The 52894-nt window shown below is 60.1% G+C and carries 55 protein-coding genes, 1 tRNA gene, 2 other RNA genes and 1 riboswitch (1 of these 59 cut by a window edge); of the genes, 27 read left to right on the plus strand and 31 right to left on the minus strand.

Annotated elements, in window-relative coordinates:
- Positions 1-1810, plus strand: the 3' portion of a protein-coding gene (locus tag ACIROW_RS07605; RefSeq protein WP_402273680.1) for a DUF748 domain-containing protein. The gene continues 1931 nt to the left of window position 1, outside the view; 1810 of the gene's 3741 nt are visible here — the last part of the coding sequence; its start codon lies off the left edge, out of view; the stop codon is at positions 1808-1810.
- An 84-nt stretch (positions 1811-1894) separates the two neighbouring features.
- Positions 1895-2257: a transfer-messenger RNA gene (gene ssrA, locus ACIROW_RS07610) on the plus strand.
- Positions 2258-2632: 375 nt separating this feature from the next.
- On the opposite strand, the gene ACIROW_RS07615 is transcribed toward ssrA, so the two are convergent.
- Positions 2633-2935, minus strand: coding sequence for a hypothetical protein (locus ACIROW_RS07615; RefSeq protein WP_402273682.1), 303 nt, complete (start codon positions 2933-2935; stop codon positions 2633-2635).
- 176 nt (positions 2936-3111) lie between these two features.
- Complete coding sequence (locus ACIROW_RS07620) at positions 3112-3591, minus strand: hemerythrin domain-containing protein (RefSeq protein ID WP_402273684.1); 480 nt, start codon at positions 3589-3591, stop codon at positions 3112-3114.
- Positions 3592-3764: 173 nt separating this feature from the next.
- Between ACIROW_RS07620 and ACIROW_RS07625 the strand changes: the two genes are divergently transcribed.
- The 9 genes from ACIROW_RS07625 to ssrS all read left to right on the plus strand — a co-directional run bounded on the left by ACIROW_RS07625 (position 3765) and on the right by ssrS (position 15182).
- Positions 3765-4688: a DNA-3-methyladenine glycosylase family protein gene (locus ACIROW_RS07625; protein WP_402273687.1), complete on the plus strand. Its 924-nt coding sequence runs from the start codon at positions 3765-3767 to the stop codon at positions 4686-4688.
- 290 nt (positions 4689-4978) lie between these two features.
- Positions 4979-6169, plus strand: coding sequence for a non-hydrolyzing UDP-N-acetylglucosamine 2-epimerase (gene wecB, locus ACIROW_RS07630; RefSeq protein ID WP_402273689.1), 1191 nt, complete (start codon positions 4979-4981; stop codon positions 6167-6169).
- A gap of 162 nt (positions 6170-6331) precedes the next feature.
- On the plus strand, positions 6332-8623 hold the full coding sequence (locus ACIROW_RS07635) for a hypothetical protein (RefSeq protein WP_402273691.1): 2292 nt from the start codon (positions 6332-6334) through the stop codon (positions 8621-8623).
- Between the two features lie 15 nt (positions 8624-8638).
- Positions 8639-10798, plus strand: coding sequence for a glycosyl transferase family protein (locus ACIROW_RS07640; RefSeq protein WP_402273693.1), 2160 nt, complete (start codon positions 8639-8641; stop codon positions 10796-10798).
- On the plus strand, positions 10795-13188 hold the full coding sequence (locus ACIROW_RS07645) for a tetratricopeptide repeat protein (protein WP_402273696.1): 2394 nt from the start codon (positions 10795-10797) through the stop codon (positions 13186-13188). The genes ACIROW_RS07640 and ACIROW_RS07645 overlap by 4 nt, the downstream gene beginning before the upstream one ends.
- A gap of 15 nt (positions 13189-13203) precedes the next feature.
- Entirely contained in the window at positions 13204-14055 is an 852-nt protein-coding gene (locus tag ACIROW_RS07650; RefSeq protein WP_402273698.1) for a hypothetical protein, read from the plus strand.
- 168 nt (positions 14056-14223) lie between these two features.
- Positions 14224-14454, plus strand: coding sequence for a DUF904 domain-containing protein (locus ACIROW_RS07655; RefSeq protein WP_402273701.1), 231 nt, complete (start codon positions 14224-14226; stop codon positions 14452-14454).
- Complete coding sequence (locus tag ACIROW_RS07660; protein ID WP_402273703.1) at positions 14451-14765, plus strand: cell division protein ZapA; 315 nt, start codon at positions 14451-14453, stop codon at positions 14763-14765. The genes ACIROW_RS07655 and ACIROW_RS07660 overlap by 4 nt, the downstream gene beginning before the upstream one ends.
- 239 nt (positions 14766-15004) lie before the next feature.
- A non-coding RNA gene (ssrS, locus tag ACIROW_RS07665) (6S RNA) lies at positions 15005-15182 on the plus strand.
- 119 nt (positions 15183-15301) lie between these two features.
- Here the strand turns inward: ssrS and nrdR are convergent.
- Positions 15302-15784 (minus strand): transcriptional regulator NrdR, encoded by a 483-nt coding sequence (nrdR, locus tag ACIROW_RS07670; protein WP_053200704.1) that lies wholly within the window; start codon positions 15782-15784, stop codon positions 15302-15304.
- A 126-nt stretch (positions 15785-15910) separates the two neighbouring features.
- Positions 15911-17158 (minus strand): serine hydroxymethyltransferase, encoded by a 1248-nt coding sequence (glyA, locus tag ACIROW_RS07675; RefSeq protein WP_402273707.1) that lies wholly within the window; start codon positions 17156-17158, stop codon positions 15911-15913.
- A 169-nt stretch (positions 17159-17327) separates the two neighbouring features.
- Positions 17328-17431, minus strand: a riboswitch (ZMP/ZTP riboswitch).
- Positions 17432-17589: 158 nt separating this feature from the next.
- Here glyA and ACIROW_RS07680 point away from each other — a divergent pair.
- The 10 genes from ACIROW_RS07680 to ACIROW_RS07725 all read left to right on the plus strand — a co-directional run bounded on the left by ACIROW_RS07680 (position 17590) and on the right by ACIROW_RS07725 (position 25107).
- Complete coding sequence (locus ACIROW_RS07680; RefSeq protein ID WP_402273709.1) at positions 17590-18342, plus strand: SDR family oxidoreductase; 753 nt, start codon at positions 17590-17592, stop codon at positions 18340-18342.
- A 12-nt stretch (positions 18343-18354) separates the two neighbouring features.
- Positions 18355-18828 carry a tol-pal system-associated acyl-CoA thioesterase gene (gene ybgC / locus ACIROW_RS07685; protein ID WP_402273711.1) on the plus strand — a complete coding sequence of 158 codons (474 nt, stop codon included), beginning with the start codon at positions 18355-18357 and terminating at the stop codon, positions 18826-18828.
- A gap of 146 nt (positions 18829-18974) precedes the next feature.
- Positions 18975-19676 (plus strand): protein TolQ, encoded by a 702-nt coding sequence (tolQ, locus tag ACIROW_RS07690; protein ID WP_053200711.1) that lies wholly within the window; start codon positions 18975-18977, stop codon positions 19674-19676.
- Complete coding sequence (locus tag ACIROW_RS07695) at positions 19676-20104, plus strand: ExbD/TolR family protein (protein ID WP_402273714.1); 429 nt, start codon at positions 19676-19678, stop codon at positions 20102-20104. The genes tolQ and ACIROW_RS07695 overlap by 1 nt, the downstream gene beginning before the upstream one ends.
- A gap of 1 nt (position 20105) precedes the next feature.
- On the plus strand, positions 20106-21032 hold the full coding sequence (gene tolA / locus ACIROW_RS07700) for a cell envelope integrity protein TolA (protein WP_402273716.1): 927 nt from the start codon (positions 20106-20108) through the stop codon (positions 21030-21032).
- The gene (gene tolB, locus ACIROW_RS07705) at positions 21032-22342 is read left to right on the plus strand and encodes a Tol-Pal system beta propeller repeat protein TolB (RefSeq protein WP_402273719.1); all 1311 of its coding nucleotides are present in this window, start codon (positions 21032-21034) and stop codon (positions 22340-22342) included. The genes tolA and tolB overlap by 1 nt, the downstream gene beginning before the upstream one ends.
- A 39-nt stretch (positions 22343-22381) precedes the next feature.
- Positions 22382-22909 carry a peptidoglycan-associated lipoprotein Pal gene (gene pal, locus ACIROW_RS07710; RefSeq protein ID WP_402273722.1) on the plus strand — a complete coding sequence of 176 codons (528 nt, stop codon included), beginning with the start codon at positions 22382-22384 and terminating at the stop codon, positions 22907-22909.
- 5 nt (positions 22910-22914) lie between these two features.
- Positions 22915-23685: a tol-pal system protein YbgF gene (gene ybgF / locus ACIROW_RS07715; RefSeq protein ID WP_402273725.1), complete on the plus strand. Its 771-nt coding sequence runs from the start codon at positions 22915-22917 to the stop codon at positions 23683-23685.
- Positions 23686-23739: 54 nt separating this feature from the next.
- Positions 23740-23815: transfer RNA gene (locus ACIROW_RS07720), tRNA-Lys, on the plus strand.
- 260 nt (positions 23816-24075) lie between these two features.
- Entirely contained in the window at positions 24076-25107 is a 1032-nt protein-coding gene (locus tag ACIROW_RS07725) for a LacI family DNA-binding transcriptional regulator (protein ID WP_402273727.1), read from the plus strand.
- Between the two features lie 29 nt (positions 25108-25136).
- Here the strand turns inward: ACIROW_RS07725 and ACIROW_RS07730 are convergent, their stop codons facing one another.
- From ACIROW_RS07730 to ACIROW_RS07740, 3 genes are all read right to left on the minus strand, one after another.
- Positions 25137-26525 (minus strand): MFS transporter, encoded by a 1389-nt coding sequence (locus ACIROW_RS07730; protein WP_402273730.1) that lies wholly within the window; start codon positions 26523-26525, stop codon positions 25137-25139.
- 173 nt (positions 26526-26698) lie between these two features.
- Positions 26699-27577 carry a sugar phosphate isomerase/epimerase family protein gene (locus ACIROW_RS07735; RefSeq protein ID WP_402273733.1) on the minus strand — a complete coding sequence of 293 codons (879 nt, stop codon included), beginning with the start codon at positions 27575-27577 and terminating at the stop codon, positions 26699-26701.
- A 14-nt stretch (positions 27578-27591) separates the two neighbouring features.
- Positions 27592-28485, minus strand: a complete 894-nt coding sequence (locus ACIROW_RS07740) for a phytanoyl-CoA dioxygenase family protein (RefSeq protein ID WP_402273735.1) — start codon at positions 28483-28485, stop codon at positions 27592-27594.
- A 939-nt stretch (positions 28486-29424) separates the two neighbouring features.
- Here ACIROW_RS07740 and ACIROW_RS07745 point away from each other — a divergent pair.
- Positions 29425-30426 (plus strand): ChuX/HutX family heme-like substrate-binding protein, encoded by a 1002-nt coding sequence (locus tag ACIROW_RS07745; RefSeq protein ID WP_402273737.1) that lies wholly within the window; start codon positions 29425-29427, stop codon positions 30424-30426.
- An 83-nt stretch (positions 30427-30509) separates the two neighbouring features.
- A complete protein-coding gene (locus ACIROW_RS07750) occupies positions 30510-30884 on the plus strand; it encodes a DUF423 domain-containing protein (protein WP_402273740.1) in 375 nt (124 codons plus the stop codon).
- 81 nt (positions 30885-30965) lie between these two features.
- Here the strand turns inward: ACIROW_RS07750 and ACIROW_RS07755 are convergent, their stop codons facing one another.
- The 9 genes from ACIROW_RS07755 to ACIROW_RS07795 form a co-directional block, all read right to left on the minus strand.
- Positions 30966-32300 carry a DUF3100 domain-containing protein gene (locus ACIROW_RS07755; RefSeq protein ID WP_402273742.1) on the minus strand — a complete coding sequence of 445 codons (1335 nt, stop codon included), beginning with the start codon at positions 32298-32300 and terminating at the stop codon, positions 30966-30968.
- Positions 32301-32541: 241 nt separating this feature from the next.
- Complete coding sequence (locus tag ACIROW_RS07760) at positions 32542-34053, minus strand: aldehyde dehydrogenase family protein (RefSeq protein ID WP_402273744.1); 1512 nt, start codon at positions 34051-34053, stop codon at positions 32542-32544.
- A 26-nt stretch (positions 34054-34079) separates the two neighbouring features.
- Complete coding sequence (locus ACIROW_RS07765; protein ID WP_402273746.1) at positions 34080-34952, minus strand: NAD(P)-dependent oxidoreductase; 873 nt, start codon at positions 34950-34952, stop codon at positions 34080-34082.
- A 121-nt stretch (positions 34953-35073) separates the two neighbouring features.
- Entirely contained in the window at positions 35074-35988 is a 915-nt protein-coding gene (locus ACIROW_RS07770; RefSeq protein ID WP_402273748.1) for a LysR family transcriptional regulator, read from the minus strand.
- Between the two features lie 81 nt (positions 35989-36069).
- The gene (locus tag ACIROW_RS07775) at positions 36070-36786 is read right to left on the minus strand and encodes a methyl-accepting chemotaxis protein (RefSeq protein WP_402273751.1); all 717 of its coding nucleotides are present in this window, start codon (positions 36784-36786) and stop codon (positions 36070-36072) included.
- A 33-nt stretch (positions 36787-36819) separates the two neighbouring features.
- Positions 36820-37629: an ABC transporter ATP-binding protein gene (locus ACIROW_RS07780; RefSeq protein ID WP_402273753.1), complete on the minus strand. Its 810-nt coding sequence runs from the start codon at positions 37627-37629 to the stop codon at positions 36820-36822.
- Positions 37630-37694: 65 nt separating this feature from the next.
- Positions 37695-38609, minus strand: coding sequence for a nitrate ABC transporter permease (gene ntrB, locus ACIROW_RS07785; RefSeq protein ID WP_402273755.1), 915 nt, complete (start codon positions 38607-38609; stop codon positions 37695-37697).
- Positions 38610-38693: 84 nt separating this feature from the next.
- The gene (locus tag ACIROW_RS07790; protein WP_402273757.1) at positions 38694-39866 is read right to left on the minus strand and encodes a CmpA/NrtA family ABC transporter substrate-binding protein; all 1173 of its coding nucleotides are present in this window, start codon (positions 39864-39866) and stop codon (positions 38694-38696) included.
- A 437-nt stretch (positions 39867-40303) separates the two neighbouring features.
- On the minus strand, positions 40304-40930 hold the full coding sequence (locus ACIROW_RS07795; protein WP_116433814.1) for an ANTAR domain-containing response regulator: 627 nt from the start codon (positions 40928-40930) through the stop codon (positions 40304-40306).
- Positions 40931-41380: 450 nt separating this feature from the next.
- Here ACIROW_RS07795 and ACIROW_RS07800 point away from each other — a divergent pair, with 450 nt between their 5' ends.
- The 3 genes from ACIROW_RS07800 (at position 41381) to ACIROW_RS07810 (ending at position 42884) form a co-directional block, all read left to right on the plus strand.
- On the plus strand, positions 41381-42223 hold the full coding sequence (locus tag ACIROW_RS07800; protein WP_402273759.1) for an autotransporter outer membrane beta-barrel domain-containing protein: 843 nt from the start codon (positions 41381-41383) through the stop codon (positions 42221-42223).
- 73 nt (positions 42224-42296) lie between these two features.
- Positions 42297-42455, plus strand: coding sequence for a DUF3309 family protein (locus ACIROW_RS07805; protein ID WP_083458346.1), 159 nt, complete (start codon positions 42297-42299; stop codon positions 42453-42455).
- A gap of 105 nt (positions 42456-42560) precedes the next feature.
- A complete protein-coding gene (locus ACIROW_RS07810; RefSeq protein ID WP_402273761.1) occupies positions 42561-42884 on the plus strand; it encodes a hypothetical protein in 324 nt (107 codons plus the stop codon).
- 93 nt (positions 42885-42977) lie between these two features.
- Here ACIROW_RS07810 and ACIROW_RS07815 read toward each other — a convergent pair whose 3' ends face one another.
- The 13 genes from ACIROW_RS07815 to ACIROW_RS07875 form a co-directional block, all read right to left on the minus strand.
- Positions 42978-43193, minus strand: a complete 216-nt coding sequence (locus tag ACIROW_RS07815; protein WP_116433817.1) for a glycine zipper 2TM domain-containing protein — start codon at positions 43191-43193, stop codon at positions 42978-42980.
- Between the two features lie 107 nt (positions 43194-43300).
- On the minus strand, positions 43301-43621 hold the full coding sequence (locus ACIROW_RS07820; RefSeq protein WP_402273763.1) for a hypothetical protein: 321 nt from the start codon (positions 43619-43621) through the stop codon (positions 43301-43303).
- Positions 43622-43820: 199 nt separating this feature from the next.
- On the minus strand, positions 43821-43994 hold the full coding sequence (locus tag ACIROW_RS07825; protein WP_402273766.1) for a CsbD family protein: 174 nt from the start codon (positions 43992-43994) through the stop codon (positions 43821-43823).
- A 215-nt stretch (positions 43995-44209) separates the two neighbouring features.
- Positions 44210-46231 carry a PAS domain-containing protein gene (locus tag ACIROW_RS07830; protein ID WP_402273768.1) on the minus strand — a complete coding sequence of 674 codons (2022 nt, stop codon included), beginning with the start codon at positions 46229-46231 and terminating at the stop codon, positions 44210-44212.
- A gap of 128 nt (positions 46232-46359) precedes the next feature.
- A complete protein-coding gene (locus tag ACIROW_RS07835) occupies positions 46360-46833 on the minus strand; it encodes a response regulator (RefSeq protein WP_402273771.1) in 474 nt (157 codons plus the stop codon).
- Positions 46834-46931: 98 nt separating this feature from the next.
- Positions 46932-47561: a response regulator transcription factor gene (locus ACIROW_RS07840; protein ID WP_029363191.1), complete on the minus strand. Its 630-nt coding sequence runs from the start codon at positions 47559-47561 to the stop codon at positions 46932-46934.
- 222 nt (positions 47562-47783) lie between these two features.
- Positions 47784-48101, minus strand: coding sequence for a BON domain-containing protein (locus tag ACIROW_RS07845; protein WP_116433822.1), 318 nt, complete (start codon positions 48099-48101; stop codon positions 47784-47786).
- 137 nt (positions 48102-48238) lie between these two features.
- A complete protein-coding gene (locus ACIROW_RS07850) occupies positions 48239-48616 on the minus strand; it encodes a cell envelope biogenesis protein TolA (protein ID WP_402273775.1) in 378 nt (125 codons plus the stop codon).
- Between the two features lie 83 nt (positions 48617-48699).
- Positions 48700-48912 (minus strand): CsbD family protein, encoded by a 213-nt coding sequence (locus tag ACIROW_RS07855; protein ID WP_402273777.1) that lies wholly within the window; start codon positions 48910-48912, stop codon positions 48700-48702.
- A 76-nt stretch (positions 48913-48988) separates the two neighbouring features.
- Positions 48989-49543 (minus strand): ferritin-like domain-containing protein, encoded by a 555-nt coding sequence (locus ACIROW_RS07860; RefSeq protein ID WP_402273780.1) that lies wholly within the window; start codon positions 49541-49543, stop codon positions 48989-48991.
- 62 nt (positions 49544-49605) lie between these two features.
- The gene (locus ACIROW_RS07865; RefSeq protein ID WP_402273783.1) at positions 49606-49917 is read right to left on the minus strand and encodes a YqjD family protein; all 312 of its coding nucleotides are present in this window, start codon (positions 49915-49917) and stop codon (positions 49606-49608) included.
- Positions 49918-50290: 373 nt separating this feature from the next.
- On the minus strand, positions 50291-50497 hold the full coding sequence (locus tag ACIROW_RS07870) for a hypothetical protein (RefSeq protein WP_402273785.1): 207 nt from the start codon (positions 50495-50497) through the stop codon (positions 50291-50293).
- Between the two features lie 35 nt (positions 50498-50532).
- Positions 50533-50727: a hypothetical protein gene (locus tag ACIROW_RS07875; protein ID WP_402273787.1), complete on the minus strand. Its 195-nt coding sequence runs from the start codon at positions 50725-50727 to the stop codon at positions 50533-50535.
- Between the two features lie 534 nt (positions 50728-51261).
- Here ACIROW_RS07875 and ACIROW_RS07880 point away from each other — a divergent pair.
- The gene (locus ACIROW_RS07880) at positions 51262-51726 is read left to right on the plus strand and encodes a PA2169 family four-helix-bundle protein (RefSeq protein ID WP_402273790.1); all 465 of its coding nucleotides are present in this window, start codon (positions 51262-51264) and stop codon (positions 51724-51726) included.
- Between the two features lie 78 nt (positions 51727-51804).
- Here ACIROW_RS07880 and ACIROW_RS07885 read toward each other — a convergent pair whose 3' ends face one another.
- Positions 51805-52371: an NADPH-dependent FMN reductase gene (locus ACIROW_RS07885; RefSeq protein WP_402273792.1), complete on the minus strand. Its 567-nt coding sequence runs from the start codon at positions 52369-52371 to the stop codon at positions 51805-51807.
- 85 nt (positions 52372-52456) lie between these two features.
- A partial coding sequence (locus ACIROW_RS07890) for an ABC transporter ATP-binding protein (protein ID WP_402273794.1) occupies positions 52457-52894 on the minus strand: 438 nt, incomplete at its 5' end.

Here is a 52894-nt window from a genome sequence, read left to right on the forward strand (position 1 = left end):
CGACAACCTCTCCAGCCAACTCGACCAGACCAGCAAGCTGTCGCTGCAGGCCACGCTGAACAAGAACGGCAAGCTGTCCGTGACCGGCCAGGCGGCGCCGCAACTCAAGACCGTGGATCTTGCGCTGGATGCGCAGAACCTGCCGATCGCACCGTTCCAGACCTATTTCACCGACTACCTCAACGTCACGCTGACCAGCGGCACGCTCAGCACCAAGGGCAAGCTGGCGCTGACGCCGCCGGTCAACAAACAGGCGCTGGCGCTGCAATACAACGGCTCGGCCAGCCTCAATAATTTCCGCGTGCTGGACAAGCTGTCGTCGAGCGACTTCCTGCGCTGGCGCACGCTGAACCTGCAAGGCATCAACGCCAAAATCGGCGGCAAACCCTTGGTCACGCTGGAAAAAATCGCGCTGTCCGATTTCTATGCGCGCGCCATCCTGTCCGACCAGGGCAAGCTCAACCTGCAGGACATCGTGGTCTCCAAGGAAGCGCCGCGCAGCTCGGTCACTTCGCCCGAAACCAGCCCTGACAAGCCGTCGACGACCGTTGCCAAGACCACCACCTCGACCGCGCCGGTCACGCCCGCCGCGCCCGATCCCAACGCACCGGTGATCCGCATCGGCCAGACCGTCCTGCAGAGCGGCAACATCAACTTTACCGACAACTTCGTCAAGCCGAACTACACGGTCAATATGACCGGCATGGGCGGCACCATCGGCAGCATCGCCTCCGACAAGCCTCAACCGGCCACCATCGATTTGCGCGGCAAGGTCGACAACGATGCGCCGCTGCAGATATCGGGTTCGCTCAATCCCCTGTTCAAACCGATGTTCCTCGACATCAAGGCCAGCGCCAACGGCGTCCAGCTGCCGCGCCTGACGCCCTATTCAGCAAAATATGCCGGCTACCCGATCACCAAGGGCAAGCTGTCGATGGACGTGCAATACAAGATCGAGAACGACAAGCTGGTGGCGCAGAACGACGTGCGCATTGAACAGTTAACCTTCGGCGACCATGTCGACGGCCCCAACGTCACCAAGCTGCCGGTGATGCTGGCGGTGTCGCTGCTCAAGGACCGCGACGGCACCATCAATCTGAACCTGCCGATTTCCGGCTCGCTGTCCGATCCGCAATTCTCGATCGGCGGCATCATCATGCGCGTCTTCGTCAACCTGATCGTCAAGGCCGTCACGTCGCCGTTCGCGCTGATCAGCTCGATGTTCGGCAGTGGCGGCGGCGACGCCGAGCTCAGCTACATCGAATTCGAGCCGGGCTCTTCCGAGATCACTGCCGACATCCGCAAGAAGCTCGACACCCTTGGCTACGCCCTGCACCAGCGCCCGGCGTTGAAGATCGACGTCATGGGCCGTGCCGATCCAGCAGTCGACGACGCCGGCCTGCGCCAGGAAGTCCTCAACCGCAAGATGCGCGCATTGAAGCGCAAGGACGTCATCGAGAAGGAAGGCCAGCCGGCCGGCAAGGACAACAGTCTCAGCGACGCTGATCGCACCAAGTACATGGAAAAGATCTACAAGGACGAGAAATTCAAGAAGCCGCGTAACGTCGTAGGCCTTGCAAAATCCCTGCCGCCCGAAGAGATGCAGAAGCTGATCGTCGACAACACGCCGGTCACCGAAGACGACCTGCGCAACCTGGCCCAGCGCCGTGCGGACGTGGTGCGCAATTATCTGCAGGACCAGAGCATCATCTCGGCCGACCGCATCTTCCTGATCGCTCCCAAGCTCACGGCCGAAGGCATCAAGGACAAGGGACAGGGCAGCCGGGTCGACCTGAGCCTGCAGCAGTAAGGCAACACCAGCGGCAGCGGCGCGCCTTGGCTCTTGATAATCGGGCGGGCCGCCCCCACACTGAGTTATAATGCAAGTCTGCATGGGGCCGACTTGGTTTCGACGTGGGTTGCAAAGCAGCGCAGGGCATACCGAGGACTGACTACCTCGTAAATACAATCAGACAAGATATAACTGCAAACGATAACTCGTACGCACAAGCGGCTTAATACCCGCTTGCTCTACACTACTTCTTCCTTGGGGTAGGCTGGTAAAACAGCAGTAGAGTCATTTACAAGGAATCGCTTTGAATCGGGTCACTTGATTCAAGGCTAAATCTAAGGTGACTCGCCTTAACGAAGCGTGCGCGTCCGCGTCGTTCGGGTTAAATCAAATGGCAGCGCTAAGTATGTAGAACTGTCTGTAGAGTGCTTGCGGACGCGGGTTCGATTCCCGCCGGCTCCACCACCAATACAAAAGGTCACCCGCAAGGGTGGCCTTTTTTATTGGTAATGCGCAGAGGATCGAATCCGCGTCCGATACGGGCGCGGGGCGAGTCCGGGGTTGCGTGAAGCACCGCTTCGCGCAGGACGAGCCGGTTTGGCTTGCAAGCCAAACCGCGGGAGATTCCCGCCGGCTCCACCACCAATACAAAAGGTCACCCGCAAGGGTGGCCTTTTTTATTGGTAATGCGCAGAGGATCGAATCCGCGTCCGGCACGGACGCGGGGCGAGTCCGGGGTTGCGTGAAGCACCGCTTCGCGCAGGGCGAGCCGGTTTGGCTTGCAAGCCAAACCGCGGGGATTTCCCCAAGGAATTACATGAGAAAATTACTGAAGAGACATCAGCAGCGCACGACGCTTTCGTCGACAACGCGTAGTTCATCGCCCGCTTCTCGCGCAACAGTAAACTCGGCTGCAAAATACGCCGCTCGCCGCGCTTCATACTCGGCACGCAGGCGCACGTAGCGTCGCTCGGCAATGACTTGCTGAAAAATGAACACCAGGCCGGCCAGCACCAATGCAAGTGCGGCCAGCGTTGCGCCCAGGAATGGCGCGGTTGCAAATGAAATCATCGATTGTCCCCCCGGACAAATCCGCTTGCGCGGCACCACAATAAGTCTTTGTTTTGAAAACATTATACCCATCAGAATGTTTCCTGCGCATTAAAAATTTTCTATGAAACAGGCACGTGCCGTAGTCTTTATCTTTCTTGCAACTTCATAAAAAATCCGCCACATGGGCGGACTTCAAAAAACCGGCCGAAAAAGCTCGGAAAACGCTTGTGTCATGACTGACCAGGCACACCTGCGAAATAATCGCTTCATGCGTGCACTGCAGGCAAGCCATGCTCCACGCGCATCTGGTTCTTCGCTGCCAGCAATTCAGCGCCAAGAGCGTCAAGATCGACGCCGGATTTGCGTGCCTTGGGGAACATCTCAGTTTCCTCTTCTTCGACGTGATGTTCGATCTGCTCACCCAGCACCTTGATCTTCGCATCGAACATCGGATCGCTGGGCTTCAACTCGCCGAGTTGGCGGATCAGGTCTTTGGCACCCTCGTGCTCGACTTCCGCTTCGTTCATCAGATCGTCGTCGTCGATCTTTTGACGGATGCGCGGATAAAAAATCTTTTCCTCGATTTCCATGTGAATCAGCAATGCTCCGCAGACTTCCCGGGCGATGTCCATTTTCTGTTCGTCGCTGGCGCGGTCTTTTTTCTTTTCATATTCGTCGAACAGTTCCTTGGCTTCCTTGTGATCCGATTTCAGTAACGCGATGGCGTCTTGGCTAGTGGCGTTCACTTGTCTCTCCGATGGTGATAAGCGCACACATATGCGCCGTGTCATTATTAAGCGGAGCACCGTCGCGGCGCGATCAGAAAATCCCCCCTCCTCGTGTAGGCGCAGGTGAAGCAATATATGATCGTGCATCCCCCCTCTTCGGAAACATCGCAAAACTCTCTCGCCCCGCCCCTATGCCCGCCAACAAACAACCTGCCGCTGCAGTCCGTGAATTGCCGTTCCAGCCGCCGTTCGACTGGGAGCGTCTGTTGCGCTTCTTCGGCGGACGCGCGACGGCCGGCGTGGAAGCGGTGGAAGGTGGCGTGTACCTGCGCGCCATCGAATGGAGAGGCGATCAGGGGGCACTGGCCGTGTCGCGCCATCCCGACAAGGATTGCCTGGTCGCCGTGATCAACGGCAAGGCCGGCCGTCACGCCGACGCGCTGGTCGCACCGCTCAGCCGGATGTTCGACCTGCAGACGGACATCAAACACATCCGCAAACACCTCGCGAACGATCCATGGCTGGCGCCGCTGTTCAAGGCGGCGCCGGGCCTGCGCGTTCCAGGCGCATGGTCGGCATTCGAACTGGTCGTGCGCACCATCGTCGGCCAGCAAGTCAGCGTGAAAGCGGCGACCACCATCGTGGGCCGTCTGGTTGAACGCGCCGGAGAACGCATCGAAGGCCATCCGCACGCCGCAACCGCATGGCGCTTCCCGACGCCGCACGCGCTGGCTGCGGTCGACCTCACGGCCATCGGCATGCCCGGCAAACGCGTCGCCGCGCTGCAGGGTTTCGCCCATGCAGTGGCGCAAGGCGACGTGCCGGTAGACGATCCTCACGTCGATACGGCCGACTTGCGCAAGGCCTTGCTCGGCTTGCCCGGCATCGGCCCGTGGACCGTTGAATACGTCGCCATGCGCGCGTGGCGCGATGCCGATGCCTGGCCGGCTTCCGACCTTGTGCTGATGCAGGCGATCGTTGATCGCGATCCGCACTTGCTCAAGCTTGCACACCAAAAAGCCCGCGCGGAAATCTGGCGGCCGTGGCGCGCCTACGTCGCGATGCATCTGTGGAATGAGATCGCCGACCGCATGGGCCATGCGCGCGGCGGCTGACATCCTCGTCGTTTTCTGACGAAAGTGATGCTGAATTGATTGCCCATCGGCAGCATCCTTTACATTTCGATACAAAGCTCTCCCCCTTCTCGTCGGCTTCACGGAACCCATTCGAATAATTTCGACTCCATTATTCAGCGACATACGACTTTGTATGTTTGCCCGACTTGCTTCGTTCTCAGCCGCACTTACCCACCCGTGTTCCGCCAGCGTTTCATCCGCGTGGAAACAAGTCACGGGATAACCTGACCATAATGGAGAGAATCATCGGACAAGCTTGCATAAAAATAATGTCAATCTTCGGTACGCGACCGGAAGCAATCAAAATGGCGCCCTTGCTGAAAGCACTGCAAGCCGCACCAGGCATCGATTCCCAGGTATGCGTTACCGGCCAGCATCGACAGATGTTGCAGCAGGTGCTTGCCTTGTTCGACATCCGGACCGATCACAACCTGGATGTGATGGAACCCGATCAGACGCTCAACAGTTTGAGTTCGCGCCTGTTCAGCGGCCTCGACGGCTTGCTGGAGCAGGCGCAGCCCGATCGCGTGCTGGTGCACGGTGACACCACCACGGCCATGGTCGCGGCGCTGGCCGCGTTTCATCGTCGCATCCCGGTGGCACATGTGGAAGCCGGGCTGCGCACGCGCGACCTCACGCAACCGTGCCCGGAGGAAATGAATCGCCGCACCATCGACGTGGTCAGCGACATGATGTTCGCTCCCACTCTGCAGGCACAACGCAACCTGCTCGAAGAAACCTTGCAGGGCCGCATCTTCGTCACCGGCAACACCGTGATTGACGCCTTGCACATGACTGTGGCGAAACTGCAGGACGACGCCTCGCTGCGTGCACGTATCGACGCACAGCTGCCGGCCCTGCGACCCGGACGCAAAGTATTGCTGGTCACCGGTCACCGGCGCGAGAATTTCGGTGATGGATTTCGCAACATCTGCAGCGCGCTGGCATCGCTGGCGCAGCGCAACGACCTTGAGATCGTCTATCCGGTGCATCTGAATCCCAGCGTGCTGGGGCCGGTGATGGAGTCGCTTTCCGGCCGCGCCAACATCCACCTGATCGAGCCGCTCGATTACCTTCAGTTCGTGCGGCTGATGCAGCGCGCGGACATCATCCTCACCGACTCCGGCGGCGTGCAGGAAGAGGCGCCCTCACTAGGTAAGCCGGTGCTGGTCATGCGCGACGTCACCGAACGCCCCGAAGCTGTCGCAGCCGGCACGGTGCAACTGGTCGGCACGCACACCTTGCACATCGTGCATGCGGTATCGGCCCTGCTCAACGACGACGCTCTGCGCCGAAGCTATTCGCGTCGCCACAATCCGTATGGCGACGGCAATGCATCGGCGCGCATCGTGGCAGCGGTGTCGGGTCATCGCGTCGAAGAATTCACCGACGGGCAGGAACGTGTGCGCACTGCTCCCCTGCGCCGTGATTTCACGCTCACTGCATCTCGCCCGCAATAGATCACCGACTCTGAACAAAACGATTTTCTGCAACCAAATCTTGTCTGCGGAGGTCGTACAAAAAATAGCCCAGCCGCCTACAGCGCCCGCCGCTGAAGGGATACAACCGCACACCCCCGTCGCTGTGCGGTTTCCGGCCAAGACTTCACGTCACAGGAACCCATGAATACAGACCGTCCTACAACAATACTTCGCCAGGTCTTACGCGCCATTTCGCTGATGCCGATATGCGCCCCTTTTCTGATTTCCTCTCCTGCATATTCCGCACCCGCGGGCGGTGTCGCCGCAGCATTCCGCCAGCTCAGCGACGACACCTGGATCACGCGCAAGGAGACGCTTTCCAGTCTCGGCTTCACCACACCGCTGGTGCTTGCGTCGAATGACAGCAGTCGCGAAATCTATCTTCCCGTCCCCGCCAATGTGCCGCTGTCCGACGCCGCCCTGAACATGCGCGCCGGTTATCTGCGCGCCGACGGCGGACGGACCACGATGGTGCTGGCGGTGGATACCTATCCCGCCGCAGCGCGCTCCATGACCGCCGATCAAGGCGACGCCGGCATGACGCTGGGCATCGATGGCGCGCCCCGCGCCAACGGCTTCGTCAAACTCGGTGTGAACTGGACCACGATGCTGGCGGGCCAGACCAATTGCTCCGATCCACGCACACCGGGAAACGTATTGCGCGTGGCGCCGGAATCGAGCTTCAGCTACCGCTACGACAGCAAGGCCATTGCTGACCTACGCACCGCCTGGGGCGCCTTGCCGGCGGTGACGGCCATCATGGTCGGCAGCAAGCACCTGTCGGCGCAGTCGTATGACACCGCCTGGCGCATCGGCGTGGCTCTGGAGCGCGCCGGCAAGCACAGCACCGTCACCGTCATGCCAGCGATCGGAGACAGCATTGACCTTGGCCGCCTGAATATACCCGCCGCGCTGCGCAGCGTTCCCGCCTTTGCGGCGCTCACCGGCAGTGGCCGCCACACGCTCAAGGACCAGGCCGAGATCGGCGCGCTGCTGGCGCTTGGTCAGAATGGCGCCGATGCGCAATTGCGCGGCGACATCGTGGTCGGTGATCCTGCCTTGCTCAACGCCATCTCGACAGCTTTGAATGCCTTGCAGGAACAATTGCGCAGCACTGCGCCGGACGCGGTCGATACTTTCCGCGAATGGCGCAAGCGCCTTGAACCGGACACTACCGGCCTCGATCCGAAAGAGTTGCGACTGGTGTCGGCATTCGGCCGTCCGGTGATCCTGGTGGCGCCGCAGGCGGGCGCAAACTTCGCCGGCCTGTTCGATAATTTCTGGCGCAACATCAGCGGTGCGCCGGCATTGACCGTGCGCGCCGTGCATCGCCCGCACAGCGAAGAAGCCTTCATCCTGCTCAAGAATCTGGGCGGCGTCCCGGGCAGCTTCGACGTCATGAGCCGTGCCGACTGGACCGCCTCGTTCGACATCGCCGAAGTCGCCAGCGACGGCCGCGTGCCGTCCGAACTGGTGCTCGACGTCTCGGCCGCTCCTGGCGCCGGACGCACTCCGCCGGTGGTATCGGTCTCGCTCAACGACGTCTTGCTGGGCGCGAAACATCTGCAAGCCGACGGACGGCCCGAACGGATTGTCGCCAAGATTCCGGCGAATGCTCTGGCGGCGCAAAACCAGTTGAAGGTCGCCTTCGTGCGTCAGCCATCGAGCGACAACTGCCGCGAGACACCACAGGCATTCCCGGTAGCCGTGCTGGCGTCGAGCCACCTCAAGCTCGGCAAGGCACGCACCGACGCCAACTTCACCGGCATGGTCAGACGTTTCGCCGGCGGCGCCGACATCGTGCTGCCGCAGGCTTACCTCGCACATGCCGACAGCACGCTGCAAAACGTCATCATGCTGGCTGCCAGCACCGGCTTGCCGCCGGCCAACAGCAAGCTGGTTGTGGCGGAAGACGGCAAGGAAATCTCTCCCGGAAATCATTTCCTGGCGTTGGATGTCCCGCTCAAGGAAAGCAAGCACATGATCGAGGTCAGCGGCAACACGCTGGTACTCAACGACAGCTCGCACAAGCCCCTGCTCGACGTCAGCGGACTCAATCGCTTCGGCGCGCTGGAAGTGGTGAAAGTCGGCGGCAAGGAAGGCGTGGTCTATCGCAGCGTCGGCCCGCAAGCGCCGGTGCTGGAACGTCCCTTCCAGCTTTCAAGCGGTAATGTGGCTGCAGTCAGCGGCAGCGGCCTCTTGTCCGAGATCAATACGGACGACACTGCCGGCCGCGACTCGGTGCAGGATGCTCCGCGCCTGAACGTGTCCGACGTGCTGTGGTGGGCGGTGCCGTTGTTCATCGTCGCCTTGTTCATCATGATGCTGGTGCTGGCCAATCGCGTGCGTCGCCGTCACCTGGCGCGCCAGGAGGCAGAGAAGCACACCGCTGAGCGCGACGACACGCCGACGCCACCGCACGACCCGTCCTGACGGTAGCGAGGACTTATGTTCAGCACCGCCAATGCCACGGCCCAGCTGGATTTCCTGACGGCGAATTATTACGCCGCGCTGGAAATCTCGGCTGCGATGGTGGCCATCGTCATCCTGATTTCCGCCGCTGACGATTTTTTCTTCGACGTCTGGTACTGGACACGCCGCCTGTACCGGAAATTCACCATCGAACGCAAGGCCACGCCGCTGACCGTCGCGCAACTGCGCGAACGCGATGAACAGCCGATCGCCATCATGGTGCCGGCCTGGCTGGAATACGACGTCATCGCGCAGATGATCGAAAACATGGTGGCGGTACTAGACTACCGCCGTTACGTGGTGTTCGTCGGCACCTATGTCAACGACCGCGCCACCATCGAACAGGTCGAACGCATGCGCGGACGCTACAAGCAATTGCATCGCGTCGAGGTACCTCACGCCGGACCAACCTGCAAAGCGGACTGCCTCAACTGGGTGGTCAAGGCGATCTTCGCTTACGAGCGTGCACGCGACATGGAATTCGCCGGCGTGGTGTTGCACGACAGCGAAGACGTGCTGCATCCGTTGGAGCTGAAATTCTTCAACTACCTGCTGCCGCGCAAGGACATGATCCAGCTGCCGGTGGCGTCGCTCGAACGTGAATGGTATGAACTGGTGGCGGGCACCTACATGGACGAGTTCGCTGAGAGCCATGCCAAGGACATGCTGGTGCGCGAAAGCGTGGCCGGCTCGGTGCCGTCCGCCGGCGTCGGCACTTGCTTCTCACGTCGCGCCTTGCTCGGCCTGCAGGCGGAGACCGGCGGCGAGCCATTCAACACCGCCAGCCTGACCGAAGATTATGAAGTCGGCACGCGGCTGTCACAGATGGGCATGCAGACCATCTTTGCGCGCTTCCCGGTGCAGTTCACGGTGCAGCGCAAGCCGTGGTTCAGCGATGGTGCGGGCAAGACGCACTCGCTGGAAGTACCGCTCAGCGTGCGCGAGTATTTTCCCGACACCTTCCGCCAGGCCTATCGCCAGAAAGCGCGCTGGGTGCTCGGCATCGGCTTGCAGAGCTGGGAGCAGATCGGCTGGAAGGGCTCGCTGGCGGCGCGCTATTTGCTGCTGCGTGATCGCAAGGGCATCGTCACCGCCTTCGTCAGCATGCTGGCATATGTGCTGGCGCTGCAGTTCATGCTGTTCTCGGCGGCGACTTCTTTCCATCTCTGGCAGATTTTCTACCCGCCCTTGCTGGCCGGCGACGGCTGGTGGCGCACTGTGCTGCTGCTCAATGCGCTGGCGATGGTCAATCGCCTCGGGCATCGTTATTACTTCACGGCGCAGTTGTACGGCTGGCGGCACGGGCTGATGTCGCTGCCGCGCATGGTGGTGTCGAACTTCGTCAACTTCATGGCGGTGGCGCGCGCATGGCGCCTGTTCCTGCTGTATCTGTTTGCCGGCAAGGCACTGGCCTGGGACAAGACCATGCATGATTTTCCGAGCGAAGACCGATTGGCGGTGCCGCGTCGCCGTCTCGGCGACCTGCTCAAGACCTGGCAGGCGGTCGATGACGCCACGCTGGAACGAGCACTGGAAGAACAACGTCGCACCCATCTCCCACTTGGTACCGTCATGGTGTCGCACGGCTGGCTCGACGAAGAAACGCTGGCCGAGGCGCTCGCCTATCAGGAAAACCTGCCGCGCGTACGACTCGACAAGGACACCGTCGAGCAGCACGCCCCCGCCCTGCCCGGCGAAATCGCCACGCGCCTGCGCGCGCTGTACATCGGCGAAGAGACCATCGGCGATCGCCATGTGGCGCGCATTGCAGTGGCCAGCGCGCTCAGCGACGAGGCGCGCGCGGAACTCGAAGCCGCACTCGGTCTGCCGCCGTTTCCGATGGTTGCGCGCGAATCGGAAATCGCGGCCGGCCTGCGCCTGCTGCACGGTCAGCACAATGCTTTCGACAAGAATCAGACTGAAGCCGGGGTGCCGCTACTGGGCGACCTGCTGATTGGCGGTGGCCTGCTGTCGCGCGCCGTATTCGACGCCGCGATGCAACGCTACCAGCCGGACCGGCACGGCCGCATCGGCGACTACCTGGTGGCGCAATCGGTGATTTCACGCGACGCCATTGAACAAGCCGTACGCGAACAGCGCCGCTTGTTCCAGCGCAACGACGGGCAGGCAGCATGACGATCCTCCACAGATTCAGACTTGGCGCCGCACTGGCCATACTGCTCGCGCCTGCGGTAGTCCATGCACAAATGCGCGTAGTGCCGCTGCCCTTGAGCGGCCCAGCCTATGCACTGGCGCAGGACGCTTATCGTGCTTCGGCGCGCGGCGACTACCGGCACGCCGAAGCGCAATTGCGCGAAGCAATACGGCTGCGTCCCGACGTCGCCGCGCTGCGTGAACAACTGCAAAAGATCCGGCAGGAGCAAACCCGGTCCCGCGACAAGCCAAGCACGGTGCGCGACGCCGGCTATCGGGACGCCAACGCCGCCTTCACCGCTTATGGCCGCAAGGACTATCGGAATGCGGTGCGACTGGCGCGCGATGCTGCGGATAAGGCGCCCGACAACACTGCCTATTGGCTGTTGTTGGGCAATGCGCTGATCGCCGACGATCGCTATGAAGATGCCGATCGCTCTCTGGATGAAGGCGCCGGCAAGGTCGTCGGCAACACGACGCTGCGGCAGCGTCGCGATGAAGTCCGACGTGAACTCGCGGCCCGCGCCGCGGCGAAAGCATTCAATGCGCGTCGCAACGATGATGGCGCGGGCGAACTCGCCGCCATCCGCGACGCCGTCGGCTATGCACCCAGCAATCTCTCGTACCGGTTGATGCTGATCGTGGCGTTGCTGCGCGGCGAGCAATGGGATGAGGCCATCGTTGCAGCATCCGATGCACATGCGCGTGAAGCGACACAAGCTGCACCGCTCCTTCTGCGTGGTTACGCCTATCAGCGCCTGGGAAAAGATGCAGCAGCGAACGAAGACTTTTCATCGGCCGCCACGCTAGCCGGCAATGACGAACGCGACAACGTGCAGCGCTTCATTTCCGACACGCAGAAATCGCGCACGACGCTGGCGCGCAACCTGCCGACGCCTGAGCTGGATTGCTCCAACCCCGCAGCTTGTCGGGTATTGGCCGGCCAGCCTCCCCGTGATCGCGGCTATGACGAGGCGACGCTGGCCTACCAGGCGCTCGACAGCAAGGACTATGTCGCAGCATCCATGCATGCGCGCAAGGCCATCGCGGCCGCACCGCAGAATCGGGACTACCGCGTGTTGCTGCTGGATGCATTGACCGATGCCAACGACTTCGCTGCAGCAGAACAAGCTGCAAACGACGCGTTGGCGCAAGGCCAAGGCCAGGATGCCGTGCTTCTGGCGCAGCGCGGCGCAATCCGTGAACGATTGGGCAAAGCCGCCGCTGCACGCGAGGACTATGCTGAAGCGCTGGCGTTGGGCGGCCTGCCGCCGACAATGCAGATCGATTTGCTGGCGCATCTGAATCGTCGCACTGAAGCGCGCAAGGTCTTCGATGAAGCGCGACGCTCCGGTGCGTTGGATCAGCTGAGTCCACTGGAATTGGCCTATCTCGCCAGCAGCGCCGGCGACGACGCGGCCGCACATGCCGCTTTCAGCGAGGCTGACCGCTCCGGAAAACTTCCTGACCAGGCGCTGGACGACGCCGCCTTCGCGGCAACGCGGGCGCATGATGATCGCAGCGCGCTGGCGTATTTCAAGCGCAGCATCGATGCCGCCAACGACACCAATCCTGCAAACAAAAGCGCACAACAACAATTCGACACACGCCGCGCCGTATCAACCATCGACCGCGAATTCGGTTTCATCGCATCACTTACGCGCAGCGGCGGCGGCCCCAGCGCAGGCAGCGCGGCCGCAGCAGGCGCGCAACCCGGCGCCTCGGGCAACAACGGCAGCTTGCAAGCAGGAGCCGAAGCATACTGGCGGCCGTTCGGCTACCGCAACGGCAGCACGGTTGAAATATTCGGACGCGTGTTCCAGACTTTGCAGGATAAGAGCCGCGGCGCTACCGGCACGCAAACGGCGCAAGCCACCGTGGGAGCGCGCTGGAAACCGTGGAGCAGCCAGAACGTGGTGGTCTCGTTCGGCCGCCTGATCCCCATCGGATCGCAGGCGAGCAGCGACTGGCTGGCCCAACTGGCATATTCGGACGGTATCGGCACCGACTTGCGCGTCGACCGCCTCTCATGGTGGACCACGCAATGGTATGCCGAGGCCGGCCACTATCTGCAGCATCCGCAGACTTATGGGCTGGCTTCGCTGCAGGCGGGGCGCAGCTTCCGCCTCGACGGGGTGGACCCGCGGCTGGTGGTGTTTCCGCATCTGACACTCAATACCGACTACAACTCGCTGAATCAACAACGCAGCGCGACCGGCATCGGTCCGGGCGTCAATCTGCGATACTGGTTCCGCGAAGATGCCTATCACGCGCCGCGTTCCTACGTGGAAGTCTCATTGCAATATCGCATGAAGATCAGCGGCGACGAACGCGCGCGCGGGTTCTTCATGACGACCACGCTGTCTTATTGAGCGACCGGAGGACGTTTGACTTTTACCATCAACGGATTGCGCACCGCCACGCTGGCCATCGCTGCAGCATTGCTGCTGGCTGCCTGCGCCGGTTGCAATTCTGCGCCGGAACCGGTGCAGGTCGGAGGCGTCGTCTGGCAACCCGACAACGCCACCATCGCGCCGCGCGGCAACTGGGACCGCCTCGGCGCAAGTGAACTGCTGGTGCAATGGACGGCGGTCGACGGCACGGCCTTCGTCCCAGGCAGCGCCATGCCTACCGCCGCCAAGCTTCCCGATTGGGAGCGCATTGCCAGGGAGCCGTGGGCACGCGACGTCATCGTCGGTCTGGCCGGTCGCTTTGATGAGAAAGCCGCGCGCGCCGATATCGAACAACTCGCCGCCGACTCCGCCAGACTGGCCGCCTTGCCGACACCTCTGCATGTGACGGGCTGGTACTTCCCGGTGGAAATCGATCCGACCTGGCAAGAAGCGCCACGGCTGGCGGCGCTCCTCGCCAAGTTGCCGCGACCGCTATGGATCACCGTGTACGACAGCGCCAACGTCGGCCCCGACGCGCTGGCAGACGGCCTGCTCAAGTGGCTGCCGCCTGACGTCGGCGTATTTTTCCAGGACGGTGTCGGCGTGTATGCGCGCGAGCCGCGTGTTGCGCTTCACTACATCGAGGTGCTGTCCAAAAGGCTCGGCCAAGCGCGCGTGCGCGTAATCGCGGAAATGTTCCGGCCGTTGCCGGGCGGCGGATTCCGCAGCGCCACCGCGGAAGAGATCCGGCCACAGCTGCATACCTATCACGGCTATCGCGTGTCGCTCTTCGACGGGCCGCATTACCTGCCGGACAGGCTGGTGGAGCAACTGCGCCGGCCGTAACGATTAATTTTCTGACAACAACTCACGCTCTTTTTACGCGGACAATCCGCAGCGTTGCAAAATCACGCCAGGAATTCTGTAACCTTCTGCAACCGTCGCGCTATTTGTCGTGCCGGACGCCGCCAACAGAATATAATGGCGCACATCTTTTGCACTACAGCTGAGGCCATGAGCTCCGAATTCCACCAACTCTCAGAGAAAGTCGCGCAACTCGCCGCAATGACGCAATCGCTGCGCCGTGAAAACGCCGACCTGCGTCTTAACGTTGCGGCCCTGACCACCGAAAACGCGGAATTGTCGCAGCGTATGGACGAAGCGCATCAGCGCGTCGCTGCGCTGCTGGAAAAACTCCCGGTCGCAGCGCCGACGCTGGTCGACAATGAAGAGGAGACAGCATGATGCAAATCAACGTTTCCATCATGGGCCACGCCTACACCTTGGTGTGCAAGGAAGATGAAGAAGCCACGCTGCGCCAAGCGGTGGCTTACCTCGATGAAAAAATGTGCGCGATCCGCGACACCGGCAAGATCAAGGGCAACGATCGCATCGCCGTGATGGCCGCGCTCGGCATTGCCGCCGAACTGCTGTCGACCCAACCCGGCGGCGACGGCACCTTCGCCGGGCTGACGGTGGCGGAGTGGAAGCAAAGCATCGCGTCCATGCATAGCGTGCTCGACGATGCACTGGCGCCGCAGGAAAAATTGTTCTGACGGCTTCCGGATTACTCTTCATATCCTCTGTTTTCTTGCGCGCGTGCACTCATGCACGCGCCGCAAACGCCCCTCCCTCCTGTCCAATTATTGATCCACGAGAAACGGTTTGGCCCGGCATTTTAATGTGCACGGATGTTGCCTCACGCGTATGAAAGATTTACAGCTGTCACAGAGTGAAAATACCTCCGCTTTTTTACGCAAAGGCTTTGACAAGAATCCCGAATAGAGTAGACTTAAGTCTCCTGCCGTGTTCGCGAATGCTTATATTCCTTGAACCATTTATGTGCACAGGCTGTGGGATTTTGTTTGGTGGGCGTGAGCGTCGCTAGTCCGATGAACCCGAAATTAAACTAACTGCAGCCAACTTGAACCGCTTGGTTCAGGATGCCAGCATAGCGGCACAGGCGGGACTGAATTACTAAGGCGACTGTAGAAATACAGTCGCTTTTTTTATGCCTGCGCGGAATCGGAAATGTGAATGAGGAAGGATGGCATGCGCGACAAGGCGCATGCCAGGACGTCAATGACTGACGTCAGTCGTTGCGTTTCTTCGCGGCGGCCTTGCGCTCCTGGCCGACTTCGGCGATGGCGTCCTGGAATTCGGTGACGTCTTCAAAGCTTTTGTAGACCGACGCGAAACGGATGTACGCGATCTTGTCCAGACGCTTCAACTCACGCATCACCAGCTCGCCGACCTGCCCCGACACCACTTCGCGGGCGCCGCTGGACAACAGTTTTTCCTGGATGCTCTGAATTGCCGCATCGACCGCTTCGGCCGACACCGGACGCTTGCGCAACGCCAGCATCAGGCTGGCGCGCAATTTGGAAGGATCGAACTCGCTGCGGCTGCCGTTCTTCTTGACGATGACGGGCATCGTCAGTTCGATGCGCTCATACGTCGTGAAACGCTTGTCGCAATTGGCGCAACGGCGACGACGGCGGATCGCGTCCCCCTCTTCGGAGAGGCGCGTGTCCAACACGGGCGTGTCGTCATGATTGCAGAACGGACATTTCATAGAGGCAAATCGAAGCAGACTACAGGTTGGATACCGGAGACCATCTTACTGCGCCTGCAGCCTTCGCAACAGCGAAGGCCGCAGGATCAAACAATTACCTTGTTACTTCATTGCCTTGCTTGCCGATTACGCTGCATAGACCGGGAAGGCATCAGTCAACTTCTTGACTTCAGCCTTCACGCGTTCGATGGTTGCTGCGTCATGCGGATTGTCCAGCACGTCGGCGATCAGGTTGGCAACCTGTTCCGCTTCGGCTTCCTTGAAACCGCGAGTAGTCATCGCCGGGCTGCCCAGACGAATACCGGAAGTCACGAATGGCTTCTCAGGATCGTTAGGAATGCCATTCTTGTTGCAGGTCATGTGGGCCGAACCCAGAATCGCTTCGGCTTCCTTGCCGGTCAGATTCTTCGGACGCAGATCCACCAGCATCACGTGCGATTCGGTACGACCGGAGACGATGCGCAGACCGCGCTTGATCAGCGTCTTGGCCAGCACATCGGCGTTCTTCACGACTTGCTGTTGATACTCCTTGAACTCAGGTGACAGCGCTTCCTTGAATGCCACGGCCTTGCCGGCGATGACGTGCATCAGCGGACCGCCCTGGATGCCCGGGAAGATCGCGGAGTTGATGGCCTTTTCGTGCTCGGCCTTCATCAGGATGATGCCGCCGCGTGGACCGCGCAGCGACTTATGCGTAGTCGAAGTGACGAAGTCGGCGTGCGGCACAGGGTTAGGATAAACGCCTGCAGCGATCAGACCGGCGTAGTGCGCCATGTCGACCATGAAGTAAGCGCCGACTTCCTTGGCGATCTTGGCGAAACGTTCGAAGTCGATGCGCAGCGCGTAAGCGGAGGCGCCGGCGATGATCAGCTTCGGCTTCTTTTCGCGCGCCAGTGCTTCCATGGCTTCGTAGTCGATTTCTTCCTTGTCGTTCAGGCCGTAGGACACCACGTTGAACCACTTGCCGGACATGTTCAATGCCATGCCGTGGGTAAGGTGACCGCCTTCAGCCAGCGACATGCCCATGATGGTGTCGCCCGGCTTGAGCATGGCGAAGAACACGCCCTGGTTGGCTTGCGAACCGGAGTTCGGTTGCACGTTGGCGGCTTCGGCGCCGAACAGCTTCTTGAGACGATCGATGGCCAGTTGCTCGGCCATGTCGACGAACTCACAGCCGCCGTAGTAACGCTTGCCCGGATAGCCTTCGGCGTACTTGTTGGTCAGTTGCGTGCCTTGCGCTTCCATGACTGCAGGCGAGGTGTAGTTTTCGGAAGCGATCAGCTCGATATGTTCTTGCTGACGGACGTTTTCCTTCTGGATGACGGACCACAGTTCCGGGTCGACATTCGCGATGGTGTGATTCTTTGCAAACATGATTTCTCCAATGGATAAGGGTGCGCCTGAAGCACATCAGCCGGTAGCGCCTAAAAACGCCTGGTAGCGCCAAAAACACAATAGGCAATGCCGACTTGAGGACTTCCAAATCGAATGAGGGCCAGGATGAATAAGGGAATTGCAGGCAGCCTCAATCGTTCTTTCCATTCAGGGCTGCCCAGGCGCACGGCTAATGAAATCTCACGCTTCCCGATGGATACCCATCTTGTGCCGGAACAAGGTCCCGGTTTTTCGCCAGTCACGTGAGACGAAATGGTCTGGGCATTGTAAGGGATGCCTCAGGATTCGGCAAGATTTGCCTAATACCCGGGCCAGGAAAGCGTTGCATCTCGCGCAGCGGCGCTTTGGGCTACAATTTCGGGTTATTGATGCAAACATGCATCGTCCTACGCCAACAGGGAGAATTACAGATGATCGTTTTGATTACAGGTGCAACAGCCGGTTTCGGCGCCGAAATGGCGCGCAAGTTCGTCCAAAATGGTCACAAGATCATCGCCACCGGCCGCCGCAAGGACCGCCTCGACGCCTTGGCCGCCGAATTCGGCGCCGACAAGGTACTGCCGCTGGTGCTGGACGTCACCGACAAGAATTCGATCAAGAGCGCCCTCGCGTCGCTGCCGCAAGGCTGGCAGGACATCGACGTACTGATCAACAACGCCGGTCTGGCGCTGGGCCTCGAGCCGGCCCACCAAGTGGCGCTGGAAGACTGGGAAACCATGATCGACACCAACGTCAAGGGCTTGGTCACGGTCACCCATCACATCCTGCCGAACATGGTCAAGCGCGGCACCGGCACCATCATCAACCTCGGCTCGATCGCCGGCGCCTATCCATATCCGGGCGGCAATGTTTATGGCGCCACCAAGGCATTCGTCGATCAGTTCACGCTGAACCTGCGCGCTGATCTGGTCGGCACCGGCGTGCGCGCCACCAATCTGGCGCCAGGCCTGTGTGGCGGCACCGAGTTCTCCAACGTACGCTTCAAGGGCAACGACGGCGCCGCCGCCAAGGTCTATGAAGGCACCACGCCGCTGACCGCCGTCGATATCGCCGAAGCCGCTTTCTGGGTCGCCACGCTGCCGGCGCACGTCAATATCAACTACATCGAACTGATGCCAACTTGCCAAGGTTTCGGTCCGTTGAACATCAAACGCACCCAGTAAAAACGCGCCTCAATGTCCGATTCAACCAATAAAAACAATAGCAGCAACAGCGTCGGCAGCAGTAACAGCAACGACGCTTTTTCGTGGCCGGTCCGGGTCTACTATGAAGACACCGACACCGGCGGCGTCGTGTTTTATGCCAACTACCTCAAGTTCTTTGAGCGCGCGCGCACCGAATGGCTGCGCGCGCTGGGCTTTTCCCAGCAGGCACTGGTCGAATCGAGCGGCCTGATCTTCGTGGTCAAGAGCACCGCGGTGGACTACTTTGCGCCCGCGCGCCTTGACGATGAACTGAAATTGACCGTCGTGGTCGAACAGTTCCGCAACGCGTCCATGTCTTTTGTACAAGAGGCCTGGCGCCTCCAGGGAACAGAACAAACATTGCTGGCGCGCGGCCAAATCAAGATTGCCTGCGTCAATGCCGCCAACTTCCGGCCCCAGGCCATTCCGGAAGAAATGCTGGCCCGCCTCAAGGGAAATTTATAATTCATCATCGCCACGCACCACCGCCGCGGCATCTTTACACCTGCCGCGACGAGACTGAAAAAAATTGCACGTACAATTGAGCTCCGACTGAACGCCAGATTGCGCCAAACCGAACCCTGTACTGAACCTCGACCCCACACGCCTCCATGAACGTCACTCAAGATCTATCCTTCTTTGCTCTGATCACCAACGCTTCCGTCATCGTGCAGTTTGTCATGCTGCTGTTGCTGTTGGCCTCCGTTTTCAGCTGGACCTACATCTTCCGCAAGATGTTCACGATCCGCAGCGCGCGCTCCCAGACCGAAGAGTTCGAGCGCTCGTTCTGGTCCGGCGGCAACCTGATCGCGCTGTACCAGGACACGCTGTCCAACCGCCGCAAGGGCGGTGGTCACGGCGGCGCGCTAGAACGCATTTTCCAGGCCGGCATGGGTGAGTTCAACAAGGCCAAGGCGCAAGTCGGCAAAGGCGCGGCGATCGATTCGACCGGCGTGCTCGACGGCGCCCGCCGCGCCATGCGCGCCGCTTACCAACGTGAAATGGATGCGTTGGAATCTCACCTGGCCTTCCTCGCGACGGTCGGTTCGGTGTCGCCTTACGTCGGCCTGTTCGGCACGGTGTGGGGCATCATGAACGCCTTCCGCGGCCTTGCCAACGTGCAACAGGCGACGCTGGCAGCAGTCGCCCCCGGCATCGCCGAAGCGCTGATCGCCACCGCCATCGGCCTGTTCGCCGCGATCCCTGCGGTGATTGCCTATAACCGCTTCTCGCATGACATCGACCGGCTGGCGATCCGCTTCGAAAGCTTCATCGAAGAATTCTCCAACATCTTGCAACGTCAGGCGCGCTGATGGCAGGCTCATCCATGCGCGGGGGACGTCCCCGCAAGTTCAAATCGGAAATCAACGTCGTGCCGTACATCGACGTGATGCTGGTGCTGCTGATCATCTTCATGGTGGCCGCGCCGGTGAACGACCCGAGCGTGATCAACCTGCCGACCGCCGGCAAGTCGACCGTGCCGCCGAGCGAATACATCGAGATTGCGCTGAAACCGGACGCCAAGGCCACCATCAAGGTCAACGGCCCCAAGCGCGGTGAAACGCAGACCGCCTCCGGCCGTCCCGACCTGTCGCAAAAGCTGCAGGCGCTGCACGCTGACAACCCGGACATGCCGGTGATGATTTCCGCCGACAAGGAAATCAAGTACGACGAAGTCGTGCAGGTCATCGCCGCCGCCAAGAAGCTGGGCATCGCACGCGTGGGACTGGCAACGAAGTAATATGAGCACTCCTTACCAAGTACCGAGACAACCGGGCCGCTGGCGCGCCATCGCGCTGGCGGTGGTGGTCCACATGGCCTTGCTGGCCTTCCTCTGGTTCGGCATCAGCTGGCAGAGCGAAACGCCGCTTACCGTCGAAGCGGAAATCTGGGATCCGAACATCAAGGAAGCGGCGCCGCTGCCGCAACCTGCGCCCGAGCCGGAGCCGCCGAAGCCAACGCCGCAGCCTGTTCCTGTACCTGAACCCGTCAAGCCGCCGCCACCGAAGGTGGAAGAACCGCCCGTGGTGAAGCCTGACATCGCGCTCGAAAAAGAGAAGGAAAAGAAGCGCAAGGAAGCGGAAAAGAAAGAACGCGACGAGAAGGAAAAAGAAGCCAAGCTCGAGCGTGAAAAAGCCGATCGCCTGAAGAAAGAGAAACAGGAAAAGATCGACGCCGACAAGAAGCTGGCGAAAGAGAAAGACGACGCCGAGGCCAAGAAGAAAGCCGAAGCCGAGAAGCTCGCCGCCGAGAAGAAACAGAAGCAGCAAGCCGCCGACAACAAGGCCGCTGAGCAACGCCGCCAGGATGACTTGAAGCGCATGATGGGCCAGGCCACCAGCGCAGGCGGCGGCACCGGCACGGCTGCGCAGTCGCAGGGCCCGCGCGGCGCGGCCGACTACGGCAACAAGCTGGGCGCGAAGATCCGCTCCAACACCATCTTCGACATGCCCGGCGAGCTGAGTGCAAACCCGGCGGTAGAATACACAGTCGAACTGCTGCCCGACGGCACGGTGCGCGGCATCCGCAAGAACAAGTCATCCGGCATTCCGGGCTTTGACGAAGCAGTCCAGCAAGCGATCAACAAGTCGCAACCTTTCCCTCCTGACAAGGACGGCAAGGTGCCGAACAGCTTTACCTTTAAACACTACCCGAAGGATCAGAACTGATGATCAAAAACTCGCGCATAGCACTGAACGCACCGCATGGTCTTCGCCACCTCACCGGCATTGCCCTGACCGTCATGGGTATCGCCGCCGCTTCCGCCGCACATGCGGAATTGCGCTTTGAAATCTCCGGTGTCGGCGCCAGCCAGATCCCGGTCGCCATCGCAGCCTTCCCGGGCGAAGAAGCCGGGCCGCAACAGATCACTTCCATCGTCAAGGCCGACCTTGCACGCAGCGGCGTCTTCAAGCTGATCGACAACAGCGACTCGCTGTCCGACGCCTCCGCCATCAACTATGGCGACTGGAAGAACCGCGGCGCCAATGCGCTTGCCGTGGGCAGCGTGCAGCGCCTGGCCGACGGCCGTTTCGACGTGCGCTATCGCCTGTTCGACACCATCAAGGCGGCGCAATTGTCGGCGCTGTCCTTCGGCAGCCAGCCGCAGCTGATCCGCCTCACCGCGCACAAGATCGCCGACGACATCTATGAAAAACTGACCGGCATCCCCGGCATTTTCTCGACCCGTATTGCCTATGTGACACGTTCGGGCAAGGAATACCGCCTGGAAGTGGCCGATGCCGACGGTGAAGGCGTGCAAGTCGCCCTGCGCTCCAACGAGCCGATCATTTCGCCGTCGTGGTCGCCGGACGGCGGCAAGGTCGCCTACGTTTCCTTCGAAGCCAAGAAACCGGTCATCTACATCCAGAACCTGGTGACGCGTCAGCGCACGCTGGTAGCCAACTTCAAAGGCAGCAACTCGGCGCCGGCCTGGGCTCCTGACGGCCAGCGCCTCGCCGTGGCGCTCACCCGCGACGGCCTGACCCAGGTCTACGTGATCAACGCCGACGGCAGCGGCCTGCGCCGCCTGACCAATACCGCCGGCATCGACACCGAGCCGCGCTTCTCGCCGGATGGCAATTACGTCTACTTCACCAGCGACCGCAGCGGCGGCCCGCAGATCTACAAGGTCAGCCCGAACGGTGGCGACGCCCAGCGCGTGACCTTCGGCGGCAGCTATAACATCAGCCCGCGGATTTCCCCGGACGGCAAGACGTTGGCGTTTATTTCGCGCCGCGAAGGCAAATTCCAGCTTTACGCGCTGGATTTGACCAACGGTCAGGAACAACGCCTGTCCGATACCGTCAAAGATGAGTCGCCCAGCTTCTCGCCAAACGGCAAATACATCATGTACGCGACGGAATCAGGTCGTCGCGGGTCATTGGCCATCGTTTCCACTGATGGCCGGATCAAACAGCGCTTAACAACCCAGGTCGGCGATGTCAGGGAGCCAACCTGGGGGCCGTTCATGAAATAAACAATTATTCACATTCATTCACGACACAAGGAGTTTCACATGCGTACATTCAGTTCTTTTGCAATCGTTCTTTCGGCAGCCATGCTGCTGGCGGCATGCTCGTCCACCAAACTGGACGACAAGAACGCCCCGGTTGAAAACCGTGCCGGCACAGGCGCCACCACCGGCGGCGCAGATCCACGCGCAGTCAACACCGTCAATGCCGGTTCCGACCCGCTGAACGACCCGCAAGGCATCCTCTCCAAGCGCAGCATCTATTTCGACTATGACAGCTACACCGTCAAGGACGAATTCCGCTCGGTCGTTGAAGCACATGCCAAGTACCTGAATTCGCACAAGGATCGCAAGGTCATCATCCAAGGCAACACCGATGATCGCGGCGGCACCGAGTACAACCTGGCGCTGGGTCAAAAGCGTGCAGAAGCAGTCCGCAAGGCGCTGGTCCTGCTGGGCGTGTCCGATGCGCAAGTTGAAGCAGTGTCGTTCGGCAAGGAAAAGCCGAAGGCCCTGGGCAGCGACGAAGCAGCATGGGCTGAAAACCGTCGTTCCGACATCGCTTACCAATAAGACTTATGCGCACTTCCCTGAAGACTGCGCTCAAGTCGTTTTCCGCAGCGGCCATGATGGCCGCTGTCGCAAGCCTGTCCGTGTTGCCGGCAACGGCGCACGCAGGCTTGTTTGACGATGAAGAAGCGCGCAAGGCCATCCTCGATATCCGCAACAAGATCGATGCCCTGCAAAAAGATGTCGCCAACAAATCGGACAAGAGCAGCGCGCTGAGCCTGTCCGATCAAAACGACCAATTGCGTCAGGAAATCGCCCGCTTGCGCGGCCAGGTCGAAGTCCTCAGCAATGAACTCGCCAATACGCAGCAACGCCAGAAAGACTTCTATGTCGATCTGGATGCGCGCCTGCGCAAGCTGGAACCGCAAAAAGTCACGATCGACGGCAAGGAATCCAGCGTCGACCTGAATGAGCAGAAGACCTATGACGCGGCTCTGAACATGTTCAAGGGCGGCGACTACAAGGGCGCCGGCGCAGCGTTCAACGACTTCCTGAAACGTTATCCGCAATCCGGTTACGCGCCGTCGGCGCAATACTGGGTCGGCAACTCTTTGTATGCGCAACGCGACTACAAGGGAGCGATCGCCGCTCAACAAGTCGTGGTGAAGAATTATCCGGACAGCCCCAAGGTAGCGGACGCGATGCTCAACATCGGCAGTTCTTACGTCGAGCTCAAGGACAAGGCGGCAGCGAAGAAGGCCTGGGATGCGCTGATTGCAAAGTATCCGGAAAGTCCGGCGGCGCAGACAGGCAAGGAAAAACTGGCGACGTTGAAATAGTTTGCCTGTGCGTTTGACACGATTGATCGATTTTGCATATAATAGCGGTCTTTCGGGTCGTTAGCTCAGTTGGTAGAGCAGCGGACTTTTAATCCGTTGGTCGCAGGTTCGAGTCCCGCACGGCCTACCAGAAATTCAGCAGTAGCTAAAAAGGGTTCCAAGCAATTGGAGCCCTTTTTTTCATTTCCGATCGTGATCGTGCATGCCTGTTGCGATACGTCGTGTCCGCTGCCTACGCCCACTGCGCGGCCGCACGGCTCTTTTCAAGATGTCGTGTTGTATGCTTGCCGTCCCGACAAGTTGGCGTCGCAAATCGTACATTTGGTGTCAGAATAGGCGTCGCCGGGAAGCTTTCTCCGGCGACAACAACCCGTCACTCTGACCACCCGCATGGCAAAAAGAATTACATCGCAAGAAGACAGCAATCCGGCGCGGGCCGTCACCAAGGAAGATGTTGCGCGCGTCGCCGGCGTGTCGCACATCACCGTGTCGCGCGTGATCAACTCGCCCGACAAGGTGGCGCCGGCCACGCGTGAACGCGTCCAGGCCGAGATCGCCCGCATGGGTTACATCCCCAATCTGCTGGCCGGTGGACTGGCGTCACGGCGTACGCGCATTGTTGCAGCCGTGGTGCCGACCATCGGCCATTCGATCTTTGCGGAAACCGTGCGCGGCATGTCGGAGTATCTGATGGCGCACGGCTACCAGCTGCTGTTGGGCCAGAGCGATTATTCCGAAGACATTGAAACCAGATTGGTCGAAGCCTTCATCGGCCGCCGTGTCGACGGCTTGGTGCTGACCGGTGTGCAGCATACCGCCGCAACGCTGCAACGACTCAAGACCGCCGGCATTCCGGTGGTGGAAACCTGGGACCTGACACCGGAGCCGATCGATATGCTGGCGGGCTTCTCCAACTACGACGCCGGCGCGGCCATGGGCGATTATCTGGTTGAGCAAGGATATCGGCGCATTGCCTTCGTCGGCGGTGAAGATCCGCGCGGCGTGGCGCGCCTGGCCGGGCTCAGTGCCGCGCTCAAGCGGCATCGCCTGCGCGCGCCGATACGCATCACGGCGTCCCCGGGATCATTCCTGCAAGGCGGCCGCGAAGCCATGGTGACGCTGCTGGAGCAGCATCCCGATGTCGACGCCGCCTTCTTCAGCAACGATGTGATCGCCGCCGGCGCGGTACTCGAGTGCGATCGCCGCAAGGTGCGCATTCCGCAGGACATCGCCATCGCCGGCTTCGCCAATCTCGATATCGCCTCGGAAATCAATCCGCCGCTGACCACCGTGCATGTCAGCAGCCATCGCATCGGCGAGACTGCGGCGAGGATGCTGCTGGCGCGGCTCGGCGGCAAAGATGCCGAGGCCGACACGGTCAGCGATCTCGGCTTTTCCATCGTGCGCCGCGGCAGCGCCTGAACGCAGACGCTGCCCGTGTACCTTTGCGTTCAGGCGTCCTCGTCGTAGACCACGCCGCGCGTCTCGGGCGCCATCAGCAACGCGATCAGCGCGACGCCACCCATGAACACCAGATAACCGATGATCGGGTAATAGCTGCCGCCGTAGTACGCCAGCAGCCCTGTCGCAATGACCGGCGCCATGCCGCCCGTGATCACCGACGACAGTTCGCGCGCCATGCAGATGCCGCTCATGCGCGCGCTCGGCGGGAACAGCTCGGCGAAGAACGCCGCCTGCACCGAGAACATCGGATACAGGCCGAACACGATCATCATCACGAAGCCGCCAATGATCATCGGCGTCTCACGCGTTTCCAGCATCAGGAAAAACGGCCATGCGCCCAGGATCATGACCAGGATGCCGAGGATATACACCGGCTTGCGGCCGATGCGATCCGACAGCATGCCCCAGAACGGATTAAGCAAGGCCCCCAGGCCTGCGCCGATCAGCACTGCGATCAGGCCGATGCTGGCGTCGACTTTCAGTTGCGCGGTCAGGTAGGACAACGCCCACACCTGAAAAATATAGCCGGCGGTATTCTCCGAAAAGCGTGCGCCGATGGCGATGAACAGATGGCGACGATGATGTTTCCACACCGCCGAGATCGGCGACTTCAGCACGGCCTTCTTCGACTTGATCTTTTCAAACGCGGGCGACTCCAGCACGTACAGGCGAATGTACATCCCGACGGCCAGGCCGATGCTGCTCAGGATGAAGGGAATGCGCCAGCCGTAGTCCATGAAATCGGCTTCCGGCATCTGCCGCACCAGCGTGAAAATGCCGGCCGACAGCACCACTCCCAGTGCCACCCCGACACCGGGCCAGCTGGCGTAGTAGCCGCGTTTGTTGACCGGCGCGTATTCAGCCGACATGGTAACGGCGCCGCCGAATTCCGCACCGGCGGCGAAACCCTGGACCAGCCGCAACAGCGTCAGCAGGATGGGCGCCGCGATGCCGATGCTGGCATAGGTCGGCAGGAAGCCGATCAGCGTCGTGCTCAGTCCCATCATCAGCAAGGTGACCACCAGCACATTCTTGCGCCCGATGCGGTCGCCGATATGACCGAACACGAAACCGCCCAGAGGACGCACCACAAAACCCAACGCATAGGAACCGAAGGCGGCCAGCGTACCGATCATGGGATCGAGCTTGGTGAAGAACAGCACGTTGAAGACGATGGCCGCGGCGGTGCCGTAGAGGAAGAAGTCATACCATTCGAGCGCGGTGCCGACCACCGAAGAACGCAGCGCGATGACGCGCTGGCGCTCCAGTCCGGCCCTTTCGCGGTCTGCTGCATTGCTGGCGTCGCGTTCAGTCTGGTGCTCTGAAACGGACCTGAGGGCGTGGTCCGCGCGCGGGCTGCTGGCGATTGTATTCATGCTGTCTGTCTCCTGTGGATATCGGCGCCCTTGCCGGTCCCATTCTCATGTTAAAGCATGGGGACGTGTCGTGTTATCTCGATCTACGACCGGCGGGACGCCGTGTGCTCATTGATGGAAGCGATACTTCTCCTTGGCCTTGCTGGTTGATCTGAAAATGTGAAATCTTGAAATCATGCTGCTGCGCGTTCCTGTACCGTGTCTTTCCCCGCTCCTGCATCGTCTGCGCAGGCCCGCCACAGCGCACGCACACTGTCCTTCATGACGCCGGCTTCCTGCCAGCGGTCCGACAACTCATAGCCGTCGGCGCCGGTCATGGCGTATTCCGGCGGGCCGAGTTCGCACAGGAACGTCAGCACCCCATCGACCGGCGCACGGCGGCGCCAGCTGCGGAATCCGTATTCCCACCACTGCATGAACAGCGCCAGCCATTGCTGATGCTGCGCAAACGCCAGTTGCAGCTGGATCTGCTCGCGGCTCGCGACGCGACCGTGAAAGCCCCAGGCGTTGTCGATGATCCGGTGCATCAACGCGTGGTTCTCATCTGAAATCGGCCAGGCGAATTCGCGGCCCACCACGTAGTGCGACAAGTCGGCGGTGAGTCGCAGATCCGGAAACCGGTCCAGCAACTGCAACGTGAAGAACAGGTCGGTAGTCATGCGGTCGCGATGCGTCTCGATGTGCAATGCGATGCCGGCATCATCGGCCAGGCGTCGCCATCCTTCAATATAGGGAATGCACTCATCCAGCGTATGGGGGCGCACGTCGGCCTGCAGGTTGATGTGGTCGGCGCCGAACTCCTGCACGTGCTCGATGATCGGCTTGAGTTCGTCGACGCTGCGTGGATAGCACTGCGCCTGCCAGCTCATGCCGTGTTCACGCAGGAAGGCCGTGACTTCGCGTGCATAGTCGCGATCGAAGAAGCGCACGCCGGCGCCGTCGAAACCGGCGTCGCGGATCATGGCGAGCTTCTGCTCCAGGGTCCATTCCAGACCGTCTGGACGACGACGTTCCATGGCCCACAGGGATTGATAGACGCGTAGCTGTTGCATGGTGTGCGGCCGGCTCAGGTGGACACGGCTTGCACCGCCGCGTCGTCGGCAATATCGAAGAAGCGCTTTCCGCTGGACGCCTGGTTCTCGTAAATCGAACCCTGGTTCAACGCCGGCGGCAGCGGCATGCGCACCGGCACGTCGCGAAAGCGCGGCACGATGGTCGGTGCGCCGCTGAGCAGGCGCGAATTGAATTCATCGAAATCCGCCACGCCCAGCAGCGGGAAAGCATCCGCCGCGCACACTTCATACAGCAGGAAATTGCGCGACATGGTCGAGCGGTTCTGCGCCGAACCATGCACCGCGCGCACGTGGTGGAATGACACCGATCCCGCCTTGCCGGTCACCGGCACTGCCCGGTCGAGATTGAGTCCCGGCGTGGCCGGATCGATGGCGCCGCAGAATCGGCCGTCGGCATGGTGGTCGTAGGTCGGGCCGGTATGCGAGCCGGGCACCACCAGCATTGCGCCGTTTTCCAGCGAAGTGTCGTCGAGCATCACGCCCACCGCCAGGATGTCGTCATTGGTGTGTGGATAGAATGCCCAGTCCTGATGCCATTCCACCGGAGAACCGAAGCGCGGCGATTTCAGGTTGAGCTTGGAGCTCTGCAATCGCAGCCCCTCCCCCAGCAAATCCTGCAGCACCGCGACCACCGGCTGCGAGCGGATGAACTCCTCGAACACCGGATGATGTTTGTGTGGCTGCTTGATGCGACGCAGGCGCGGATCGGCGGCGCTATGGCCGTTTTCCAGATCGAACACCTGAGTGTGGGTATCGACGGCGCGCGATTGTTCCTGCCATTGCGCGAGCGCCTCCTTCATCCGCTGCAGCGTGAAAACATCCAATAAACCGGGCACGACCAGCAAGCCGTCGGTTCGATATTGTGCGATCTGCGCAGGGGTCAGCATGGTGCTCTCCTTGATGTTGGAACGGCCGCGACGGACAAATTCGCCGCTTTCCGGATTAAAGCAAAAATCAATGTTCGCGCGAACATATTAGGTCCGCCAAAATCCCGTGTCAACCTGAAATCCGGAGAAACGGCTGAACTTTGATGGCGCACAGCAGCAGCGCTGGCACGGAATGCGCCGTTGCTCAAGCGCGCCGGACGACGCTGGAACAGGACAAAAAAAAGCCCCTGGCCTTCAAGGGCCGGGGGCTGAATCCAATTCAAGAGGGAGGAACTGGAGGAGACGAGTTCAGGTTATCGCGCCGCAACATCACTCGCCACAGGACTTACATACGGACACACTTTCAACACTTTTCTGACAGCCCAGGGCCTGTTAACAATCAATTTACGAGATGCGTTGCTGCCAGAAGGCGTGCTGGCAAGGCGCGTGGCGTAGCAGGTGGCGGGCCCACCTGCAAGCCATGCAACGCCGCCAGCGCGCCTTCTGGCAGCAACCCTTCGGGAACGGCTGCAGGCGTCGCCTGCCGTTGTTGCAGCTCCTTGCCGTAGTGCCGCTACGTCGCGTCGCTGCGCCTAGGCAGTCAACGCCTGCCGCGCGTTCGCATTCGCAAATTGATTGCTAACAGGCCCTAGCGTCATCAACTTTCTGTAAAAGTGTTTAACCGGACTTGCTATTTGGTGCTCCATGCACGACAATAGATGAGAATTATTCTCATTTGATGGATTCAAGGTCGGATGCCCACAGAGCACGCGACTTTCCTTCCGATGCGATGCCCTCGGCGGCACCGATATCTCCCTGTCTCTTGGATATCAGCAACCTGCCCCCACATGGGTCGGAATCAAGAATGCGGAGCACGCTACGGAGAACGCCACCAACGCTGCCACCCATTCGCACCGGCCGCCGGAAATGAAGCCGTACCGAATACCGAAGGAAAAGATCATGATGCGTCTGCGCCCCCTCGACGATCAGCAACTGCCCAATCTGACCGATGTGCAACGCATTGCGCTGCAGCCTACCGCGACGCGCCTGCGCGGCGAATTCGCGCCCCTGATGCAACGTCTCGCGACGCTCGGCGGCCTCACTGAAGTTACGCGCAACTCCTCCGCCCTGCTTGAGAAAGACAACGTCAGCGGCGCGCTCTACGTCGACAATGAAATTGAACTGGCGCCGGCCGAAGCCATGCATCTGCGGATTTTCTATCCGCAATGGGAACACGGCTACGCGCTCGAAGAGCACGACGTCTGCAGCGGCGGCAAGCAACACAGCCTGCAATTCTTCGACCGCTTCGGCAGCATGATGCACAAGATCGTCCTCGGTGAAAACGGCGATATCGCATCGTTCCGGCAATTGGTCAGCGACCATGCCGCTGCCGAGCAGCTTGCGCCGCACCTGGTCCACCCACTCAACAGCGACGCTGAAAGCGAAGACGACAGCCTGCGCCAGATCGACGTCGACGCCTTACGCGCGGACTGGGCGCACACCCACAACCACGATGACTTCATCCAGCGCCAGGAAGCCTTCGACCAGCAGCGGCTGCGCAAGCTGCGTCTGGCCGGCAAGGCGTTCGCCTACCAGGTCGCCAACGATTCGGCGCGCGTGATCTTGCAGCGCATGACCGAATTCGGCACCTCCATCATGGCGCAGGTCGGCAACGCCGGCATCGTCCAGGCCTACTACGGCAAGATCAAGAACATCCGTGTCAAGGACTCGCGCCTGAAGATCACGAACTCAGGTTTCCGCATGCAACTGCGCGAAGACCACATCGATTCGGTCTGGGTCGCCAAGAAGCCGACCACCGACGGCATCATCACCTCGCTGGAATTGTTCAACCGCCAGGGCACGCACATCGCCAGCTTCCTGAGCAAGAAGTCCAACGGCCAGCCCGAGCCGCGCGAATGGCGTGACGCCATCATGCGGCTGATGCCGATTTTTGGCGTCTGACGCGCGCTCCCATTGCCATCAATGACGATGGCGATGGCGGCACAACAATTAAAATAAGCATCTTACTTTTTGGGGAATCACACATGAGCGAACGTCTTCTCGTCATCCTGGCAGGTCTCAACATGTTCATCGCGGTCGGCGCGGGCGCATTCGGCGCGCACGGCCTCAAGCAAGTCCTTGACGCCGACATGCTGGCGATCTGGCAGACCGCCGTGATCTACCAGATGGTGCATGCGCTGGGCATGTTCGCAGTGGCGCTGCTGATTCCCAAGTTCGGCCCCGCCATCCTCGGCTGGGCCGGCAGCGCGATGTTCATCGGCATCGTGATCTTCAGCGGCAGCCTTTATGTACTTGCGTTGAGCGGCGTGCGCTTCCTCGGCGCGATCACGCCGATCGGCGGCCTGGCTTTCCTGGCAGGCTGGCTGCTGGTGGCGTGGGCGGCTTACAAGGCGCAATAAACGTCGCTGCACACATGCAAAAAAAGGCCGGCAATGTGAATTGCCGGCCTTTTCATTTTTACGCACCACTTTGCCTGCAGATCAGTGGAAGAACTCCGCGATCAGCGTAGCGCCGATGAAGGTGCCCGCATTGGCGGCGAACGACACCAGCACGATGCGCCAGCCGAGCTTGCGGAACGCCGGGATATCCTTGGCGATCGACAGGCCGGCGAAGGTCAGCATTGGCGTGATCACGGCCAGGAAGTTGATCTTGCCGGTAATGGCCACGATCGCATCCGCCCATGGGCAGGCCGGCGAGGTCAGGAACATCGCCACCAGCGTCACCCAGCACACCGCCGGAATCTTCCTGCCGGTCAGGTTGCACAGCAGGTCCCCGACCAGCACGGCGCCGATCATGATCACGATACAGCCCACCGATTCCAGCGGCGCGACCTTGTAGGCGATCCAGTTGGCGATGATGGTCAGCACGCCGGCGAACACCCAGGCGGCGATGCGGCCGGCCAGGTTCAGGTCCGCTACTTCGGTATGGGTCTGTTCATGCAGCTTGTCGTCGGCGGCTGTGCTCGAGGACGATGTGGTGCGGCCGATGATCGGTTCCAGAACGCGATAGCCCCAGACCGCCAGCGGCAGCGAAATGAACAGCGTGAAGTAGGTGCCGATGGTGGTCGTGATCAGGTTGCTGGCTGCAGCGAAAGTCGCCACGTCCTTGGCCATCTCCGGCGTCTGCTGCGCGGCGATGGCGCCCGCCGCGGCCGCCATCATGCTGCCCGAACCAACGCCTGCACCCATCGCCAGTGCGACCGGATGGAAGATATTGAGGCTGGTGATGAAGCCGGCGAAGATCGCGATGAAGACCGCGCCGAACAGCGTGCCGGTGATGTACTCGGCCAGCACGCCGCGTCCTTCCGGCGAATTCATGCCGTAGCGTTCGCCGATGATCGCCAGGCTCGGTTCGCGGCCGACCGAGAACGTCGCGCCGATGGCTTCACGCTTGATGCCCAGCAGCAGCGCCAGCGGCAAGCCGATCACGATGGTGCCGACGAAGTGGCCGAATTCCTGGAACACCAGGGCCCAGCCGGCGCCGATGATCTTCGGCAGCGAACTGCCGACCATCAGGCCGAGCTTGGCGACGAACAGCAGCAACGCCGGCTGCAGGATGGCGGCCGCGCGGAACTGCAACGGCTGCGTCAGCGCCAGCGGTCCCATTTTCGATTGCAGGCTGCCGATCACGGCGCCCATGATGAGCGCCCAGACCATCGGCAGGAGCACCACTTTGCCCGGGCCCATCTTGAACGCCACCGAACCGATCAGTTCGGCCACGACCAGGATCAGCACCGCATACACATAGAGCTTCCATGTCTGCAGTCCTGGCTGGATGACGGGTGTTGTGGGTGGTGTTGTGGCGGATGCTTGCATATTGTTCCCTCCGGATATTGTGTGCGAAGACTGTTCAAAGCCGCATTGTGCGCGGCCCTCCCTGATACAGCTATTCTTGTTGCAACGATTGATGACGGCGTTTCGACGTGTTTCTTGATCGCCTTCGTTGTCCGGCGTCAATCATGCCTTGCCCTGCTCCGCGCCGCAATGAAAATGACATCGTTCTCATTGGGCGGGAACAGGGCCAGCCTGTTGCCTATCCCATCCGAACCGGTTCGCGTCATACGTAGCCGAAGGTCGCTGCCGGTTCTTTCGCCGTCTCGACCCACACGCTCTTGGTCTGCGTGTATTCGTACAAGGCTTCGACGCCGCTGGACCGGCCATAGCCGCTCTGGCCGTAACCGCCGAACGGCGAGGTTACGTTGATGGTCTTGTAGCCGTTGATCCAGAAGGTACCGGCGTTGATGTTGGCCGCCACGCGATGCGCACGCGCCACGTCATTGGTCCAGACCGCGCCGGCCAGGCCAAAGTCGCTGTCGTTGGCGATGCGCACCGCGTCTTCCTCGGTATCGAACGGAATCGCCACCACCACCGGTCCGAAAATCTCCTGCTGCGCCACGGCCATGTCGTTGCTGACGTCGGCCAGCACGGTCGGCCGCACAAAGAATCCCGGCGCCGAAAAATCCTGCTCCGCTGTCGCCAGCCGCGCACCGTTGCGCACGCCTTCGGCGATCATGCCGCGCACGTGGTCGTACTGCTTGCGATTGGAAATAGGCCCGACTTCAGTCTGCGCATCATGCGGCTGCCCGACCTTGATCTTGCCGGCGCCGTTGGCCAGCATGGCGACGAATTCGTCATACACCGCGCGCTGCACCAGCACACGCGAGCCGGCCACGCAGCTTTGCCCGGCGGACGAAAAGATCGCCGCCTGCGCGCCGAGGCAGGCGCGCTTGAGGTCGGCGTCGGCGAACACGATGTTGGCCGACTTGCCACCCAGCTCGAGCACGCACGGCAGCAAGCGGCGCGCGGCGGCTTCGGCGATCTTCTTGCCGGTTTGCGGCGAGCCGACGAACACCACTTTCTTGACGACGCGATGATCGATGGCGGCCTGGCCGACCGTATGGCCTTGACCGGCCAGCACGTTGATCAGCCCCTTGGGCACGCCGGCCTGTTCGGCCAACGCCGCCACCGCCAGCGAAGTGAACGGCGTCAGCTCGGATGGTTTGAGCAGCACCGCGTTGCCCATCGCAATCGCCGGCGCGACCTGCCAGCCGCAGGTGAAGATCGGCGCATTCCACGGCGTGATCTGCAGCACCGCGCCGACCGGCTCGCGGCGCGTGTAATTCAGATGCGAACTGGGCACCGGAATCACGTCGCCGTAAAACTTGTCGGTCCAGCCGGCGTAGTACTCGAACATCTCGGCGACCTTTGCCACTTCGCCGCGGCAATCGCGGATCGGCTTGCCAGCGCTGAGCGACTCCAGCTGCGCCAGCGCTTCTGTGTTGTCACGGATTTTCTGGCCGACGGCGAAGACGATGCGGCCGCGCGCGGCGTGCGTCAGCTTCCACCATTCTGCCTGCGCCGCCAGCGCCGCCTCGGCGGCCAGCTGCACGACTGCTGCACCGGCGTCGCGATAGCTCAGGCTGTCGGCGCCGGTGGCGGGATTCTGCAGCACCACCATCGCACCATCGCCCTGCACCAGCTTGCCGCCGACATACGAACCGACAAATCCGGCGCCCGGAAAGAACGGCGCGAACGCCGCCAACAATTGTTCTGCTTCATTCGATTGCATTCAAGACTCCTGATGATGTAGGTGATTTATTTCTCGATGAACTGCACGATGCGATTGAAATCCTCGCCGTCGGCGGTGCCGGCTGCGTCCCCACTCGCGGCCCACAGGCGGCCGACCTCGCCCGACAGCGGTGCCGAGGTGCCGAGCTCGCTCAGCAAACCCATCGCCAGGCGCAAGTCCTTGCGCATGAGCTTCATCGTGAATCCGGAGTCGAAGGCGTCGTTGAAAATCCAGGTGGGATAGTTGACTTGCGTGACGCCGCTGCGGCCCGAGCCGGCGTTGATGCCTTCAAAGATCTGCTGCGCATCGAGGCCGGCCGCGGCGGCGATGCGCGCCGCTTCGCCGGCGACGATCAGGTGCGCGCCGCACATCAGGTTGTTGAGCAATTTGGTGACATGACCGGCGCCGACCGGTCCGACGTGCACGCGCTTGGCGCTCATGGCTTCGAGCACTGGCGTGACCGCTGCGACATCTTCCGCCGCGCCGCCCAGCACCATGGTCATGGTGCCGGTGATGGCGCCCTTGGGACCGCCGCTGACCGGCGCATCGATGAAGCGCACGCCCTTTTCCGCCAGCGCTGCAGCGACCTTGCGCGTACTGTTGGGATCGGCCGTGGTGGTGTCGACCACCAGCAGGCCCGGCTTGGCGCCGGCGAGCACGCCGTCGGCGCCGAACACCACCGCCTCCACTACGTCCGAGGTCGGCAGCGACAGGATCAGTACATCGACTTCCGCCGCCAGCGCCGCCACGGACGCAAATGTCCGCACGCCTTCGCGCGCGATGCTTTCCGTCGCCGCAGCCGCCGGATCGTAACCGGACACCGTAAAGCCGCCGCGTTGCAACGACAGCGCCATGCCGCGCCCCATGTTGCCCAACCCTGCCACACCGATATGTTTCATGCCGCTCCTCACTGGATAAGTCGTACGTCAAATCAGACGGATCCAGTGTGCAAGCAGCCGAGGTGAGCGTCAATTACATCGAAAAGCCGATATTGTTCTATTTATGAGAACACAGAACAATTCAGCTGGTGACCTGAAATGCCTGCATCAGCGAGCTCGAATACGACACGAAACGATTGGCCGCCACCGACAATTTGCGGCCGACGCGCGTGACCAGGTGCACTTCGGCGACCGCCAGCACGTCGTCCTCGAGAGGAATTGCGAACAGTTCGCCCGCCGCCAGCTCGGTCGATACGGCAAAGCGCGGCAGCAGCGTCACGCCTAGTTCGGATCTGACGAAATGCTTGAGCACGTTGATGGAGTTGGTGGTCAGCGTCGGATTGAGCTTGATCTTGGCGGCGTATTCGGCCAGCGCCAGCAATTGCCGGGTGCCGTAGGACGTATGCATCAATCCGACCGGATATTCGCTGAGCTCCTGCAAGGTGCAGGACTTGCTGTTGCGCAGCGGCGAGTTGGCGCTGACGACCGCCATCATCGGCTGCCGCTGCACCGAGCGTGAGACGATCTTGGGGTCGGCGGGCGGGTTGTAGACCAGGCCGATTTCGGCGATGTCTTCGGCCACCATGCGCAACACATCGTTGGTGCCGGCAAGATCAAGCGAGACTGAAATCTGTGGATGGCGTTCGCAGAAATAGGCCATCGGCCGGCTCATGAAATCGCTCACGAAACCTTCGCCGATGACGATGCTGACATGTCCGCGCTTGAGTCCGCGCAGGCCTTGCAGTTTGGACAACAGATCGGCCTGGTGGGCGCCTTGTTCGCGGTAGTAATCGATCAGCAACTGGCCCGCTTCGGTGGGCACCACGCCGCGGCGGTGCCGCTCCATGACGGGAATGGCGATTTCCTGCTCGAGCAATGTGATCTGGCGGCTCACCGCCGACGGTGCGATATCGAGCTTGTCGGCCGCCGCGCGCACGCTGCCGCACTGGACCGCTTCAAAGAAATAGACGAGCCGCTGCTCGCTGAGTTTTTTCATCGCCCTTCCCTGCCTGTTCTGTTTTGAGTTGCCTCAATTAGAACAGAATCAGGGAAATGATCTTAATCCGCCACGAAAAACTCAAGCCGCCGCCCCGCTCAGCGCCGCCCGGACGAGGTCGTCGATCTCGGTGGTGATGTTCGACAGCACGCCCGCAACGACCGAAAATTCCTTGCCCGCCTGCCCCGCGCGCGCGGCCACGATGCGCGCATTGAAGGACACCATCTTGGCCTGCTTGGCGATGGTTTCGATGTCGGTCATGATGCCGCGCAGCTGCTTTTTCATCAGCACGGCGTGGCGCTTCGATTGTTCTTCATAGACGCTGGTGATCTGGTTCAGCACGCTCAGCAGCGGCGTGGTGATGCGCACCAGTTCCTCCAGCAGCGCCGGCGCATCGCGCAGTCGATCCTCGATGGCGTTGAGCGTGCGCTCGGCCAGGTTGATGAAGTAGACGATCTGCGCGTCGCCGGCCAGCTTGCCGAAATAGGCTTCGCGCACTTCTTCGCAAAAAATCCCCGGCACGGTGTCGGAACCCTTGACCAGCGCCGTGTGCGCGCCGCGGAACAAGGCCAGCGCCTCGCGCGCCGTCTTCGCCGCACCGTCGTGGCCTTGCGACGCCAGCACCGCATACAGCACCAATCGCTGCGAGGTGAAACGCCGGCGCCCGGACAAGTTGATCAATGCGCCGAACACTTCACCTGACAACGGCTTGATATCGCTGCCGTTGCTGCCGTTGCTGCCGTTGCCGCTGTCGGTCTCGTCGTTCTGCACCAGCCTGATTTGTGCGGACGCCATCATGGCATTCCTTTCATGTGAGCCCTGGAGATATTCTTATGCAGCTTCTTTGGCCGGATGCGCCTGCTTGCGATACAGGAATTCCAGCACCGCCGTGCGGTATTCGGAATACTGCGCGTCCTGCGCCAGCGCCACGCGTTCGCGCGGACGCGCCAGCTTTACCTCGAGAATTTCGCCGATGGTAGCGGCGGGACCGTTGGTCATCATGACGATGCGATCCGACAGCAGCACCGCTTCGTCGACGTCATGCGTGACCATGACGACGGTCGACTCGGTCTTGGCGACGATCTTCAGCAGCTCATCCTGCAGGTGCGCGCGGGTCAGTGCATCGAGTGCGCCGAACGGCTCGTCCATCAGCAGGACCTTGGGTTCCATCGCCAGCGCGCGGGCGATGCCGACACGCTGCTTCATGCCGCCGGAGATTTCATTGGGACGCTTGGTCTCGGCCGCCGTCAATCCCACCAGCGCCAGCGCGGCGCGTGTGCGGTCGCGCAGCTGGGTACGATTTTCGGTGGCGCCGAAGACGCGCTCGACGCCCAGAAAAATATTCTCGTAGCAGGTCAGCCACGGCAGCAGCGAGTGGTTCTGGAACACCACCGAGCGCTCCGGCGACGGTCCGGCGATTTCGCGGTTGGCGCACAGAAGGAGGCCGTCGCTCGGCTTGAGCAGGCCGGCGATCAGGTTCAGCAGCGTCGACTTGCCGCAGCCGGAGTGGCCGATCAACGTGATGAACTCGCCCTTCTGCACGGTCAGGTTGATGTCGCGCAGCGCATGGAAGCTGCCCTTCTTGGTGTGGAACACCATCTCGACGCCATTGATGTCGATAAACTTGTTATGCATGTCCATCAGAATCCCCTGTTGCTTTGTTAAGCGTTAGTCATTGCATTGCGTTGCATTGAAACCGTACCTGCTCAACTGCTGACTTCTTCATACGTGAAAGCCTTGGCCAGCGCCACCAGCAGCTGCTCGAGGATCAGGCCCACCACGCCGATCACCACGATCGCGATGATGATGTGCGGCACGTTCAGGTTGTTCCATTCATCCCAGACCCAGAAGCCGATGCCGACGCCGCCGGTCAGCATTTCCGCCGCGACGATCACCAGCCAGGCGGTGCCGATGGCAAGACGCACGCCGGTCAGCATGTACGGCAGCACCGACGGGAACAGGATCTTGGTGAGAATCTTCCATTCCGACAGATTCAACACGCGCGCCACGTTCATGTAATCCTGCGGCACACGCTGCACGCCGACGGCGGTGTTGATGATCATCGGCCAGATCGAGCAGATGAAGATCGACCAGATCGCCGCCGGATTGGCCGACTTGAACACGAGCAGGCCGATCGGCAACCAGGCCAGCGGCGACACCGGTTTCAGCAAGCTGATGATGGGACCGAACATGCCTGACAAAAAACGCACGCGACCGATCAGGAAGCCCAGCGGAATGCCCACCACTGCCGCCAGGCCGAAGCCGATCGCCACGCGCTGCAGCGACGCCAGTACGTTCCAGCCGATGCCCTGGTCGTTCGGACCGGTGCGGTAGAACGGATCGGAGAACAGCTTGATGGCCTCCTGCAAGGTCACCAGCGGCGTCGGGAAATTACCGGTCTTGGCGGCGACGATCTGCCACACCAGCACCAGGAAAGCGAGGCCGGTCAACGGCGGCAACACCTTCATGAACCAGCCTGCAAACGGCAGGTTTCTCTTCGCGGCTTTCACTTTCTTCACCGCCGGAGCGGGAGCAGCAACGGAAGCTGCCGCCGCAGCGGTGGTTGTCGGCGAGGCCGGTGCGGGCTTGTCGTTCATCATCGTTTCCATGACTGCGCTCATATCGATTCCTTCACTTGATCACTTGATGCTGCTGCAAGATGTCTTGCAATCCGTCGGCCTGCATCGGCCTGACGACGCAAACGCTCAGGCCTTGACCTTGAACGAAGCGGCGTAGGCTTTCGGATTCTTGCCGTCCCATACGGTGCCGTCCATCAGCTTCGATGTACGCATCACGTCCTTCGGAATGCTGGTCTTGGTCATGGTCGCGGCGTCCTTGTACAAATCAATCTGGTTGACCGACTTGGCCACGGCCAGGTAATCCGGATCGTCCTTGAGCAGGCCCCAGCGGCGATGCTGCGTCATGAACCACATGCCGTCCGACAGGTACGGGAAGTTGACCGCGCCGTCGTTGTAGAACTTCATGTAGTTCGGGTCGTCCCAGGTCTTGCCGAGACCGTTCTGGTAGCGCCCCATGATGCGTTGATCGATGACGTCCTTGCTGGTGTTGACGTAGGACTTGTCGGCGATCACTTCGGCCATCTTGTTCTTGTTGGCCAGCGAGGCGTCGATCCATTTTCCGGCCTCGAGGATCGCCGCCATCATGGCGCGGCAGGTGTTCGGATATTTCTTGGCGAAGTCGAGCGTGGTGCCGAGGACTTTTTCCGGATGGTCTTTCCAGATGTCCTGCGTGGTGGTGGCGGTGATGCCGACACCGTCGACGATCGCGCGGTGGCCCCAGGGCTCGCCAACGCAGAAACCATCCATGTTGCCGACTCGCATGTTGGCCACCATCTGCGGCGGCGGTACGGTAATGACCTTGGCGTCCTTCATCGGATTGATGCCGTTGGCGGCCAGCCAGTAGTACAGCCACATCGCGTGGGTGCCGGTCGGGAAAGTCTGCGCAAAGGTGTATTCGCGCTTGTCGGTTTGCATCAGCTTGGCCAGCGACGGACCGTCGACGCCCCCTTTGTCGGCGATCTTCTTCGACAGCGTGATGGCCTGGCCATTGTTGTTCAGGTTCATGAGCACGGCCATGTCTTTCTTTTGCCCGCCGATGCCCATCTGCACGCCATAGATGAGGCCGTAGAGCACGTGCGCCGCGTCCAGCTCGCCGTTGGTCAGCTTGTCGCGCACGCCGGCCCAGGAGGCTTCCTTGCTGAGCACGATCTTGATGCCGTATTTCTTGTCGAGACCGAGCACCGAGGCCATCACGACGGAAGCGCAATCGGTCAGCGGAATGAAACCGATCTTCACTTCTTCCTTCTCCGGTTTATCGGAGCCGGCCGCCCAGGCTCCTCCCGTGGCTAGTCCCAACATGCTCGCTCCCGTTGCAAGTCCTGCAGTCTGAATCAATTGACGACGCTTGAAATCCACTTCGTTCACAGCTTCCACGGCCTTGCTCGCTTGCTCTTTGAATTCCATCGCATTCCCCATTTGTTCGGCGGCAAAAAAAAAGGCGTCCCTTCGGCATGCACTGAGTCATGTCGAAAGACGCCTTTGTCTTGGATGGATCCGACCGCCATTGGCCGGATCGTTCATTGCGCAAACCTTGCGCTAATGCAGACGATTCAGCAAAGAGCGTGCCAAGCAGCTTATAAAACACTTAAAAGCCGCGCCGCTCATGGGCAAAGCGACAATCCGGCGTAACAGGTTTGAAAGGAAAGCGAGGGGAGTTTGCAAGCGTGGAGGCGCACCGCCTTTGTGCTGCGCACCAATTTGGCGGTGCATGCACGCCGCCGCATGCGGGAAAAGTGTCAGCCGAGCAAGTCTTCGACGTCCAGCAGGCGCTGGGCGATTTCCGAGAGCTTGAGGTTCTTGTTCATGGCCATGCTGCGCAGCTTTTGATAGGCTTCGTCCTCCGACAGCTTGTGGCGGGACATCAGCAGGCCCTTTGCGCGCTCGATCACTTTGCGTTCGGCCAGCTTGTGCTTGGTGTCGGACAATTCGGTCAGCAGCTTCTGCTCCTGGCGGAAGCGCGCCAGCGCCACGTCGAGCACCGGCTTGATGCGTTCAGCTTGCAATCCGGCCACGATGTAGGCAGTGACGCCGGCTTCCATGGCGGCTTCCATGGTGCTGGTGTTGTCGTCTTCGGTGAACATGACGATGGGGCGGCGCTCGTCGCGCGTGGCGATGACGATGTGCTCGAGCACGTCGCGCGCATCAGACTCGGCGTCGATGATGATCATGTCGGGCTGAAGCTGGGCGATGCGCTCGGGCAGGTACAGGTCGGCCGGCAGCGAGGCGATGATGTTGTAGCCGGCCTCCAGCAAGCCGATGCGCAAGGCTTTGCCACGCTCGGCCTGCTCCTGCAGGTCGGTGTCGGTCTCATCATCGGCATGGTCGATGATGGTGTTGACGACGACAATGCGTAGATTGCGCATGTGAGGTTCCAATGTTCGCCTGGACATCGTAAATCGATTCTGAACGCGTTACGGGTCTGGGTGGCTGTGGCACATCCCATACCGGATTGCACCGGCTTCATGTTGCCACACCTCCACGCTGCATGCCCGCCCGAATATCCCCGGATGCAGCGGGCGAATAGTAACCCATTTGGAAATGCCGCACACTTTCCATCATCTTGTGATGCATTCTTTTCGCGTTCTGCCTGCTGCACCGTCAGCATCATGCAAGCAAAAATCAAACCAGAAAAACGTGACGCGGTCGCATCGCCATGCCGTATTCCCTACTGCGCAACTCGCCTTTTCCTACAGGAAATTGAGGAAGACGCCTATCTACCGTAAGCAAGGCGGTTGTTAACATCCATTGCGTCAACTGCCTTCGCACAGTGGACACTATTTTTGATTCGGCTTTCCGCCAGGAGGAGATTACCCATGTCACGTCGCATTCGTTGCCTGCCGGCCGTCGGCAAGTCCGTGCAATTCGTTACTTATTTTGCCGCCGGCAGCGCACTTGCGCTGACCTCTGCCAGCGCGCTGGCTGATCCTTCGCCCGCGCTGGATCGTTTCAGCTTGTCGGCAGGCGCCTACTATGTTGACCCGACTTTCCGGGTCAATGCCAACTCCCAATACGGCTCGTATCAGTCCGGCGACATTGACCGCGATCGCACCGCCCTGCCGCGCGTGCGCGCAGAGTTGCTGCTGTTCGACAGCCAGGGCTTGTCGTTCGACTATTTCACGTACAAAAAGAATTACGGCGGCGCCATCAACCGCACCATTCCTGTCGGCACCGGCTCAACCCTCAACGCCAACGGCGACGCCAACATCCAGGTCGACATGGCGTCGCTGGCCTACAAGTGGTGGATCGGACAAGGCAATGACGTCTTCGGCATCGGACTCGGCGCCGGCTACTATCGCGCCAAGATTGACGTCAATGCATCCGCCACACTGAACGGCGCCGCCGGCACCTTCAGCGACAGCTACTCCGAAAAGACCTGGGCGCCCCTGCTGGAACTCGGTTGGAAACATGCCTTCAGTAAAGACTTCCGCATTTATGCAGAAGCCTCCGGCGTCAAGAAAAACTGGGGCAAGGTCACCGGCCACATTTATGGCGCAGCACTCGGCGCCGAGTGGTATCCGCTGGCCAACCTCGGTATCGGCGCCGACTACGGCATTACCCGCATCAAGATCAACCGCGACGGCGGCGGCGCCATCAACGACGCCAATCTGGATATTCGTCTTAAAGGGCCTTCGGCTTACGTGAAGGTCCGTTTCTAACATGGACGCCATGCGGAATTCCGCATGGCGACGATGAACGCTGCAACCCTGCAGTAACAACAAGGAGAACAACATGACACTCGGCACCATACTTCTGATCGTTCTTATTCTGATCCTGATCGGCGCCCTGCCGACCTGGCCGCATAGCCGTTCATGGGGTTATGGCCCCAGCGGGATTGCCGGCACGATCGTCATCATCCTGCTGATCCTGGTGTTGCTCGGACGACTATAGACCGGGGGTTTTCCCTGCCACGCAGGGCAAACAGGATATGATGGACGGCGTTGCATCTTGATGGTGCAGCGCCGTTCATCATTTTTACCGGAGGAGTCTGCAACGATGAGAAAAAATCGCCGACCACATCTGCTTCTGCTGCCGTTCCTGCTGGCTGCCGGCCTTGCCGCGCACGCGCCGTCGTTTGCCGCCGAAGAAGACGTTTCCCAGGAAGATCCCGCACGCTGGTACCAAGGCGACGACACCGCCCAGCTGCATTACAAGACGCTGGTGAAAGAAGCCCGCGCCGCCGGTGCGCAGGCACTGCAGGAGTGCAAGCCGCTCAAGGGCGCCGAAGCCAAGGCTTGCCGCAAGGATGCACGCGCCCACATGAACAGCGACCTGGCGCGCGCCAAACGCATCCTGAAAGCGCGCAGCGCAGCAGAATGAGCATGACGCAGTCAAGATGAGCCCATACTGCTCACGGATGCAAAAAGGGGACCCGCAGGTCCCCTTTTTCATTGCAAGGCAGTTTGTCCGCGCTTACTTGCCGACCTGATTACCGATCACGCCGCCGACTGCTGCGCCGCCGACAGTACCGATGGCGCTACCGCCGGTCAGCACTGCGCCGCCGACTGCTCCGACGCCGGCGCCGACAGCCGTATCGCGATCCCGGGCCGACATGCCGCTGCAACCGCTCAGGATTGTCAGGGCACAGACAGTGATCGAAGTCACTGCGATTTTATGTGTTATTTTCATGATGACACCTCTTCAAAAAATGGTTGTTGCTGCGGGATGCAGCAGTCGATTCTCGTGGACTCAAATGATGAGCCGGTAATTTTTAGACCACGTTCAACGTGCGAGTTTCATGTCGATGGACTACGCAAACATTCGCTTACACTTTTCGCGTCCTTGGCATCGCAGGTCTGTTTTTTCAAACCGGGATGCTCATACACGATGACCGCATTGCGGATCGATTGGGGATGCTTGCGCTGAACCATGTCGAGATAGAGGAATTTTTTCTTGTCCGCACCGGATACGGCTTTGGACCTGGCAGTGTTTGCCTTCGAATGCGCCAGTGCCTGCGGGGCATCGGCGCCGCTCGTTGTTCCATTGACGGCGAAGGCTGGGGAACACACCATTGCACCGGACAATACGAGCAAAGCCACTGTAGTTATTTTTTTCATAATCCCTCCCTCGACAAGTCGTACGCTTCACGACGCGGGAATGTTTAAGTGAATGCACCAGCGATACCGGGTCATCATGACAAAATAGGATTGCGCTCAACAGCCGTGCTTCTCCGATTCTGCCGTAAGACGATTCCTACAGATCGCCTTGGCCAAGACATGAAAATGGGAGCTGGAAGCTCCCATTTCATTAAGCGGCTTAACGGTCCTTCAGCGCTTCCTTGGCGTCGCCATAGCTCTTTTGAACAGTGCCGTCAATTTGCTTTGCAGCGCCCTTGACTTGCTGTTCCTTGCTATCAACCATTTCGCCGGCTTTTTGCTGGACCTTGCCTGCTACTTCTTTTGCCTTGCCTTGAACTTGATCTTTATTCATGATGGCTCCTGAAAGTGAAGGGACCAGTTACTGTCATCTGAAACAGTCAACTGCACACATCTCCTTGAGTGGAAACGCGATGATTCATCTTAACCAGCAGTGCTTTTTCGAACCATAAGACAGCCCCGCTTTGCAGCGTAGGACAATGCGAAAAAAAAGCGTCAGGGAGAGGAATTGCCGAAGACTGGCCTGCAGCGTACGTGCAGGCCGGGAGTTCAGACGTCGGCGGCAGGCGCCAGCGGAAGACGTATGGAAATGATGGAGCCGTTGCCTGGCGTGGAGCGGATCACGGCATTACCGCCGAAGAAAGTGGCGCGTTCGCGCAAGCCGCGCAAACCATAAGTCTTGTTGTTGTCCTGGCGCTCTTGCGGAATGCCGACACCGTTGTCGCGCACCGTCAGCGAGACCTGCTCTTCATCGACATCCAGGATCACGTCAACCTGGCTGGCCTTGGCATGTTTGGTGACGTTGTTGAGCATCTCCTGCAGCATGCGATAGATGGCGATTTCCATCTCGTGTCCAATGGTCACGTCTTCATCCGGCAGGCTGGCCTTGCAGGTCATGCCGGTGCGCTCGGCAAGTTCATCGAGCTGCTCGGTGATGGCCGCCTTGAGTCCGAACAGGTCCAGCATGTTCGGACGCAACTCGGTCTGGATGCGCCGCGTCGTGCTCACCAGCGAACTCATCAGTCCCTGCATGCGCGGTTTGCGTTCCTGCCACTTCTCGTCTTCCGGCAAAATCTTGTAGACACTCTCCAGATGCATGCTCAGCGCCGTCAGCGAGGCGCCCATGTTGTCATGCAGCTCGCGTGCGATGGCGCGCTTCTCTTCTTCGCGTACGGTTTCCAGGTGGTTGGTCAGCTCGCGCAGCAAGGCGGTACGCTCGACCACGGCTTTCTCCAGCTGCGCTTCGCGCTCGCGCAGAGAGTCTTCGGCACGCTTGCGTTCGGAAATATCGGTACTGATGCCGATCACGCCAAGAACGTTGCCCGCCTTGTCGAACCAGGGCACCCGCGTGGATTGGTAGGTGAAGATGCCATGCTGCAGATGCAAGGTTTGCTCGATCGTCTCCGGCAAGCCATGCGCCATGACGCGCTTGTCGTCTTCATCGATGCGATCGGCTTCTTCCCGCTCTGAGAACAGCTCGCGGCTGGAGCGATACATCGCCTCTTCCCAGGTCTTCCCGACCTGCTGCAACAACGCAGGATTGGCGAACACCAGCAACCCCTGGCGATTCTTGACGAAGATCGGTTCGCGGGTACTGTCGCTCACCGCGGTCAGCAAGGAATTGGCTTCGGCCAACTTGGCCGCACTCTGCATGCGCGCGCCATATTCGCGATCAAGCTTGCCGGCGAAGCGCCAGAACACGAACACCACCAGTGCGCCGTCGATCAGGGTCAGGAACGGCAACATCAGCTGATCGGAATACATCCCGCGCTCGGCCCCCTTGGCCACCAGCAGATTAAGCAACAGGATCAGGAACAGCATCGACGGCAACAGACGGCGCAACATGTTGCCGCCCGGCGCGTGGCCGATGATGATGGACATCAGGCGATGCGAAGGCCGCGCCATCAGCAGCGCAGCACCGAGCAGCAGGAAGCCCAGCGCGGTCAGTAAGGGAATGCCGGTCGAATAACGCAGGAAAGTCAGTTTGCTGATGCCATACAGGTAGCCGACCAGCGGGATCGCGCTCAGGCCGATCAGAATGAAAGCCAGGTATTCAGCCGGATAGTGACCGCCACGGATGCGCAGGTCCTGCAGCAGCAGGATCAGTGCCGTCAGCAGGAAACAACCTGCGGCGAGTGGATGAATCTCCGCGCCAAATGCGCTCCCCGCCAAAGTCAGGACCGGCAACGCTGCATGCAATAACTTCACGCCCAACAGATTCTGCAGCAGGAAGCCGCCGCTGAGCAGTAACAGCAGCACCGCAACCACGCGGGCTGATACGGCGAGCTTGCGACTGGTCTTGCCGACGTTGAGACATTGCAGGTAGAGAGCAGCGCCTGAAAGAATGAAACCGGCCGCCGAGCTGCCCTGCACCGCGATGAGGTCGGCCAGGATCCGGCGATAACCATCGTCGGCGTAGCAACTGATGAGCACCACCACGCCGAATAGCGCAATGATCATCGCCAGGCTCATGGCAGCGCTGATGATACTGGCGAAGTTGGCCTGGGTGGCGACGTAATGTTCGAGCGAAGAGCTTTCGCCGATATCGTTTCTGACTGGCGTCATGTGCATGTGCTGAAGCCCCTGATTTTTTCGTTGGCCGCGCAGCGAGGCGCGGCGGCATGCATAGACATTATATTGGGTTGCAACACCGCGGCATGGTGATGCGAGCGTTGGGACGACGTCCCGGCGACGGAAACCTAGGCTGGTGCGAAACCGTGCGACGAATTGCTTTTCCCCGCAGCCCCGCGCCCGCTGATGCGTTCGATCAGGCTGCGCAGCTTGGTGAATTCCGACGACTTGTCAAAGAAGAATTGCACCCCGTACTGCACGCCGACGCGGCGGTAGGTTGAACTGACGTGGTTGCTGAAGATGATCTTGAGTTCGTCATGGCGACGTTTTCCGGTGCGCGCCAGCGATTGCAGCAAGTGCATGCCGTTGCCCTGCTTGAGCTGGATGTCGAGAATGAGCACGTCATAGTTCTCGTTTTCCAGGCGGGCCATGGCATCCTGCTCGGTCTCGGAGTAGCCGGCCAGCACCACGCCAGGAATCTCGGCGAGACTTTCAATGATGAGATCCCGCACATCCGCCGAATCTTCAACCAGGAAGATTTTGAGCGGCGCATCCGCTGAATGACCCTTCCTTGTCGCTAGTTCTTGCAGCACATCTTCCATGATAACTATCCAAAACGACTAACAATCAACAATCAATGCGGCGCATTGCCGCTCGTCTCCCGCCTTCGTCATGTCCGTCGCGATCGGCGATCCAGCCGTCAGTCGATCAGGTTGTTCTTGATTGCGTAGTAAATGATGTCGGCGTTGTTTGCCATGTTCATCTTTTGCAGAACGCGGGAGCGATACGTGCTCACGGTCTTCACGCTCAGGCACAGCTCATCGGCGATTTGCGTCACACCCTGGCCCTGGCCCAGCTTGTAAAAAATCTCGTATTCGCGCTGAGACAAGGTCTCGTGCAGCGGTTTTTCCGAGTCCACCGGATCGGTGGTCAACAATTCGGCCACGCCGTAGCTGATGTACTTGTGACCGCGCAAGATCGTGTTGATGGCGCTGACCAAGTCGGTCGCGAGCGCTTCCTTCTGCACGTAGCCGCTGGCGCCACTGCGCAATACCTGCACCGCATAGCGGCTTTCGGGATGCATGCTCAGCATCAGAACCGGCAGGTTGGGCTTTTCACGCTTGATCTGTTTCAGCACTTCGACGCCGCTCTTGTCGGGCATCGCAATGTCGAGCAGGACAATGTCCCACTCCTGGGTGCGCACCAGGCGGATTGCTTCTTCCGCGGTGCTGGCTTCGCCACCCACTTCCATGTTCGGTATATCCGCAATAAAGTGCTGAACACCGGCGCGCACAACTGCGTGATCATCGACTACCAATATTTTTGTCATAGTTTTTACCAGCATCGAAGCAATGCTGCATATCTCTCATTGATCAGGCAAATGCGGTCAAACTGCCTAGGTGCAGCCTGCCCATCATTTGTTCAGAGTTATCCGGGGATCCGGACGTCTTCCGCGGCTAACTATACCTCAACGATTGCAAATTTCGTACCATTTGGATGCATCTCAGGGTGGCGACCGCTTTCGCGGCAGCCACCCTGACCGAACTGCGACTTACTTCAGGCGCAGATCGTTCTTGACCGAAGTCACACCCTTGACGCCGCGAGCCAGTTCAGTTGCACGGCTAGCTGCCGTTGCCGAACTGACAAAACCGCTCAGTTGGACCACGCCCTTGTAGGTTTCGACGTTGATTTCGGTCGACTTCAGGTTCGGCTCGTTGACGATGGCGGCCTTCACCTTGGTGGTGATGACGGCGTCATCGACGTACTCGCCGGTGCCTTCCTTGTTCGGGCCGGAAGCGCAACCGACCAGCGACACCATCATCAGTGCGAGGAAAAAGCCTGTAATACGTTTAGTCAAAGATAAAGTCATGATGAATCTCCTGTTGGTAATTTCAATTCGTGTTGCCTGCGATTTTTTATGGAGAAGCATCGCTACCTCTCCATGACCTTACTACTGTACTGGTTTACTCAATTGCATCTGGGCATATCCTGGAGATATGACCCGGATTACTTGGCGTACTTCACCTTTGCGTCGGCTTGGCACTTGTCCTTGGTGGCGCCGCTCATGGCGTCGCACTTTTCCTTGGCGGCATCATACTCGGCGTCATTGCTGGTTTTCTTTGCATCCTTGCGGGCATCAGTGGTCTTGCGCTTGGCCTTGGCGTCGGCTACTGCCGTTTCATGAGCAGCCTTGGCTTCCTTTTGGCAGACGTCCTGCTCATTGCCCTTGAGCGGCTTGCACTTGGCCTTGGCGGTCTTGTAGTCCGCATCGGCGGAAGCCACGTCAGCCTTGTATTGCGATTTGACGGCATCTGCTGCGCTGGCCAGGCCATGGGCGCCCAATGCGGCGGAAGTCAGGATACAAGCGGCGATGATTTTTTTCATGAGTAAGCTCCTCTGGTTTTTTAACAAATTGATTTTTTTGCGCCGGCGTGCGGCAAGCAAGTGACTTGAGATTCCGGTAAGGATCAGTGACGCAAATCCTTGTTGCGATCTTCGAATTCCTTGATCTGCTTTTCGGTTTCGTCCTTGTTGATGCCGTAGACTTCCTGGATGCGGCCGGCCAGCTGTTCGCGCTTGCCGTTGATGGTGTCGAGCTGGTCGTCGGTGAGCTTGCCCCATTGTTCTTTGGCCTTGCCCTTGAACTGTTTCCAGTTGCCTTCGATGATGTCCCAATTCATGTTTTTCTCCTTTGCGGTGATGGCACGAATGCCGTGAGAACAGTGCGCGCCCGGCTCAAAGGCCGGACAAGCGCAGTCAATCGAGCAGATCGCTCATGTCGTCGGCGTGTTCTTCTTCCTTCGCCATGATGGAGATGAGCAAATGCTTGGTAGTTGGATCGTCGTCGCCGATGCGTTCGATCATCTGGCGATACGTCTCGATCGCGATGCGCTCAGCGATCAGGTTGGCGCGGATCATCGACTTGATGTCGCTGGAATCGTCGTAGTCGGCATGACTGCGCTCGGACAGCTGGCTCGGATTGAAGTCCGGCTTGCCGTTCAATTGCACGATGCGCTCGGCGATCTGGTTGGCGTGGTCTTCTTCCTCGGCGGCATGCTCCAGGAACTCAGCCTTGATCGGCTCGTTTTCCAGGCCGGTCGCAGTGAAATAGTGACGCTTGTAGCGCAACACGCAAACCAGCTCGGTTGCCAGCGCGTCGTTGAGCATCGCCACAACCTCTTCGCGATTGCCCTTGTAACCTTCGGTGACGGCGCCGTCGCCGATCTTCTGAGCGGCTTCGCGCACCTTCTCGCGGTCGATTTGGAACGGCTTGCCTGAAATATGGCTGACCGTCGATGGTTTGCTAGACATGGTGATGTTCCTTTATCCGATTGGCTGAATGGCTACGAATGTACTGTGAGCAGGCTTGCCGCTCAGTGCTCGCCGGTGCGCGACACGCACAGACCGAACAACAGGCCGACGCCGGCGGAAATCGCAATGGCGCGCCACGGATTCGATTGCACGTAGTCGTCGGTGGTGGAGGCGATCTCCTTGCCGGTCTGGACCACGTAGGATTGGATGCCTTGCGCCTTGATGAAGGCGCGATCCAGGATTTCCTCGCCCTTGGCGCGCAGGTCTTCGGCTTTCTTGCCGGTGGTCGCTGCGGCTTCGGTGAACAGCTCCTGTGCTTCCTGCAACAGGACCTGGACATCGCTACGGACGGTTCGCAATTTTTCTTCGCGCATTTCTTGCCTCTCTTTCGTGTTGGTTGGCAGCTTCAGTAGCGGGCGACATCTTGCACATCTTCTTGATGCCGACGCTCAATACATGAAGTACTGAAGGATGAGCAGCATCAGCAGAGGCATGCCCAGTAACCAGCAAATCACCAGTTTTTCTTTTTCCATGGTTGCACCCGTTTCGATGATTCTTGTGTTGAAACGAACCGCTTGTCTCTTCCTTGCTATTCCCTCGACTGCATTCGGTTACTGCTGCATTTCTTTGTTTCCTGCTTGCTGCCTGTGCCGCTAAGTCGGTAACTGAACGATACTGGCAGTGACGCTGATCAGCGATAGGACGGCGGCTCATTACCTTGTAGGACAAGCCCGCAATCGGCTGTCATCAAGGCGTTGCGTCCTGCGACAGTTCGTCCTTGACGGGCATGGCCGGAGTCAGGACATTGCCGCCCTCACCTTCCCAGCGATGGAGGGCCTTGCGTTGCAGTCGTGCATCGCGGGTCGAGATACGGTTGGCGCAAACATTCAGGACTGCAATGACGGCGGCGCCGGTCAGACCCAGCGTGAAGAGAAGATTTCGCTTGTTCAGCATAGGGGCTCCCTGTTTCATTAATCCTGCAGCGAAGCTCAGGCGGACAAATGCTGCTTGAGCGAACGCTTGATCAGCTGACGCGCTTCACCCATCGTGCGTTGCACCTTGCCGGCTTGCTGCAGCTGCGCGGCGTGACGAAGATGCGCCTGATCGTGCACCAGGCCCGCCAGGTTTTCTTCCAGGCGACCTACGGCGATTTTCATGTTGCCAAGCAATTGATCCTTGTTCATGACGCGCTCCTCGCGGTTGGATGGGTGAAGCAATGGAGCAGATCGTAGCAATGCCCCTTGGCAAGAGGTATAGGACGCCCGCCCATTGTCTTGTAGGACAAGATGAGAAGCCACGCCAGCAAAGGGATTGCGACGATTGAGGAGGAATAATTACCGGCTTTTCCCCTTCCTCTCCTACAACAGATTGGGCCTGCGTCTGATGGCGGCTGCCCGTGGCGCCAACTACGATGCAGACATTGGATAGCGGCGCTGCGCCGTTGGCTGATAGATGACAGATTTGCACCATCCGGTTTTGCTGAAGTGTGAAGTGAAGACCGACGTGCACATCCTTCGGGTCGCCTGACCTCACTCTTGAAAAAGGAGCAAGCCATGGGTAAATATTTTCTCGCCTGGATACTTGGCGTCCCCGCATTCGTACTGGTGCTGATTTACTTTTTCGTGCACTGAATTTCATACATGTTCATGCATTGATGCACCGGCAGAATCCACAGAAAAACAATATTTCTTTTCCACTCTTCGACTGAAAGGCACATCATGAAAAACGACCGATTGATTGACACCCTGAACGACCTTATCCAGATCTCCAAGGATGGCGAAGAAGGTTTCCGCACCTGCGCCGAAGATGCTTCGGAGCGCCAGGCCTATTACAAGACCCAGTTTCTGGAACGCTCGCAGTCCTGCGGCCAGACTGTGCTGGAATTGCAAAACCTGGTGCGCGCGCTGGGTGGCGATCCGGCCACACACAGCAGCGTGAGCGGCACCCTGCATCGTCAATGGGTCAACATCAAGAGCGCCATCATGGGCAAGGATGATGAAGCCATCCTGAACGAGTGCGAGCGCGGTGAAGACGCTGCCGTCAACGCGTATCGCAAGGCATTGTCCGAAGACCTGCCGAGCGACGTTCGTCTGATTGTGGAACGCCAGTATCAGGGCGTGCTGGCCAACCATGATCGCGTGAAGGCATTGCGCGATCAGGTACGCGCCAAGAAGGCGGCATAAGCGTCTCCTTCACGACGCCATAAAAAAAGCGGCCTGCGGGCCGCTTTTTCGTGGGTGAATTGAACGCTTATTGAACGCTTATTTCTTGTGCTGCTTCAGTTGCAGCGCAAGGTCGTGCAGCGCTGTCAACAGAGTCTTGATGAATTCACGCGTCGGCTCATGCGTGAGCTTGCCGTCAGCGAAACGATCGCCGGCGCCGCCGATCATGACTTCCGGCTTGTTCAGGAATTTAAGGTCCAGGAACACGCCGATCTGACGCAGGTGGTATTGCGCACGTGCGGTGCCAACGGCGCCTGGACTGGCGCCCATGATCGCAGCCGCCTTGCCGGCGAACGGTTGTTCCGGCGGACGCGAAGCCCAGTCAATGGCATTTTTCAGCAACCCGGGGATGGAATAATTGTATTCCGGCGTGGAGAACAGAATCGCATCGGCCTCGGCAATCTGCTTGCGGAAACGCTCCACCGAAGGCGGCCATCCCTTGGCGCGCACGTCGTCGTTGTACAACGGGATGTCGGAAATATCGGCCTGAATCAGGCGCACGCCGGGCGGCAGCAACTCTGCTGCGGCATGTAGCGCGGCGGTGTTGTACGAACCCGCGCGCAGGCTGCCGGAAATGCCGAGGATGGTGATTGGGGTATCGCTCATGTCTGTGCCTTTTTATGAAAATGGAAAGAAGAGGAAAACGTAAAACCACCAACCCATGCTACACCACGCACACGGTTTTTTTGTCCTACGCTTCGCCCAGATACGCCGCCTTGACGCGCGGATCATTCAGCATTTCCTTGGCGTTGCCGCTCATGGTGATCAGCCCCGACTCCATCACATAACCGCGGTGCGCCGCCTCCAGCGCCAGCTTGGCGTTCTGCTCCACCAGCAGGATCGTGATGCCCTGCGCCGACACGTTGCGAATCACCTCGAAGATCTTCTCCACCATGATCGGCGACAGGCCCATTGACGGCTCATCCAGCAACAAGAGTTTCGGATGGCTCATCAGTGCGCGCGCCATGGCCAGCATCTGCTGCTCGCCGCCCGACAGCGTGCCGGCCATCTGGCTGGCGCGCTCCTTCAGGCGCGGAAACACCGTGAACCAGTGCTCGATGTCCTGCGCGATCTGCTGCTTGTCGTCGCTGGTGTAGGCGCCCATCAAGAGGTTCTCGTGGATGCTCAT

Source organism: Herbaspirillum sp. NPDC101397, assembly GCF_044767325.1.
Taxonomy (GTDB): domain Bacteria; phylum Pseudomonadota; class Gammaproteobacteria; order Burkholderiales; family Burkholderiaceae_D; genus Herbaspirillum.

Bases quoted from the DNA above. Each gene is read 5' to 3' on its own strand.
- ACIROW_RS07615 (WP_402273682.1), bottom strand. From the start codon at position 2,935: ATGGGTATAATGTTTTCAAAACAAAGACTTATTGTGGTGCCGCGCAAG.
- ACIROW_RS07625 (WP_402273687.1), top strand. From the start codon at position 3,765: ATGCCCGCCAACAAACAACCTGCCGCTGCAGTCCGTGAATTGCCGTTC.
- wecB (WP_402273689.1), top strand. From the start codon at position 4,979: ATGTCAATCTTCGGTACGCGACCGGAAGCAATCAAAATGGCGCCCTTG.
- ACIROW_RS07635 (WP_402273691.1), top strand. From the start codon at position 6,332: ATGAATACAGACCGTCCTACAACAATACTTCGCCAGGTCTTACGCGCC.
- ACIROW_RS07640 (WP_402273693.1), top strand. From the start codon at position 8,639: ATGTTCAGCACCGCCAATGCCACGGCCCAGCTGGATTTCCTGACGGCG.
- ACIROW_RS07645 (WP_402273696.1), top strand. From the start codon at position 10,795: ATGACGATCCTCCACAGATTCAGACTTGGCGCCGCACTGGCCATACTG.
- ACIROW_RS07655 (WP_402273701.1), top strand. From the start codon at position 14,224: ATGAGCTCCGAATTCCACCAACTCTCAGAGAAAGTCGCGCAACTCGCC.
- ACIROW_RS07660 (WP_402273703.1), top strand. From the start codon at position 14,451: ATGATGCAAATCAACGTTTCCATCATGGGCCACGCCTACACCTTGGTG.
- nrdR (WP_053200704.1), bottom strand. From the start codon at position 15,784: ATGAAATGTCCGTTCTGCAATCATGACGACACGCCCGTGTTGGACACG.
- glyA (WP_402273707.1), bottom strand. From the start codon at position 17,158: ATGTTTGCAAAGAATCACACCATCGCGAATGTCGACCCGGAACTGTGG.
- ACIROW_RS07680 (WP_402273709.1), top strand. From the start codon at position 17,590: ATGATCGTTTTGATTACAGGTGCAACAGCCGGTTTCGGCGCCGAAATG.
- ybgC (WP_402273711.1), top strand. From the start codon at position 18,355: ATGTCCGATTCAACCAATAAAAACAATAGCAGCAACAGCGTCGGCAGC.
- tolQ (WP_053200711.1), top strand. From the start codon at position 18,975: ATGAACGTCACTCAAGATCTATCCTTCTTTGCTCTGATCACCAACGCT.
- ACIROW_RS07695 (WP_402273714.1), top strand. From the start codon at position 19,676: ATGGCAGGCTCATCCATGCGCGGGGGACGTCCCCGCAAGTTCAAATCG.
- tolA (WP_402273716.1), top strand. From the start codon at position 20,106: ATGAGCACTCCTTACCAAGTACCGAGACAACCGGGCCGCTGGCGCGCC.
- tolB (WP_402273719.1), top strand. From the start codon at position 21,032: ATGATCAAAAACTCGCGCATAGCACTGAACGCACCGCATGGTCTTCGC.
- pal (WP_402273722.1), top strand. From the start codon at position 22,382: ATGCGTACATTCAGTTCTTTTGCAATCGTTCTTTCGGCAGCCATGCTG.
- ybgF (WP_402273725.1), top strand. From the start codon at position 22,915: ATGCGCACTTCCCTGAAGACTGCGCTCAAGTCGTTTTCCGCAGCGGCC.
- ACIROW_RS07725 (WP_402273727.1), top strand. From the start codon at position 24,076: ATGGCAAAAAGAATTACATCGCAAGAAGACAGCAATCCGGCGCGGGCC.
- ACIROW_RS07730 (WP_402273730.1), bottom strand. From the start codon at position 26,525: ATGAATACAATCGCCAGCAGCCCGCGCGCGGACCACGCCCTCAGGTCC.
- ACIROW_RS07735 (WP_402273733.1), bottom strand. From the start codon at position 27,577: ATGCAACAGCTACGCGTCTATCAATCCCTGTGGGCCATGGAACGTCGT.
- ACIROW_RS07740 (WP_402273735.1), bottom strand. From the start codon at position 28,485: ATGCTGACCCCTGCGCAGATCGCACAATATCGAACCGACGGCTTGCTG.
- ACIROW_RS07745 (WP_402273737.1), top strand. From the start codon at position 29,425: ATGATGCGTCTGCGCCCCCTCGACGATCAGCAACTGCCCAATCTGACC.
- ACIROW_RS07750 (WP_402273740.1), top strand. From the start codon at position 30,510: ATGAGCGAACGTCTTCTCGTCATCCTGGCAGGTCTCAACATGTTCATC.
- ACIROW_RS07755 (WP_402273742.1), bottom strand. From the start codon at position 32,300: ATGCAAGCATCCGCCACAACACCACCCACAACACCCGTCATCCAGCCA.
- ACIROW_RS07760 (WP_402273744.1), bottom strand. From the start codon at position 34,053: ATGCAATCGAATGAAGCAGAACAATTGTTGGCGGCGTTCGCGCCGTTC.
- ACIROW_RS07765 (WP_402273746.1), bottom strand. From the start codon at position 34,952: ATGAAACATATCGGTGTGGCAGGGTTGGGCAACATGGGGCGCGGCATG.
- ACIROW_RS07770 (WP_402273748.1), bottom strand. From the start codon at position 35,988: ATGAAAAAACTCAGCGAGCAGCGGCTCGTCTATTTCTTTGAAGCGGTC.
- ACIROW_RS07775 (WP_402273751.1), bottom strand. From the start codon at position 36,786: ATGATGGCGTCCGCACAAATCAGGCTGGTGCAGAACGACGAGACCGAC.
- ACIROW_RS07780 (WP_402273753.1), bottom strand. From the start codon at position 37,629: ATGGACATGCATAACAAGTTTATCGACATCAATGGCGTCGAGATGGTG.
- ntrB (WP_402273755.1), bottom strand. From the start codon at position 38,609: ATGAGCGCAGTCATGGAAACGATGATGAACGACAAGCCCGCACCGGCC.
- ACIROW_RS07790 (WP_402273757.1), bottom strand. From the start codon at position 39,866: ATGTTGGGACTAGCCACGGGAGGAGCCTGGGCGGCCGGCTCCGATAAA.
- ACIROW_RS07795 (WP_116433814.1), bottom strand. From the start codon at position 40,930: ATGCGCAATCTACGCATTGTCGTCGTCAACACCATCATCGACCATGCC.
- ACIROW_RS07800 (WP_402273759.1), top strand. From the start codon at position 41,381: ATGTCACGTCGCATTCGTTGCCTGCCGGCCGTCGGCAAGTCCGTGCAA.
- ACIROW_RS07805 (WP_083458346.1), top strand. From the start codon at position 42,297: ATGACACTCGGCACCATACTTCTGATCGTTCTTATTCTGATCCTGATC.
- ACIROW_RS07810 (WP_402273761.1), top strand. From the start codon at position 42,561: ATGAGAAAAAATCGCCGACCACATCTGCTTCTGCTGCCGTTCCTGCTG.
- ACIROW_RS07815 (WP_116433817.1), bottom strand. From the start codon at position 43,193: ATGAAAATAACACATAAAATCGCAGTGACTTCGATCACTGTCTGTGCC.
- ACIROW_RS07820 (WP_402273763.1), bottom strand. From the start codon at position 43,621: ATGAAAAAAATAACTACAGTGGCTTTGCTCGTATTGTCCGGTGCAATG.
- ACIROW_RS07825 (WP_402273766.1), bottom strand. From the start codon at position 43,994: ATGAATAAAGATCAAGTTCAAGGCAAGGCAAAAGAAGTAGCAGGCAAG.
- ACIROW_RS07830 (WP_402273768.1), bottom strand. From the start codon at position 46,231: ATGCACATGACGCCAGTCAGAAACGATATCGGCGAAAGCTCTTCGCTC.
- ACIROW_RS07835 (WP_402273771.1), bottom strand. From the start codon at position 46,833: ATGGAAGATGTGCTGCAAGAACTAGCGACAAGGAAGGGTCATTCAGCG.
- ACIROW_RS07840 (WP_029363191.1), bottom strand. From the start codon at position 47,561: ATGACAAAAATATTGGTAGTCGATGATCACGCAGTTGTGCGCGCCGGT.
- ACIROW_RS07845 (WP_116433822.1), bottom strand. From the start codon at position 48,101: ATGACTTTATCTTTGACTAAACGTATTACAGGCTTTTTCCTCGCACTG.
- ACIROW_RS07850 (WP_402273775.1), bottom strand. From the start codon at position 48,616: ATGAAAAAAATCATCGCCGCTTGTATCCTGACTTCCGCCGCATTGGGC.
- ACIROW_RS07855 (WP_402273777.1), bottom strand. From the start codon at position 48,912: ATGAATTGGGACATCATCGAAGGCAACTGGAAACAGTTCAAGGGCAAG.
- ACIROW_RS07860 (WP_402273780.1), bottom strand. From the start codon at position 49,543: ATGTCTAGCAAACCATCGACGGTCAGCCATATTTCAGGCAAGCCGTTC.
- ACIROW_RS07865 (WP_402273783.1), bottom strand. From the start codon at position 49,917: ATGCGCGAAGAAAAATTGCGAACCGTCCGTAGCGATGTCCAGGTCCTG.
- ACIROW_RS07870 (WP_402273785.1), bottom strand. From the start codon at position 50,497: ATGCTGAACAAGCGAAATCTTCTCTTCACGCTGGGTCTGACCGGCGCC.
- ACIROW_RS07875 (WP_402273787.1), bottom strand. From the start codon at position 50,727: ATGAACAAGGATCAATTGCTTGGCAACATGAAAATCGCCGTAGGTCGC.
- ACIROW_RS07880 (WP_402273790.1), top strand. From the start codon at position 51,262: ATGAAAAACGACCGATTGATTGACACCCTGAACGACCTTATCCAGATC.
- ACIROW_RS07885 (WP_402273792.1), bottom strand. From the start codon at position 52,371: ATGAGCGATACCCCAATCACCATCCTCGGCATTTCCGGCAGCCTGCGC.